Origin of the sequence: Streptomyces sp. NPDC017448 (assembly GCF_044330565.1) — a bacterium.
Lineage (GTDB): Bacteria > Actinomycetota > Actinomycetes > Streptomycetales > Streptomycetaceae > Streptomyces.
Genome location: NZ_JBIRLM010000003.1, coordinates 1 through 54,659 on the forward strand (window position 1 = coordinate 1; position 54,659 = coordinate 54,659).

Consider the following 54,659-nt stretch of genomic DNA (forward strand, 5'->3'; position numbering starts at 1 on the left):
CGTCTGTCTGGTGTCCGGTTCGTGTGGGTGGTGCTTTGGGGGGGGTCGGGCGGGGGGCCGGCGGGGGCGCCCGGGCGCCCGCCCGGCCCCCCCCCGCGGCGCGTCCGGCTCGGTCAGGTGGCGGCGCGCCTGGCCAGGCCGAGCGCGTACTCCGGCCACCAGTCGCCGGCCGGCGGGCCGCCCCGGCAGGTGCCGTCGGAGTCGCCCGGCCGCTTGATCCACAGGTAGGCGTCGAGGCGGTCGTCGCCGGTGTCGGTGGTCGGCGGCGTGCCGAGCCCCCGGCCCGGCGGATTGCACCAGGCTTCCTCACGGCCCCCGGGCAGGGGGCCCTTGCCGTTGCGGCTGGTGTCGATCACGAAGTGCGAGCCGCCCACCGCGTCGGAGAGCCGGCCCGCGTACGCCTTCACGCTCTCGTTCGACTGGAAGTTGGAGACGTTCAGCGAGAAGCCGTCCGCCCGGTCGATGCCGGCCCGGCGCAGCGGCTGCGCCATCTTGGACGGCTCGTCGATCCAGTCCGGGTTGCCCGCGTCCAGGTACACCCGGGTGTTCGGCCGGGCCTTGAGCGTGTCCACCGCTTCGGACAGGAGCTGGTAGCGCTCGGCGTGGTGCTCGGGCGGGGTGCAGCCGTCCGCGATGTGGGGGAGGGCGTCCGGCTCCAGGATCACGGTCGCCGACGCGTCCCCGATGGCGTCGGCGAACGCGCCGATCCAGGAACGGTAGGCGTCGGCGTCCTTCGCGCCGCCCGCGGAGTAGAGCCCGCAGTCGCGGTGCGGGATGTTGTACGCCACGAGCAGGACGGTCTTCTCCGTCCGCGCGGCGGCCCGCGCCGCGGCCCGGATGCCCGGGGCGGGGTCGTCCCAGGCGGGCCAGTCGGCCACCGGGCGGTCGGAGATCCGCCGCAGGACCTTCGCGTCCGCCTCGCGCCCCTCCTTCTCCCAGGCGCGCACCTGGCGGGCCGCGTCGCTGTCCGGGTCCACCCAGTACGGCGACGCCGCGCTCGGGGCGGGCTCGCCCCGGACGTTCCCCCCGGCCTCCTCGGCGGTCGGGGCGACGCGCGGCTCCGGCGCCGAACAGCCCGCGGTGAGGGCGGTCACCAGGGTGAGGGCGGCCAGGACGACGGAACCGGTACGGGGGAGAGCGCGGGAGACGGTGCTGCGGCCGGACATCCAGACCCCTCGGGCGGCGGTGACGCACGGATTCGGAACAGGGCGGGCGCGGAGAGCGCGGGGAAAAGAAGAAACGCGGCAATCCTGGCATAACGGTCACCTAGAGTGGCGGTGCGACACCGTCCGTGACCCGTACGCCCGTGGTGGCCGCTGGTCCGGCGTTCCCGCGCCCTCACTCCGAGGCGGCCAGCGCGATCCCCAGCGGGGTGCGCTCGTACAGCACCTGGTGGCCGTAGCGCCGCGAGGTCAGCAGCCCCGCCCCGCGCAGTACGGAGAGATGGGCCGAGACGGACGAGGGCGCGAGGCCCAGCCGGTGCGCCAGCGCGCTCGTGCCGGCCGGTTCGTCCAGGGCGCACAGCACGTCGGCCCGGACCCGGCCCAGCAGGCGGCCGAGCGTCTCCGGCGTCCGCCCGCCCGCCCCGGTCCAGAGCCCGCCGATGCCGCGCGCCGGGTAGATCAGCCCCGGCTGCCACGGCTCCTCGTGGCCGCCCACCACCTCCGGCCAGACGAAGACGCTCGGCATCAGCACCAGCCCCTGCCCGCCCAGCACCCGCCGGTGGTCGCCCCGGGTTCCGGCCACGGTGAGCGTCGAGCCGTTCCAGCTCAGCCGGGTGCTCACCTCGCCCAGCACCCCTTCCAGCCCGCTGTCCGCGAGCCGCCGGGAGTGGTAGGCGATGTCCGCCTCCAGCAGCGCCCGCAGCCGGGGCCAGTACGGCTCGATCAGCGCCTCCCAGGCCCGCTCCAGCAGGTCGGCCAGCTCGCCCACCGCCCGCGCGGGATCGGCCAGCAGCCGCCGCCCGACCGCCGACTCCCTCCCGCCCGGCCGGTCCGCCAGGGCCGCCGCCATGTCCTGCCGCGCCACCTCGGGGTCGGTCGCCCGTACGGTCGCGAGCTCCTCCTCGAAGGTGGCCAGCGGCCCGATCGGCGGCGGGCAGATGAAGTCCGGATTGTGGCCGGCGTCCGGCATCAGCAGCCACAGGGGCTCCAGCTCCAGGGCCGCGGCGGACTCCCGGACGCGGCGGAGCCACGGCAGGTGGTAGCCGTGCCGGGAGGGCCGGGAGAGGGTGCGCACCGCCTCCTGGGTCTCGAACAGCGGGGACAGCGCGAACCGGCAGCGCAGCAGATCGCTCTCGCCGAAGTGGAGCTGGAACGGCACGCCTCCCCCTCCCGGCCGTGAAGATTCGTCCTGAGCCGAAAGTCTACGGACGAGGCCCCTCCCGGCCCCAGGCTCGTCCCATGCCGAACGACAGACCCGCCCCGGTGGACACCCCCCGTACTCCGCCCGCCCCGGCGGCACAGGTCCCGGCTCCGCCCCCGGAGCGTGCGGCCCCCCTCCCCGACCCGGGCTCCGGGCCCACGCTCCGGGATCCGGCGGCCCCGGCGGACCGCACCGCCCCGGCCGCCCCCGCCACCACGCCCCCCGCGCCCGCTTCCGGTGCCGGGGCCCGCGCCGTCCCGGACCCGGCGGCCCCGTCCGGCTACCGGGCCGTCTTCGCCGTCACCGAGTTCCGGGCCGTCTTCGCCGCGCACCTGCTCTCGCTGCTCGGCGTCGTCGTCAGCGAACTCGCGCTCACCGTGCTCGTCTACGACCTCACCGGCTCCCCGCTGCTCAGCGCGCTGACGTTCGCGCTGGGGCTGCTCCCGTACCTGATCGGCGGGGTCCTCTTCGCGGGGGTCGCCGACCGCTACCCGGCCCGCCGCGTCCTGGTGGTCTGCGACCTGCTCTGCGCCGCCTGCGTCGCCGTGATGCTGGCGCCCGCCACCCCGGTCGCCGGGCTCCTCGCCCTGCGCTGCCTGGTCGCCGCCATCGCCCCTGTCTTCACCGGAACCCGGATGGCGGCGCTCACCGACATCCTTGGCGAGGGCGACCTCTACGTGCTGGGCCGCTCGCTGCTGCGGATCGTCTCGCAGAGCGCGATGCTCATCGGGTTCGGGGCCGGCGGGGTGCTGCTCACCGCAGTCTCCCCGCGCGGCGCGATCACCGTCACCGTGGCGACCTTCCTCTGCTCGGCAGCCCTGCTCCGCCTCGGCACCCGCGACCGCCCCGCCCGCTCCGGCGGCGGGGAGGCCGGCGGCGCCCTGCTGAAGGAGTCGCTCTCCGGGGCCCGTCTGATCCTGGGCGACCGCCGCGTCCGGGCGCTGATGCTGCTGTTCTGGCTGCCCGCGATGTTCGTCGTGGCCCCGGAGGCGCTGGCCGCCCCGTACGCCGACGCGATCGGGGCCCCGCCCGCCGCGCTCGGGCTGCTGCTCTGCGCGATGGCCGTCGGGCACATCGGGGCCGAGCTGTTCGCGGGGTCCGCGCTCAGCCCCCGCCACCGCTCCCGGATCGTCCTGCCGGTCGCCGCCGTCGGACTGCTGCCGCTCCTCGTCTACGTGGTCCGCCCCGGGCTGCCGCTGGCGCTCGCCGCCCTCGCGCTGGCCGGTGCGGGCGCCGCGTACGTCATCGGGCTCGACCAGTGGTTCGTCGACGCCGTGCCCCAGGAGCTGCGCGGCCGGGCCATGACCCTGCTCACCGCCGGGCTGATGACCGTCCAGGGGCTCGGGATGGCGCTGGCGGGGCTCGCGGCCGAGTTCTTCCCCGTGCACCAGGTGGTCGCGGCCTCCGGCGCCGTCGGCACCGTCTGCACGCTGCTGCTCGTCGCGGAGGTCCGCAGGACAGCCCCCGGACGGATGTCCGATACCGAAGAGCGAGACGGAGCTGACCGGCATGTGACCAGTGGGTAAGGTCGGTGCCGTGCCGAAGCCGCTCAGCCTTCCCTTCGATCCCATCGCCCGCGCCGACGAGCTCTGGCAGCAGCGCTGGGGGCCCGTGCCCTCGATGGGGGCGATCACCTCGATCATGCGGGCCCAGCAGATCCTGCTCGCCGAGGTCGACGCCGTCGTCAAGCCGTACGGACTGACCTTCGCCCGGTACGAGGCGCTGGTGCTGCTCGCCTTCTCCAAGGCCGGCGAACTGCCGATGTCCAAGATCGGGGAGCGGCTGATGGTGCACCCCACATCGGTCACCAACACCGTGGACCGGCTGGTCAGGTCCGGTCTCGTGGCCAAGCGGCCCAACCCGAACGACGGCCGCGGAACGCTCGCGTCCATCACCGGCAAGGGCCGCGACGTCGTCGAGGCGGCCACCCGGGACCTGGTCGCGATCGACTTCGGGCTCGGGGTGTACGACGCCGAGGAGTGCGCCGAGATCTTCGCCATGCTGCGACCGCTGCGGGTGGCGGCGCGGGACTTCGAGGAGAAGTGACCGCGGGCCCGCCGTGAGGCGGGGGCGTACGCCGGTCCGGTGGTGGGCGCGTGCGTCCGGGGGCGCGAGCGTACGCCGTACGCGGGGGCGGTCCGGTCAAGGGGGTCGCGCGAAGATCGCCCCGGTCGTCCCGTTACGCTCGATGCCATGAAACAGAACGTGCTCACCCGCTACCGGGTGATGGCCTACGTCACCGCCGTCTGGCTCCTCGTCTTCACCGCGGCGATCATCGCGAAGTACGGCTTCGAGACCGGCGACACCATGCTGATCTCCCAGATCCACGGCGTGCTGTTCATCGTCTACGTCGTCTTCGCCTTCGATCTGGGCTCCAAGGCGAAGTGGCCCTTCGGCAAGCTCCTGTGGGTGCTGGCCGCCGGCTGCATCCCCTTCGCCTCGTTCTTCGTCGAGCCGAAGGTCAGCCGCGAGGCCCGCGCCCTGGTCACCGACCCCGCGCCGGCCCCCGCCAAGGTCTGACCCGGCGCACCCGCACCGCCCCGCGCGAAGCGCCGGGCGGTTTGCCATCGACATTTAGTAGGACGTCCTAGTAAATTCGAGGGTATGGACGCTGACGCGATCGAGGAGGGCCGCCTCCGCTGGCAGGCCCGTTACGACAAGGCCCGCAAGCGCGACGCGGACTTCACCACGCTCTCCGGTGACCCGGTCGAGCCGGTCTACGGGCCCCGCCCCGGTGACACGTACGAGGGATTCGAGCGGATCGGCTGGCCGGGGGAGTACCCCTTCACCCGCGGGCTGCACCCCACCGGCTACCGGGGCCGCACCTGGACGATCCGCCAGTTCGCCGGCTTCGGCAACGCCGAGCAGACCAACGAGCGCTACAAGATGATCCTCGCGGCGGGCGGCGGCGGGCTCAGCGTCGCCTTCGACATGCCGACGCTGATGGGCCGCGACTCCGACGACCCGCGCGCCCTCGGCGAGGTCGGCCACTGCGGGGTCGCCATCGACTCCGCCGCCGACATGGAGGTCCTCTTCGGCGGCATCCCCCTCGGGGACGTCACCACCTCGATGACGATCAGCGGACCGGCCGTCCCCGTCTTCTGCATGTACCTGGTCGCCGCCGAACGCCAGGGCGTCGACCCGGCCGTGCTCAACGGCACGCTCCAGACCGACATCTTCAAGGAGTACATCGCGCAGAAGGAGTGGCTGTTCCAGCCCGAGCCCCATCTGCGCCTGATCGGCGACCTGATGGAGCACTGCGCCGCCTCCATCCCCGCCTACAAGCCGCTCTCCGTCTCCGGCTACCACATCCGCGAGGCCGGGGCGACGGCCGCGCAGGAGCTGGCGTACACCCTCGCGGACGGGTTCGGCTACGTGGAGCTGGGCCTCTCCCGCAGGCTGGACGTCGACACCTTCGCCCCCGGACTCTCCTTCTTCTTCGACGCCCACCTCGACTTCTTCGAGGAGATCGCCAAGTTCCGCGCCGCCCGCCGCATCTGGGCCCGCTGGATGAAGGAGACGTACGGCGCGAAGACCGACAAGGCGCAGTGGCTGCGGTTCCACACCCAGACCGCCGGGGTCTCGCTCACCGCGCAGCAGCCGTACAACAACGTCGTCCGCACCGCCGTCGAGGCGCTCTCCGCCGTCCTCGGCGGCACCAACTCCCTGCACACCAACGCCCTGGACGAGACCCTCGCCCTCCCCTCCGAGCAGGCGGCCGAGATCGCCCTGCGCACCCAGCAGGTGCTGATGGAGGAGACCGGCGTCGCCAACGTGGCCGACCCGCTGGGCGGTTCCTGGTACGTCGAGCAGCTCACCGACCGCATCGAGGCCGAGGCCGAGAAGATCTTCGACCAGATCAAGGAGCGCGGTGTCCGGGCCCACCCGGACGGGCAGCACCCCATCGGGCCGATCACCTCCGGCATCCTGCGCGGCATCGAGGACGGCTGGTTCACCGGCGAGATCGCCGAGTCCGCCTTCCAGTACCAGCGCGCCCTGGAGAAGGGCGACAAGCGGGTCGTCGGCGTCAACGTCCACCACGGCTCGGTCACCGGCGACCTGGAGATCCTGCGCGTCAGCCACGAGGTCGAGCGCGACCAGGTCAGCCAGCTCGCCGACCGCAAGGCCGCCCGGGACGACGCCAAGGTCGCCGCCGCCCTCGACGCGATGCTCGCCGCCGCCCGCGACGGCTCCAACATGATCGCGCCGATGCTCGACGCGGTACGGGCCGAGGCCACGCTCGGTGAGATCTGCGGGGTCCTGCGCGACGAGTGGGGCGTCTACACGGAGCCGCCGGGGTTCTGAGGGGCGCCCAGCCGTTCCCCGGGCCCCGGACGCGTGTCGTCCGGGGCCCGGCGCCTCTCACCCGGCCCGGGCGCCGGTCAGCCCCGAGAGCAGCAGCCGGGTGAACCGCTCGGCCCAGTCGGCGTCGACCGGCTCGGCGCTCACGAGCATGCGGTGCACCACCGCCCCCGCGATCACATCGAAGATCAGGTCGGCGGTCCGGTTCGCCACCACCGCGTCGGTCTCGACGGGCAGTTCGCCCCGCTGCTGCGCACGCCGCCGCCCCTCCAGCACCAGCCGCTTCTGCCGCTCCACGATCGAGTCCCGGATGCGCAACCGCAGGGAGTCGTCCCGGGTGGACTCCGCGACCACCGCCATCAGGGCGGTCCGGGTCTCCGGCCGTTCCAGCAGGGCGGCGAACTGGAGCACCACCCCCTGCACGTCGTCGGCCAGGCTGCCCCGGTCCGGCAGCTCCAACTCGTCGAAGAGGACCGCGACCGCGTCCACGACCAACTCGTTCTTGCCCGCCCACCGCCGGTAGAGGGTCGTCTTGGCCACCCCCGCCCGGGCCGCCACGTCCCCCATCGTCAGCTTCGACCAGCCCAGATCGACCAGGGACGCCCGCGTCGCCTCCAGGATCGCGGCGTCGGCCGCGGGGCTCCGCGGACGCCCTGTTCGGCCGGTTCGGGGGTCGCTGTCGCTCATGATGCGGCGACCATACCGGCCGGTAGGAAAACCGCTACTCCCCGGTAACCGTGAGACAGATCACCGGGACCACCTGTTCCGGCGGGGCGATCGGCAGTTACGCTACGGGTCGTAGCGTAAGGAAGGCGGCCCGCCCGCCCCCGTACGCCGCGCAACGAGCGACAGCCACCGGGGTCTTCACCAGGCCCCGAGGCGCCGGGTGGGGACCCGGGGCCGCACGGACCGGCCGGACGGGGATCCGGAAGGTCCACCCGGGTCTTCACGGGCCCATGCGTCACGACCGGGCCTTTCAGGGGCCCGGCCGGTTCCGCCGAGGTCCTCCGGGGCCTCACCGGGCCCTTCGGGCGCCCGGGGCCGTCCTGGTCCGTCCGCTCCCGCACGCCGGTGGGGGCCTTCGGCCGGGCCGGTTCTCGCGCTCGCTTTTCACAACGGTGCGCTCAGGGGGGAGGATGTGCGTATGCAGCCTAGGAACATGTCCATGAGCGGCGTCGTCGACCTCGCCGCCGTCAAGGCGGCCGGCGAGGCCAAGGCCAAGGCGGAGCAGGCCCGAGCCGAAGCCGCCCGCACCGGAGCCTCCGGCGCCGTCGCGCCCGCCTCCCTGGTGATCGACGTCGATGAAGCCGGTTTCGAGCGCGACGTCCTCCAGCGCTCCACCGAGGTCCCCGTCGTCCTCGACTTCTGGGCCGAGTGGTGCGAGCCGTGCAAGCAGCTCGGTCCTCTGCTGGAGCGGCTGGCCGTCGAGTACAACGGCCGCTTCCTGCTGGCCAAGGTCGACGTCGACGCCAACCAGATGCTGATGCAGCAGTTCGGCATCCAGGGCATTCCGGCCGTTTTCGCCGTCGTCGCCGGGCAGGTCCTCCCGCTCTTCCAGGGGGTGGCCCCCGAGGCCCAGATCCGCGAGACGCTGGACCAGTTGATCCAGGTCGGCGAGGAGCGCTTCGGGCTCACCGGGATCATGGTCGACCCGGACGCGGGGGTGGCGGGCGCCGTACCGGCCGAGGCGCCGGCCGGCCCGTACGACGCCCTGCTGGAGGCCGCCGCCTCCGCGCTCGACGCCAATGACTTCGGCGGCGCGATCCAGGCGTACAAGAACGTCCTCACCGACGACCCGGCCAACCCGGAGGCCAAGCTGGGCCTCGCCCAGGCGGAGCTGCTCGGCCGCGTCCAGAGCATGGACCCGCAGGCGGTCCGCAAGGAGGCCGCGGACAACCCGGCCGACGTGGACGCCCAGATCGCCGCCGCCGACCTCGACCTCGTCGGCGGACACGTCGAGGACGCCTTCGGCCGGCTCGTCGAGGCGGTCCGCCGCACCGCGGGCGACGACCGGAACACCGCCCGGCTGCGGCTGCTGGAGCTGTTCGAGGTGATCGGTCCCGAGGACCCCAGAGTGACCGCCGCGCGCACCGCGCTCGCCCGCGTCCTGTTCTGACACCGGGCCGCCGTCCGCTCCGGACGCGCCCGATTGTTCCGATGTGACAAGACGGCCGCACCGCCCACCCGGCGGCGCGGCCGTTTTGCCGTCCCGACGCCAAAGAACGGCCCCAGACGCCCTCGCTTTACCAAATCTTGACAAAGATGCGGCCTGTTACTCGCAGTAAGGCAGGTGGCCGCTTCTGTCCGGGTTCCAGGGCGTTTCCCGCTATTCCGATGTCCCTTTCGTTCCACCCTGCGTCGCCGCGCGATGCCGCGCTGTCGTCCTGTGGTTATCGGGTCGTTACTAGCGAGTAACGATCCCCCTTGTGTCGGGCGCGTGAATGGACCACGATCGGCCACGCTCGGTCCACCACCTTCCGCCCGGCCTCCAGCCGGTGCCCGAGGGGTTGTTGGGTCCCCACCGAGCGGGCCGGCGGCAGTGGCGCCGACCCCGGACAGGGGGGTTCCCGCCCGATGGCGGGGCCTGTCCGACCGGCCGTGCGGAGCGCGCGGCCCGTGGTTGTCGCTCGGGGGTGAACGCCGGTGGATCGGATACGGGACACGTCTCCGCTCGCGGGCGCTCTCCTTCCCGAGGACGTAGCACTTCTCCCATCCCAGGCCGGGCACGTCGCCCGCCCGGAGATGTACGTCCGAGAAGAAGGAGCAAGTATGAGTTCCCAGGTTCGCGGTGGGACGAGATGGAAGCGGTTCGCTCTGGTCATGGTGCCGAGCGTCGTCGCCACGGCGGCGGTGGGCGTCGGCCTCGCGCAGGGTGCGCTGGCCGCCTCGTTCAGCGTGTCCGGCCAGAGCTTCAAGGTCCGCACCGACAAGCTCGAGGGCGAGGACTTCGTCCAGTACGGCAGCGTCGCGGTCGGCAAGGACCTCGAGGGCAACAAGGCGGCGCACGCGGTCGCGGTGTCGGGCTTCAGCAGCGCGACGATCACCAACATGTGCCAGTCGGTGGTCACGCCGAAGGTCCCCTTCATCAACAAGAACATCAGCCTCAAGCTGAACGCCGGGACCGACCCGAACAACCCGGTCAAGGCGACCAACCTCTACCTGGACGTCGCCCAGCTCGACGCCGACGCCGAGTTCGAGAACATCGACATCGGTGTCGCGGCGGGTGCGCTGCAGAAGTCGAAGAAGGACCGGCCGAACAGCATCGGCATCCAGCCCGGTACGCAGGCGAACGGTGCGGGCTTCGCGCAGCGGGCCGACCGGGCCGTGCTGACCGATGTGAGGCAGACGGCGTGGGCGACCACCGCCGGCACCTTCAAGCTCAGCGACCTGAAGCTCAGGCTGCACACGGGCGTCGAGGAGTGCTTCTAGCGCTCGGCCCGGGTGGCCGGAGCGCCCCGGCGGGCGTTCCGGCCACCCACCCTCCCCTTCTCACAGCAGTACCGGTTCCAGGGAGCTGTTTTCCATGAGCCCCGAGTCCACAGGGCAGAACGAGCACCACATCCGCGTCTATCGGCGACGCTTCCGCGCCTGGCGGGGCGACCGGCCGTTCTGGGCCGGTCTGCTGACCATGGCCGGTGGCCTTCCCATCGCCTACTTCCCCTATGCCGACCTGCACCTCGGCAATATGACGCTGGCGATGTCCACGACCGCCGGCGCCGGATCCCTGATCATCGGGGTCCTGCTGATCACGCTCGGCTTCACCATGTGGTTCCACCACATCGTCCGGGTCTTCGCGGGCGTCGCGGCCATTCTGCTGGCGCTGATCTCCCTCCCCGTCGCCAACATCGGCGGCTTCGTGATCGGATTCCTGCTCTCCCTCATCGGCGGAGCCCTGTCCGTTTCCTGGGCGCCGGGTGAGCAGCGGAGCGACCGGGCCGCGGGCGGCGAGCCCGCCGCCCCGGTGAAGGACCTGCCGTACGAGGAGCGCCCCGAGGGCGAACTCCAGGCCGCGGCCGTCCCGCAGCAGCAGGGCGCCGGGTTCGACGCGGCGGTCGGCTCCGAAAGCGGGGGGCACCGTGCGGGGTGACGACGGACGGCGGACGGACGCCCGTCCCGGCGACGAGCTCCGCGAGCGCACGGGCCCGCGCCACGCGGCCCCCAGGAAGTCGCTGCTCACCAAGCTCCACCTGCCCAGCGGGAAGAAGGCGCTGGCGCTCGCGGCGATGCCGACGGCGGTCTTCGTGGGCATGGGGCTGACGCCCAAGCTGGCGCTGGCCGAGGAGCGCATCGAGAACCCGTTCGCCCCGGGCCCCTGTGTCACCCGGTCCGACGAGCCGAGCGAGTCCGCGTCGCCCGAGGCCACCCCGTCCCCGTCGGCCACGGCGGAGGACGAGAAGGACGATGCCTCGGGCAAGGAGGACGCCGCGACCCCCGAGCCCTCGCCCAGCGGTTCCGCCTCCGGTACGGAGAAGGACCCGGCCGCCGGCGAGAAGTCCGGCGCGGACACCTCGGCGCGCTCCGCGGACGACGAGCCCGCCGCCACGCCCTCCGCGACCCCGACGCCCACCGCGTCGAAGAACCCGCTCGACCCGCTCGGCATCGGCGACGCGCTCAAGGACCTCTTCGACGGCCCGGGCGACGGGAAGTCCGAGGAGCCGGCGGCCCCGTCCCCGAGCCCCACGTCCGAGGCGCCCGAGGCGCCCGCGGCGCCCCAGAAGTCCGGGACGCCGAAGGACCCGGCCGAGGACGCGGCCGACAAGGCGAAGGAGGCGTCCGACAGGACCGCCGACGCCATCCGCGAGGCCGCGGAGAAGGCCGGCGAGAAGGTCGAGGAGCTGGACGAGGACGTCAAGGGACTCGATCCGAGGAAGGACGAGGACATCCCGGACGGCGCGAAGCCCCGCTTCCCGTGCCCCGAGGCCGACCCGGAGGCGCTCGCCGCGGCCGAACTGGAGCCCGGCATCCCGCTGCTGCCGAGCGCGCCGTGGACCCTGGAGTCGACGCGTCTCACCCTGCGGGGCCTCGACTACCACGGCATCGTCGAGGTGAAGAAGGCGGACGGCAGCATCAAGAAGGTGCTGAAGTTCACCGCGACCTCCATCGACATCAAGGACCTGCACCAGCTCACCGAGGGCCCGGCGGGCACGACGGGGCACGTGAAGTCGCGCCCCGGCTCGGTCTCGGAGATCCGCGACGGCAAGGTCACGATGTACACGGAGGAGCTGAAGGGCAACCTCTTCGGCCTCATCCCGGTCACGTTCAGCCCGCAGACCCCGCCGCCGCTCAACGTCCCCATCGCCGTGTTCACCAAGGTGAAGGTCGTCCAGGCCGGCCAGTTCGGCGGCACGCTCACCGTGCCCGGGCTGGAGAACTACCTGGAGGGCGGCACGGCGGGGAACTGACCGCCGTGCCGACGAGGGGCGCCCCCGGACTTTCCGTCCGGGGGCGCCCCTCGGGCGTGCGCGGTGCGTGCGGTCAGTCCCGCTCGCCGCCGCCCAGGTGGTGGACCCGGACCATGTTGGTGGTGCCGGGGACGCCGGGGGGCGAGCCGGCGGTGATGACCATCGTGTCGCCGTCGTTGTAGCGGTTCAGCTTCAGCAGCTCCGCGTCGACCAGGTCGACCATCGCGTCGGTGTTGTCCACGTGCGGGACGACGTAGGACTCGACGCCCCAGCTCAGGGCGAGCTGGTTGCGGGTGGCCTCCTCCGTGGTGAAGGCCAGGATCGGCTGGGCCGTGCGGTAGCGGGAGAGGCGGCGGGCCGTGTCGCCGGACTTGGTGAAGGCGACCAGAGCCTTGCCGTCCAGGAAGTCCGCGATCTCGCAGGCCGCACGGGCCACCGAACCGCCCTGCGTGCGGGGCTTCTTGCCGGGGACCAGCGGCTGGAGGCCCTTGGAGAGCAGCTCCTCCTCGGCGGCGGCGACGATCTTCGCCATCGTCTTGACGGTCTCGATCGGGTACGCGCCCACCGAGGACTCGGCCGACAGCATGACCGCGTCCGCGCCGTCCAGGATCGCGTTGGCGACGTCGGAGGCCTCGGCGCGGGTCGGCCGCGAGTTGGTGATCATCGACTCCATCATCTGGGTCGCCACGATCACCGGCTTGGCGTTGCGCCGGCACAGCTCCACCAGGCGCTTCTGCACCATCGGGACCTTCTCCAGCGGGTACTCGACGGCCAGGTCGCCGCGGGCCACCATCACGCCGTCGAACGCCGCGACGACGCCCTCCATGTGCTCGACCGCCTGCGGCTTCTCCACCTTGGCGATGACGGGGACCCGGCGGCCCTCCTCGTCCATCACCTTGTGCACGTCCTTGACGTCGTCGGCGTCCCGGACGAAGGAGAGGGCGACCAGGTCGCAGCCCATCCGCAGCGCGAAGCGCAGGTCCTCGACGTCCTTCCCGGAGAGGGCCGGGACGTTGACCGCCGCGCCGGGCAGGTTGATGCCCTTGTGGTCGGAGATGACACCGCCCTCGATGACGATGGTCTTCACCCGGGGGCCCTCGACCTCGACGACCTTCAGCTCGACGTTGCCGTCGTTGATCAGGATCGGGTCGCCCTTGACGACGTCGCCGGGCAGGCCCTTGTAGGTCGTGCCGCAGATCGACTTGTCGCCGGGGACGTCCTCGGAGGTGATGGTGAACTCGTCGCCGCGGACCAGTTCGACCGGGCCCTCGGCGAACTTGGCCAGGCGGATCTTCGGGCCCTGGAGGTCGGCGAGCACGCCCACCGCGCGGCCGGTCTCGGCGGCCGCCTTGCGGACGCGGTCGTAACGGCCCTGGTGTTCCTCGTGGGAGCCGTGGCTGAAGTTGAAACGGGCCACGCTCATGCCCGCCTCGATCAGAGCGACGAGCTGCTCGTGGGAGTCGACGGCGGGACCGAGGGTGCAGACGATTTTGGAACGGCGCATGAGGCGGATCCTATCGGTTTGTTTCGCTGCGGAATATTCCGTCTGGTGGAAGGTACAAAAGGGCGCGGGGGTGCTCAGTTGTCGTCCCGTCCGAGCCGCGCGTCACGACCCTTCGACGAGCGCGAACGTCTGGTCGGCGATCTCCAGCTCCTCGTCCGTCGGCACCACGGCGACCGCCACCCGCGCGTACTCCGGCGAGATCAGCCGCGCCTCCCCGGACCGTACGGCGTTGAGCCCGGCGTCCACCGCCATGCCCAGCTCCTCCAGGCCCGCGATGGCAGCTTCCCGCACCGGGGCCGCGTTCTCGCCGACCCCCGCCGTGAACGCCACCGCGTCCACCCGGCCGAGCACCGCCGTGTAGGCGCCGATGTACTTCTTCAGCCGGTGGATGTAGATGTCGAACGCCAGCGCCGCCCGTTCGTCGCCCTCGTCGATCCGGCGGCGGATCACCCGCATGTCGTTGTCGCCGCACAGGCCGACCAGCCCGCTCCTCTTGTTCAGCAGGACGTCGATCTCGTCGGCCGACATGCCCGCCACCCGCTTGAGGTGGAAGGTGACCGCCGGATCGACGTCCCCCGAGCGCGTACCCATCACGAGCCCTTCCAAGGGGGTCAGCCCCATGGAGGTGTCCACGCACCGGCCGCCCGCGACCGCCGAGGCCGAGGCTCCGTTGCCCAGGTGCAGCACGATCACGTTCACCTCCTCGGGCGCCCTGCCCAGCAGCTCGGCCGTCTTCCGCGAGACGTACGCGTGCGAGGTGCCGTGGAAGCCGTAGCGGCGGATGCGGTGCGCGTCGGCGGTCTCCACGTCGATCGCGTACCGCGCGGCCGACTCCGGCATCGTCGTGTGGAACGCCGTGTCGAAGACCGCGACCTGCGGCAGGTCCGGCCGCAGCGCCCGCGCCGTACGGATGCCGGTGATGTTGGCCGGGTTGTGCAGCGGCGCGACCGGTACCAGCCGCTCGATCTCCTTCAGCACCTCGTCGGTGACCACGGTCGGCTCGCTGAACCGCAGCCCGCCGTGGACCACCCGGTGCCCGATCGCGGCGAGTTCGGGGGAGTCCAGGCCGAGCCCGTCCGCCGCCAGCTCCTCGGCCGCCGCCTTCAGCGCCTCCTCGTGGTCGGCGATCCGGCCCGTGCGCTCCCGGGCCTCCGCCCCGCCGCCGGCCAGCGGCGTGTGCACCAGGCGCGAGGTCTCCTCGCCGATCCGCTCGACCAGCCCCGAGGCGAGCCGGGAGCGGTCCCGCATGTCGAGGAGCTGGTACTTCACCGACGAGGAGCCGGAGTTGAGGACGAGGACGCGATGCGGTTCCACAGGGGCAGCCGTGCTTTCGTGGTCGGGGGCGGGGCCGGTGGGGGTGGCGGTGTCCGTCATGCGGGGCGCTCCTCGCCCTGGGCCTGGATCGCCGTGATGGCCACCGTGTTGACGATGTCCTGGACGAGCGCGCCGCGCGAGAGGTCGTTGACCGGCTTGCGCAGCCCCTGGAGCACCGGGCCGACCGCCACCGCGCCCGCCGAGCGCTGCACGGCCTTGTAGGTGTTGTTGCCGGTGTTCAGGTCCGGGAAGATCAGCACGGACGCCCGGCCCGCCACCTCCGAGTCCGGCAGCTTCGTCGCCGCGACGCTCGGCTCGACCGCCGCGTCGTACTGGATCGGCCCCTCCACCCGCAGGTCCGGCCGCTCGGCCCGTACCCGCTCGGTGGCCTCGCGCACCTTGTCGACGTCGGCGCCGGAGCCCGAGGTCCCGGTCGAGTACGACAGCATCGCCACCCGCGGCTCCACGCCGAAGCGGGCCGCCGTCGCCGCCGACTGCACCGCGATGTCCGCGAGCTGCTCGGCGTCCGGGTCCGGGTTGACCGCGCAGTCGCCGTACACGAGGACCTTGTCGGCCAGGCACATGAAGAAGACGGAGGAGACGATCGACGCGTCCGGCTTGGTCTTGATGATCTCGAAGGCCGGGCGGATCGTGGCCGCCGTGGAGTGCACCGACCCCGACACCATCCCGTCGGCCAGCCCCTCCTGCACCATCAGCGTGCCGAAGTAGTTCACGTCCGCCACCACGTCGTACGCCAGCTCCACCGTCACCCCGCGGTGCGCGCGCAGCTCGGCGTACCGCTCCGCGAAGGTCTGCCGCAGCTCCGAGGTGTGCGGGTCGATCAGCCGGGCCTCCGCGAGGTCGACGCCGAGGTCGGCGGCCTTCTTGCGGATCACGTCCACGTCGCCGAGGAGGGTGAGGTCGCAGACGTCGCGGCGCGTCAGCACGTCGGCGGCGCGCAGCACCCGCTCCTCCGTGCCCTCCGGCAGCACCACGCGCTTGCGGTCGGAGCGCGCCTGCTCCAGCAGCTCGTGCTCGAACATCATCGGCGTGACGCGCTCGCTGCGGGCCACCGAGATCCGCTCCAGCAGGGCGCCGGTGTCCACGTGGCGCTCGAACAGGCCGAGGGCGGTCTCCGCCTTGCGCGGGGTCGCCGCGTTCAACTTGCCTTCGAGGGTGAAGAGTTCGGCGGCGGTGGGGAAGGAGCCGCCGGCCACCGACACCACCGGGGTGCCCGGGGCGAGCCGCGAGGCCAGCGTGAGTATCTCCTCGCCGGGCCGCTCGTCCAGGGTCAGCAGTACGCCGGCGATGGGCGGGGTGCCCGCGCTGTGCGCGGCCAGCGACCCCACCACCAGATCGGCCCGGTCCCCGGGGGTGACCACCAGGCAGCCGGGCGTCAGGGCGTTCAGCAGGTTCGGCAGCATGGCCCCGCCGAAGACGAAGTCCAGCGCGTCGCGCGCCAGCCCCGAGTCGTCGCCGAGCAGCACCGTGCCGTCCAGCGCCGCGGTGATCTGGGCGACCGTGGGGGCCGAGAGCGCCGGATCGTCCGGCAGCACGGAGACGGGGACCGGCAGCCGGGCCGCGAGCCGCTCGGCTATCGTCGCGCGGTCCTCGGCGGCGACCCGGTTCACCACCATGGCCAGCACGTCGCAGCCCAGCCCCGCGTAGGCGCGGTAGGCGTTGCGGGTCTCGGCCCGGACGGACTCCGCGTCCTGGCCCTTGCCGCCGACCACCGCGATCACCGACGCCCCGAACTCGTTGGCCAGCCGGGCGTTCAGCGCCAGCTCGTCGGGGAGCTGGGTGGCGGCGAAGTCGCTGCCGAGGACGAGGACCGCCTCGTACTCCCGGGCCACCCGGTGGAAACGCTCGACCAGCTGCGAGACCAGTTCGTCGGTGCCCTTCTCCGCCTGCACGGCGGACGCCTCGTGGTAGTCCAGGCCGTACACCGACGCCGGGCTCTGGGAGAGCCGGTAGCGGGCCCGCAGCAGTTCGTAGAGCCGGTCGGGTCCGTCGTGGACCAACGGGCGGAAGACCCCGACGCGGTCCACCTGACGCGTCAGAAGCTCCATGACTCCCAGCTCGACGACCTGCCGGCCGTCCCCCCGGTCGATCCCGGTCACGTACACGCTCCGCGCCACGCGTGCTCTCCCGTCCCTGTTCGGTGCCGTGCCCCGCGGAACACCAGGCGTCCGGACGGGGGTGGCGCCCCCGTGCCCGCCCGGTGTTCCGCCGGGTACGGCATTGGCCTGCATTGACTCTTGACGATACCTGCGGGGACCGCTAGGCCGCCCGCCGGAGAAGTACCCCTCTCCGGCCGGGACGACGCGCTCACCGGCCCCTTACCCCTTCTGCCCCGTCGCCTTCCGGGACCGGCCGAAAGCGCGGAGCCCGTGCCGGGCGTGGGACAATCGTCCTGGTTCAGGGCACGGAGGCCGCCACGGTCGGTCTCCCGGAAAAGCGCGACTAGCGAGCAGGAGACACACCTCGATGCGCATCGGAATTCTCACCGCGGGCGGCGACTGCCCCGGCCTGAACGCAGTGATCCGGTCGGTCGTCCACCGGGCCGTCGTGGGTCACGGCGACGAGGTCATCGGCTTCGAGGACGGCTTCAAGGGGCTGCTCGACGGCCACTTCCGCCCCCTCGACCTCAACGCGGTCAGCGGCATCCTGGCCCGGGGCGGCACCATCCTCGGCTCGGCCCGGCTGGAGCGCGACCGGCTGCGCGAGGCCGCCGAGAACTGCGCGGAGCTCTCCCGCCGTTACGGCATCGACGCGCTCATCCCGATCGGCGGCGAGGGCACGCTCACCGCCGCCCGGATGCTCGCCGAGGCGGGCATGCCGGTCGTGGGCGTCCCGAAGACCATCGACAACGACATCTCCTCCACCGACCGCACGTTCGGATTCGACACGGCGGTGGGCGTCGCGACCGAGGCCATAGACCGTCTGAAGACCACCGCCGAGTCCCACCAGCGCGTGATGGTCGTCGAGGTCATGGGCCGGCACGCCGGGTGGATCGCGCTGGAGTCCGGGATGGCCGGCGGCGCCCACGGCATCTGCCTGCCCGAGCGCCCCTTCCAGGTCGACGACCTGGTCAAGATGGTCGAGGAGCGGTTCGCGCGCGGCAAGAAGTTCGCCGTCATCTGCGTCGCCGAGGGCGCGCACCCGGCCGAGGGCTCCATGCCGTACGCCAAGGGCGAGATCGACCAGTACGGCCACGAGCGCTTCCAGGGCATCGGCAACCGCCTCGCCATCGAGCTGGAGACCCGGCTCGGCAAGGAGGCCCGGCCGGTCATCCTCGGCCACGTCCAGCGCGGCGGCACGCCGACCGCGTACGACCGGGTGCTCGCCACCCGCTTCGGCTGGCACGCCGTGGAGGCCGTGCACCGCGGCGACTTCGGCCGGATGACCGCCCTGCGCGGCAACGACATCGCCATGGTCCCGCTCGCCGAGGCCGTCACCCAGCTGAAGCGGGTGCCCGCCGAGCGGATGTACGAGGCCGAGTCGGTCTTCTAGGGCCGGTCGCCGAACTGCCGCCCGCGGGCGACGCCCGCTCCCGGGCCCCCGCCGGGCGGGACCGTACGGGCCGCCCGGGCGGCCCGTACGGAGTCACACCCCGGCGGTCCGCCAGAACTGCTCGACCACCCGGGACAGGAACGCCCGGCCCGCGTCGCCGCTCGACCCGGAGCGTTCCTGCCCCGTGCCGCTCCAGCTCAGCGTGGAGACCATCAGGGCCTGGTAGTCGGCGTGCAACTGCTCCAGCACCTCCTGGATCCGCGCCCGGTCCATCGGGACGATCCTGGACACCGGCCGGACGTACGCCTGCCAGCGCGTGGTGACCGCGCTGCTCAGCAGGTCCGCCAGCTCCGGATCGCGGCCGGCCGCGGTCAGGAACTGCGCCGCCGTCAGGCCCAGCGCCCGGCAGAGCGCCGCCGACTGCTTCTCGTTGCCCCGCCAGCGCCCCGTCTCCTCCATCCGCAGGTACGACGAGCCCGTCATCCCCACCTGCCGGGCCAGGTCGTCCACCGTCAGGTCCCGGCTCACGCGGTGCTCGCGCAGCGTGGTGGCGGCGGTCAGCAACTCGCCCGGCGCGCACCACAGGACGCCGGCCAGGGCCGTCAGCTCGCGCTCTCCCGGGAGCGCGGCGCCGCGCTCCCAGGCGATGACCGTCTCGGCGCTGATCCGGAGTCCGTACTGGGCGGCGAGCCCGTAGGCGACATGGCCGGGAGCCATCCCCAGAGCCTCGCGGAGACGGCGCGCGGCGGGGGCGTTGAAGGGCGGGGTGGGGTGCACGGGCCCACCGTAGAAGTCCATTTCCGTCCTGGCTACGGTACGTTCCGCACAGTTCACGCTTCGTAGGAACCTCCTAGCACGAACCGCACGGACGGTACGGGAAACCCGCCCCACCAGCGCTTTCTTTCTCCCCTCCGCAGAACCTTCACCGGGGCGCGCGGAGGGGCGAAACCGACCGGCAAGCGCTTGCCGACCGGCCGGGCCCCGCCCGGTCAGCGCCCGGCGGCCAGCCAGCGGTAGTGCAACTCCGGTCTGCCGACCTGTCCGTAATGCGGACGCCTCGCGGCGCTGCCGACGGCCACCAGGTGCTCCAGATACCGCCGGGCCGTGATCCGCGAGATGCCCAGCCGCTCCCCGGCGGCGGCGGCCGTCACCCCTTCCGGGGCCTCCTTGAGCACCCGGGTCACCGCCTCCAGCGTCGGCCCGCTGAGCCCCTTGGGCAGCGCGGCCGGATGCGCGACCCGCAGCGCGCCCAGCGCCCGGTCCACCTCCTCCTGCCCGCTCGCCTCCCCGGCGGCCCCCCGGAACTCCGCGTACCGCACCAGCCGGTCCCGCAGCGTGGGGTACGTGAACGGCTTCAGCACGTACTGCACGACGCCGAGCGACACCCCCTCCCGCACCACCGCCAGGTCCCGCGCCGAGGTCACCGCGATGACGTCGGCCCCGTGGCCGGAGGCCCGCAGGGAACGCAGCAGCCCGAGCCCGTGGCCGTCGGGCAGGTAGAGGTCGAGCAGCAGCAGGTCCACCGGGGTGCGCTCCAGCGCCCGCACCGCCGCCGCCCGGGTGTGCGCCACCGCCGTCACCGTGAAGCCCTCCACCCGCTCCACGTACAGCTGGTGGGCGTCGGCCGCCACCGGATCGTCCTCCACGACCAGCACCCGGATCACGCCGTGACCTCCTCGGACGTCGCTACGGCCCCGGCCCCGGACGCCGCCCCCGGCCCGGACCCGGGCGCGGCCCCGGGCCCGCGCCCCGGCCGCACTCCCGCCGCACGGTCCCCGAGCGGCAGCCGTACGGTGAACCGCGCGCCGCCCTCCGGGCCCGTGTCCAGCTCCACCGTGCCCCCGTTGCGGTGCGCCGCCTGCCGGACCAGCGCCAGGCCGAGGCCGCGCCCAGCCCCGTGCGTCGACCAGCCGCGCCGGAACACCTCGTCCGCCGCCTCCGGGCCGATGCCCGCCCCGGTGTCCGCCACCCGCAGCAGCAGCTCCCGCCCGTCCGCGACCGCGGTCACCGTCACCCGCGCCCGTCCGGCCGCGCCCCCGGCCGCCCGGCGCGCCGCCGCCCCGGCCCCCTCCGTGCCCTCGAACCCCTCCGACGCGGCGTCCACCGCGTTGTCGATCAGGTTGCCCAGGATCGTTACCAGGTCCCGGGGAGCCAGCGACGGCGGCAACGCTCCGTCGTCGATCAGGCTGTCCTCCGCGAGCACCAGCTCCACCCCCCGCTCGTGTCCCTGGGCCGCCTTGCCGAGCAGCAGCGCGGCCAGCACCGGCTCCTCCACCGCCCCCACCACCCGGTCGGTCAGCACCTGGGCCAGCTCCAGCTCGGCCGTCGCGAACTCCACGGCCTCCTCCACCCGGCCCAGCTCGATCAGCGAGACCACGGTGTGCAGCCGGTTCGCCGCCTCATGGGCCTGCGAGCGCAGCGCCTGCGTGAACCCGCGCTCCGAGTCCAGCTCCCCGGAGAGCGCCTGGAGCTCGGTGTGGTCCCGCAGCGTCACCACCGTGCCCCGCCGCTCACCGCCCACCACCGGCCGGGTGTTGAGCACGATCACCCGCTCCGCCGTCAGGTGCAGCTCGTCCACCCGTGCCTCCGACGCCAGCAGCGCCCCGGTCAGCGGCGCGGGGAGGGCCAGCTCGTCGACCCTGCGGCCGACCGCCTCCGCGTCCGGCCCCAGCCCCAGCAGCTCCCGCCCGGCGTCGTTGACCAGCGCGATCCGCCGTCGCCCGTCCAGCATCAGCAGCCCCTCGCGCACCGCGTGCAAGGTCGCCTGGTGGTAGTCGTGCAGCCGGCTCAGCTCGGCCGCGTTCATCCCGTGGGTGTGCCGCCGCAGCCGGGCGTTGATCACGTACGTGCCGAGCCCGCCGAGCGTCAGCGCCCCGCCCGCCGCCAGCGCGAGGGCGCCCAGCTGCTCCCGTACCTGCGAGGAGACCCGGTCCACCGTGATGCCCGCGCTGACCAGGCCGACGATCCGCCCCTCGTCGAGGATCGGGGTCACCACCCGTATCGAGGGGCCCAGCGTGCCGGTGTACGTCTCGGTGAAGGTCTCCCCGCGCAGGGCCCGCGCGGTGTTGCCGAGGAACGTGTCCCCGATCCGCGCCGTGTCCGGATGCGTCCACCGCACCCGCCGCGGGTCCATGATCGTCACGAAGGCGATCCCGGTGTCCTCGCGCACCCGCTCCGCGTACGGCTGGAGTACGGCGGAGGGGTCCGGGGTACGGATCGCCTCCCGTACGGAGGGGGAATCGGCCACGGCGAGGGCCGCCACCCGCACCTGGCGGGCGGCCGTCTCCTCGGCCTGCGCGCTGCCGGAGGCGTACGCGAAGACGGCGCATCCGGCCACCACGGCGGCGATGAGCACGACCTGCATGGCGAAGAGCTGGCCCGCCAGGCTCCGGGGGCGGGTACGGGGGAGGCGCATGCCCCACAGTCTGCCCGGCCCGGCCCGGTCTCCCCCGGGTGGCCGGAAAACGCCTGTGAACGATATGAACGCAAGGGTGACCGGGGTCACAGGGCAGTGGATAGTCACCGAAGCCCCCAGGGACGGGGGCGATGTGACCGAGCCGAGGAGCCCCACCATGGCTGTGGCAGCCGAAAAACGGGACCGCACCCACTACCTGTACATCGCCGTGATCGCCGCCGTGGCGCTCGGCATCCTGGTGGGCTTCGCGGCCCCCGGCGTGGCCGTCGAACTGAAGCCCATCGGGGCCGGCTTCGTGAACCTGATCAAGATGATGATCTCGCCGATCATCTTCTGCACGATCGTCCTGGGCGTCGGCTCGGTCCGCAAGGCGGCGAAGGTCGGCGCGGTCGGCGGGCTGGCGCTGGGCTACTTCCTGGTCATGTCCACCGTCGCCCTCGCCATCGGCCTGCTGGTCGGCAACGTCCTGGAGCCCGGCTCCAGCCTCCACATCACCGAACAGGCGCGGGCCGCCGGAGAGGCGCAGGCGTCGGGCGCGAGCGAGTCCACCGTGGACTTCCTGCTCGGCATCATCCCGACCACGATGGTCTCCGCCTTCACCGAGGGCGAGGTCCTCCAGACCCTTCTCATCGCGCTCCTCGCGGGCTTCGCGCTCCAGGCGATGGGGAAGACCGGCGAGCCGATCCTCCGCGGCATCACCCACATCCAGCGCCTCGTCTTCCGCATCCTCGCCATGATCATGTGGGCCGCCCCGGTCGGCGCGTTCGGCGCGATCGCCGCGGTGGTCGGCGAGACCGGCCTCGACGCCCTGAAGTCCCTGGCGATCATCATGATCGGCTTCTACGTCACCTGCGCGCTGTTCGTCTTCGTCGTGCTCGGCGCGATCCTGCGCCTGGTCGCCGGCGTGAACCTGTTCGCGCTGCTGAAGTACCTCGGCCGCGAGTTCCTGCTGATCCTCTCCACCTCCTCGTCCGAGTCGGCGCTGCCCCGGCTGATCGCGAAGATGGAGCACATGGGCGTCAGCAAGCCCGTGGTCGGCATCACCGTGCCGACCGGCTACTCCTTCAACCTCGACGGCACCGCGATCTACCTCACGATGTCCTCGCTGTTCATCGCCAACGCGATGGGCGACCCGCTGAGCGCGGGCGAGCAGATCTCGCTGCTGGTCTTCATGGTCATCGCCTCCAAGGGCGCGGCGGGCGTGACCGGCGCGGGGCTGGCGACCCTGGCCGGCGGCCTCCAGTCGCACCGCCCCGAACTGGTCGACGGCGTCGGTCTGATCGTCGGCATCGACCGCTTCATGAGCGAGGCCCGCGCCCTGACCAACTTCGCGGGCAACGCGGTCGCCACGGTCCTGGTCGGCCACTGGACCAAGGAGATCGACAAGGAGCGGGCGGGCGAGGTGCTGGCGGGCCGGATCCCGTTCGACGAGAAGACCCTGGTGGACGACGGCCACGGCCCGGCCCCCGCGGACGAGGTCCCTGAGCAGCGGGAGTCCGCCGAGCAGCCCGCCAAGGTCTGACCGGTCCCGACCTGTCGCGGAAGGCCCCGGCCCCCGCGACGATCCCCCTGCCGCGGCGGTTTCCCCCGGACCGCCGCGGCGACCCCGGCCGCAGCGGCCCCCCGACCGCCGCGGCCCCCGAGGACACCCGTATCCCCCGGTACGGGTGTCCTCGTGTCCGCGGCCGCCACCGCTCCCGGCCGCCACCGCTTCCGGCCGTCCGCGGCCGCCATCCGTCCCTTGTGTCCGTGTTCTGTCACGGCGGGTCCGGCCGGCGCAACCCCCCTCGTCCTGCACCTGTCTGAAGAGGTGAAGGACCGCAGTCCGACCACGAGCCCCACGACCGAAGGACTTCCATGCGCATCCGCCCTTCCCGCAGCCGCACCCTGCGCGGCGGAACCGCCGCCGTAGCCGCCGCCGCGCTGGTGGCGCTGGGCGCCGTGCCCGCGCTCGCCGACGAACCGGAGCCGGACCTCGGGGTCGGGACGATCGCGCCGGTCGAGGGGGTCCAGCCCGGAAGCTCGTTCTCGACGCCGCTCACCTTCCTCAACAAGGGGACGGCGCCGGCGCCCGCGGTCTGGGTGACGTACGCCGTCTCGCCCGGTCTGAAGGCGGACGAGACGCACGAGAACTGCAGCTACTACACCGTCTCCTCCTACGACGAGATGCCCGAATCGAACGTCGCCTCCTGCAGGATCGAGCAGCCGTTGAAGCCGGGCGTCGTCTACGGCACGGCGAAGCCCGTGTCGGTCAAGGCGCTCGGAACCGCGTTCCGCGACGAGCTGCGGGTGACGATCGGCGTCGACGAGCCCGCCCCGGGCGACGGCGGCTCCAGCGAACCGGTCCGGGGCACCGGCGACCCGCTCACCCTCCAGGAGAAGGCGCCGGCCACCGAGGCCGACCGGCGCGCTCACCCCGAGCCGGTCGCCGAGGCCGAGGTGAGCGCCGCCAACACCGCCGACTTCGCCCTGGCCGGCGCGGAGGCGAGGGGCGCGGCGGGCGACGAGGTCACCGCGACGGTGACGTTCGCCAACAAGGGCCCCGCCCGCGTGCAGGGCACGCGCGACGAGAGCGTCACCACCGTCGACGTCCGCATCCCGAAGGGCACCTCCGTCGTCAAGGCGCACGGCTACTGCGACCCGGTCACCAAGACCCACTACCGCTGCGGCACCTCCCAGTCCTGGGTCGATGTGGACGGCGGCGAGAGCTACCCCTTCGTCCTGCGGATCGACAAGGCGGTCGGCCGCACCACCGGCGAGGTCACCCTCACCGGACAGGAGCGCCCCTTCGACCGGAACGCGGCCAACGACACCGCGCAGATCGTGATCGAGACGGGCAAGGGCTCGAACACCTCCGGCTCGACCGGCTCGACCGGCTCGACCGGTTCCACGGGCTCCACGGGCGGCTCCCCGTCCACCGGCGGCTCGGACTCCACCGGCGGTACGAGCACCGGCGGTACGAGCACCGGGGGCCCCGGCTCCTCCGGCGTCACGGGCGGCACGGCGACCGGCGGTACGACCCCGCGGACGGGAACCGGTGGGAACCTCGCCGCGACCGGCTCCGACCCCGTCCTCCCGCTGGCGGGCATGGGGGCCGCGGCGGTGGCCGCGGGCGGCGGCATCGTCTGGGCGGTGCGCCGGCGGTCCACCTCCCGCGAGAGCTGACCGCGCGCTCCCCGCGGCCGGCGTCCGCGCTCCCGCCCGGACGCCGGCTCCGGGGAGCAGGCCCGCCGCACCGGCGCACCCCCGGAGAACCGCCGCCGGCCTGCAACCTTTCCCGGAAGTACGTATCTGACAGTCAAGTGGGTTCTGGTCAGCCCCTGTCCGCCCGTCCAGCATGGTCCCCATGACGCAAGCGAACACGACCACCGCACCCGCCACCCCCGTCACCGTCCTCGGCCTCGGTGACATGGGCCGCTCCCTGGCCCGCGCCTTCCTGGCCGCCGGCCACCCCACCACCGTCTGGAACCGCTCGCCCGGCAAGGGCGAGGACGTCGTCGCGCTGGGGGCGGTGCGGGCCGCGTCCGCCGAGGAGGCCGTCCGGGCGAGCGCGCTCGTCGTGGTCTGCCTCGTCGACTACGACGCGTCCGACGCGGTCCTGGAGCCGCTGGCCGGGGCCCTGGAGGGGCGGGTCCTGGTGAACCTCACCTCGGACACCCCGGCCCGTTCGCGGCAGGCCGCCGCCTGGGCCGAGAAGCACTCCCTGGCCTACCTCGACGGGGCGATCATGGTGCCGGTCGACGTGGTCGGCTCGGCCGAGGCGCTGATCTTCCACTCCGGCGACCGCGCCGCCTTCACCGCCCACGAGGCCACCCTCAAGGCGCTCGGCGCGCCCGCCACCTTCCTCGGCGAGGACCACGGGCTCGCCGCCGCCTACGACATGGCGATGCTCGACTTCTTCTACGGAGCCATGGGCGGCCTCGTCCACGCCTTCGCGCTGGCCCGGGCGGAGGGCATCGACGGCGCGTCGCTGGCCCCGTACCTCGCCACGATCGCGAACATCCTGCCGCCGATCGCGGCCTACACGGCCACCGACATCGACTCCCGTACGTACACGGGCCAGGGCGCGAACCTCGGGATGATGGCGGCCAGCGTCGACCACATCCTGCACACCGCGAAGGGCCGGGGCCTGGACGTCTCCCAGCTCGCCGGGCTCAAGTCCGTCACCGACCGGGCGATCGCCCGGGGCCACGGCGGGGAGTCCTGGTCGAGCATCGTCGAGGTGATCGCCGCCGGTCACTGACCCGCCGCCACGGGGGAGGGGCCCGGACCGCGTCGCCACCGACGCGGTCCGGGCCCCGGACCGTTCACCTCGGGCGGGCTACGCCGGGCGCAGCCACACCGTCGCCAGCGGCGGCAGCGTCAGCGAGATGCTGGAGGGCCGCCCGTGCGCCGGCACCGCCTCCGCCTTCACCGGCTCCTCGTTGCGCACGTCGCTGCCGCCGTACCGGGCCGCGTCGGTGTTCAGGATCTCCACCCAGCCCTCCGCCCCGGTCTCCGGCACCCCGAGGCGGTAGTCGGTGCGGACCGCGGGGGAGAAGTGCGAGACCGCGAGCAGGGGGGAGCCGTCCGCGTCGTACCGCAGGAAGGCGAACACGTTGTCCTCGGCCGCGCCGCCGTCCACCCAGCTGAACCCCTCCGGCACGGTGTCGCGCTGCCACAGGGCGGGCACCGCCCCGTACACCGCGTTCAGGTCGCCGACCAGGGCCCGCACCCCCCGGTGGTCGGCGGACGCCCCGTACGAGGGGTCCAGCAGCCACCAGTCCGGGCCGTGACCCTCGGACCACTCCGCCCCCTGCGCGAACTCCTGTCCCATGAAAAGGAGTTGCTTGCCGGGGTGGGCCCACATGAAGCCCAGGTAGGCGCGGTGGTCGGCCCGCCGCTGCCACCAGTCGCCGGGCATCTTCGACACCAGCGCCTGCTTGCCGTGCACCACCTCGTCGTGCGAGATCGGCAGCACGTAGTTCTCGCTGTAGGCGTACACCATCGAGAACGTCATCTCGTTGTGGTGGTACTTGCGGTGGATCGGCTCCTTCGCCATGTACTGGAGGGAGTCGTGCATCCAGCCCATGTTCCACTTCAGCCCGAAGCCCAGGCCCCCGCTGTCGGTGGGCCGGGTCACGCCGTCCCAGGCGGTGGACTCCTCCGCGATGGTGACGACGCCGGGGTTGCGGCGGTAGACGGTCGCGTTCATCTCCTGGAGGAAGGCGACCGCGTCCAGGTTCTCCCGCCCGCCGAACTCGTTGGGAGACCACTGGCCGTCCTCGCGCGAGTAGTCGAGGTAGAGCATCGAGGCCACCGCGTCGACCCGCAGGCCGTCGATGTGGAACTCCTCGCACCAGTACGTGGCGTTGGCGACCAGGAAGTTGCGGACCTCGGTGCGGCCGTAGTCGAACTCCAGCGTCCCCCAGTCCGGGTGGGCCGCACGCCGCGGGTCGGGGTGCTCGTACAGCGGCCGTCCGTCGAACTCCGCCAACGCCCAGTCGTCGCGGGGGAAATGGGCCGGAACCCAGTCCATGATGACGCCGATCCCGGCCCGGTGCAGCGCGTCCACCAGGTGGCGGAAATCGTCCGGTGTGCCCATCCGCGAGGTCGGCGCGTAGAACCCGGTGACCTGGTAGCCCCAGGATCCGCCGAAGGGGTGCTCCGAGACCGGCATCAGCTCGACGTGCGTGAAGCCCAGCTCCTTGACGTACGCCGGAAGCTGCTCCGCGAGCTGGCGGTAGGTCAACCCGGGCCGCCAGGAGCCCAGATGGACCTCGTACACCGAGAACGGGGCCTCGTGGACCGGCCGGTCGCCCCGGTGCGCCATCCAGTCCGCGTCCTGCCACACGTGGTGCGAGGCGGTGACGACGGACGCGGTCGCGGGCGGCACCTCGGTGCGCCGGGCCATCGGGTCGGCCCGGACCGTGTGCGAACCGTCCGGGCGGCAGATGTCGTACTTGTACAGCGCGCCCTCCCCGACCCCGGGCAGGAACAGCTCCCACACCCCGGTCGAGCCGAGCGAGCGCATCGGCGTGCCCGTGCCGTCCCAGTAGGTGAAGTCGCCGGTCACCCGCACGCCGCGCGCGTTCGGAGCCCAGACGGTGAACCGGGTCCCGGCCACCCCCTGGTGGACCATCGGCACCGCGCCGAGCGCCTTCCACAGCTCCTCGTGGCGGCCCTCGCCGATCAGATGGAGGTCCAGCTCGCCGATGGCGGGCCAGAAACGGTACGGGTCCTCGATCTCGACGGTGGCGTCGTCGTACGCCACCTCCAGCCGGTAGGCGGGGATCTCCGGTACCGGCAGCACACCGGAGAAGAACCCGTCGCCGTCGTCGTGCAGCCCGGCCCGCACCCCGGCCGCCAGCACGGTGACGGAACGGGCGAACGGCCGCAGCACGCGTACCAGCACGCCGCCCGGGATCGGATGGGCGCCGAGCACGTCGTGCGGCGCGTGGTGGTCGCCGGCCAGCAGCCGCCCCCGGTCGGCGGTGTCCAGGGCCGGTGCGGGGCGGGCGCCCTGGCGGTCGGCGGCCTGCCGGGGGCGCGGCGGGCCCGCCTCCGCCCGGCCGCCCCGGGCGCGCCCGGCGGGGGCGGGTGCGGTGGCGGTCGCGGTGGCCGCGGGCGTCGGGGCCGCCGCCCCGGCGGCGGCTTCGGCGGAGACCTCGGCCGGGGCGGCCGAGGGGGGAGCGGCGACGGTCTCGGCGGCCGGCGCCGCGGCGGGGGGTTCGACCGGGGTCTCGGCGGTCTTGCGGGGGGCCTTGCGGGACGGCTTGCGGGCGGTCACAGGGACTGCCTCCTCGGAGAGTGAAGGGGGGAGAGGGGGTGAAGGGAGCCGGCTCAGGCGGCGGCGGAACGGGCCAGCCGTTGGATGGCCGCCATCGGGACCGGCAGCCAGTCGGGGCGGTGCCGGGCCTCGTACAGCACCTCGTACACGGCCTTGTCCGTCTCGTGTGCGCGCAGCAGCTCCGGTTCGCCGCGCGGATCGGTGCCCGACGCCTGCGCGTAGCCCTCGCAGTAGGCGGTACGGCAGCGGGCCGCCCACTCCGGGTTCCACGGGCGGTGCGAGCGGGCCGCGTAGTCGAACGACCGCAGCATCCCCGCCACATCGCGCACCGGCGGAGCGGGGCTGCGGCGCTCGGAGAGCGGGCGGGCCGGTTCGCCCTCGAAATCGATCAGCGACCAGAAGCCGTCCGCGGAGCGCAGCGTCTGGCCCAGATGGAGATCGCCGTGCACCCGCTGCTGGGCCCAGCCGCTGCCCCGGACCCCGAGGTCGGTCACCGCCTCGAACGCGGCACGCAGCCCCGGGGTGTACGGCGCCAGCGCCGGGACCGCCCGGGCGGCCGCCTCCAGCCGCCGGGTCATCTCCGCGACGAGCTGCCGGGTCTGGGTGCCGCGCAGCGCCGGGGCGGGCAGCGCGGCGGCGAGCGCCGTGTGCACCTCGGCGGTGGCCCGGCCGAGCGCCCGGGCCTCGGGCAGGAAGTCGCGGCCCGCCGCCAGCGCGGCCAGGGCGAGCTGCCACCCGTCGCGGGCCCCGTGCAGGAAGGGCTGGAGGACGCCGAGGGTGAGCGGGTCGGCTCCCGGCGCCTCGAACCAGGCGACCGGGGCCGGCACCCGCCGGCACCCCTCGCGGGCCAGCGCGAGCGGCAGCTCCAGGTCCGGGTTGGTGCCCGGGAAGACGCGCCGGAAGATCTTGAAGATGTACGCGTCCCCGTAGACGAGCGAGGAGTTGGACTGCTCGGCGTCCAGCACCCGGGGCGCGAGGCCGGCCGGGATCGGGGCGGTCCGCTCGAACCGCAGCGAACCGAGGCTCCCGGGTCTGCGGAGACGTTCCAGCAGCAGATCGGCCAGCCGCGGATCGTGCAGCGCGTCGTAGACGGTCCGCCCGGCGAGCGGGCCCCGCTCCACCCGGCCGATCGACGCGCCCGCCAGCATCGGGGGCAGCGATGTCCTTACGCCGAGCAGGAGTTGGTAGCAGTCCTCGCCCGGGCCGCTGTCCCGGGAGGGCTGTTCGGCCCGCAGCAGCAGATGCAGGAGCCCCGGTCCCGCCGTGCCGTCCAGCGGCAGCATCTCGGTGGCCGAGATCAGCGAGAAGCCGGTGACCGGCCGGCCCTTGCCGGCGAACCACCGCTGCCGGGGCAGCCAGGCGTGGAGCAGGGGGGCGAGGGAGGGGAGCAGGTCCCCGTCCGCCGTACTTCCGGTCGTTGCGCTGTTCCTCGTGTTCTTCGCCAGGGCGACGTGACTGGATGCAGCCTCCGACATGGCATCGCGTCCTTTCCCCGGGCACACCACAGGATGCGAAGAGTGTCCCGGATTGCGGCAATGGCTGTCCGGCTGTGCGGGACGTGTCGGGAGAGGAGGGTCCGTACGGACTCGAACGGCGGAACCGTGAAGCCTCCGAAGGCCCTTCGGCAGGCCCTTCGTTTCGCTCAGAGTGCCCCGTGCGGAACGGAGGAAACCGTCCCGCACGGGGCGGACGGCACATCAGGCCGGCGGCGCGTCCTTGCGCAGCCGGAACCAGTAGAAGCCGTGTCCCGCAAGGGTCAGCAGGTACGGCCACTGGCCGATGGCCGGGAAGCGCACCCCGCCGATCAACTCGACCGGGTGGCGCCCGTTGAACGACCGCAGGTCCAGCTCGGTCGGCTGCGCGAACCGCGAGAAGTTGTGCACGCACAGGACGAGGTCGTCCTGGTACTCGCGGGTGAACGCCAGCACCGCCGGGTTGGACGAGGGCAGTTCGGTGTACTGGCCGAGGCCGAAGGCCGGATTCTGCTTCCGGATCTCGATCATCCGGCGGGTCCAGTGCAGCAGCGAGGACGGCGACGCCATCGACGCCTCGACGTTGGTGACCTGGTAGCCGTAGACCGGGTCCATGATCGTGGGGAGGTAGAGCCGCCCCGGATCGCTGGAGGAGAAACCGGCGTTGCGGTCGGGCGTCCACTGCATCGGGGTGCGCACCGCGTCCCGGTCGCCCAGCCAGATGTTGTCGCCCATCCCGATCTCGTCCCCGTAGTAGAGGATCGGGGAGCCGGGCAGCGACAGCAGCAGCGCGGTGAACAGCTCGATCTGGTTGCGGTCGTTGTCGAGCAGCGGGGCGAGCCGCCGGCGGATGCCGATGTTGGCGCGCATCCGCGGATCCTTGGCGTACTCCGCGTACATGTAGTCGCGCTCTTCGTCCGTGACCATTTCGAGCGTCAACTCGTCGTGGTTGCGCAGGAAGATGCCCCACTGGCAGTTCTTCGGGATCGCCGGGGTCTTCGCCAGGATCTCGGAGACCGGGTAGCGGCTCTCGCGGCGCACCGCCATGAAGATGCGCGGCATGACGGGGAAGTGGAACGCCATGTGGCACTCGTCGCCGCCGGACGCGTAGTCGCCGAAGTAGTCGACCACGTCCTCCGGCCACTGGTTGGCCTCGGCGAGGAGCACGGTGTCCGGGTAGTTGGCGTCGATCTCCTTGCGGACCCGCTTGAGGAAGTTGTGGGTCTCGGGCAGGTTCTCGCAGTTGGTGCCCTCGCGCTGGTAGAGGTAGGGCACCGCGTCGACCCGGAAGCCGTCGATGCCCAGGTCCAGCCAGAACCGCAGGGCCGCCAGGATCTCCTCCTGGACCGCCGGGTTCTCGTAGTTGAGGTCCGGCTGGTGGGAGAAGAAGCGGTGCCAGTAGTACTGCTTGCGCACCGGGTCGAAGGTCCAGTTGGACGTCTCCGTGTCCACGAAGATGATCCGGGCGTCCTGGAACTGCTTGTCGTCGTCGGCCCAGACGTAGTAGTCGCCGTACGGCCCGTCCGGGTCGGTGCGGGACTGCTGGAACCACTCGTGCTGATCGCTCGTGTGGTTCATGACGAAGTCGATGATGACGCGCATGCCGCGCTGGTGGGCGGCGTCCACGAACTCCACGAAGTCGGCGAGGTCGCCGAACTCCGGCAGGACGGCGGTGTAGTCGGAGACGTCGTAGCCCCCGTCGCGCAGCGGCGACTTGAAGAACGGCGGCAGCCAGAGGCAGTCGACGCCGAGCCACTGGAGGTAGTCCAGCTTGGCGGTGATGCCCTTGAGGTCGCCGATTCCGTCGCCGTTGGAGTCCTGGAAGGACCGGACGAGCACCTCGTAGAAGACGGCGCGTTTGAACCAGTCGGGATCGCGGTCCTTGGCTGGGGTGTCCTCGAAGGTGTCGGGGACAGGCTCATTGACGATCATGGTGTGGGTGACCCTCCGGTCGGCGGGGACGGTCGCAGGACCGCGATGTGCGCAGGCGTGACGCCCGGCTCCAGGCGCACATAGAAGGTCCTGCCCCAGTGGTAGGTATCGCCGGTGAGCTCGTCGCGCACCGGTACGCGCTCGTGCCGGGAGAGGCCGAGCCGCTCCATGTCCAACGAGACCGTGGCCTCCTGGGTGTGGTGCGGGTCGAGGTTCACGACCACCAGAACGGTGTTCGATCCGGAACGCTTGCTGTAGACGATCAGCGCTTCGTTGTCGGCGTGGTGGAAGTGGACGTCGCGCAGCTGCCGCAGAGCGGGGTTGCGCCGGCGGATCCGGTTCAGCGAGGTGATCAGGGGCGTCAGGGTGCGGCCTTCGCGCTCCGCCGCCTCCCAGTCCCTCGGACGCAGTTCGTACTTCTCCGAGTTCAGGTACTCCTCGCTCCCCGGCTTGGCCGGAGTGTTCTCGCACAGCTCGAACCCCGCGTACACGCCCCACGAGGGGGACAGCGTCGCGGCCAGCACCGCCCGCGCCTCGAAGGCCGGGCGGCCGCCCTCCTGGAGGTATCCGGGAAGGATGTCGGGGGTGTTCACGAAGAAGTTGGGCCGCATGTACGCGGCGGCGTCCCCGGCCAGCTCCGTGACGTACTCCGTCAGCTCCTGCCGGGTGTTGCGCCAGGTGAAGTACGTGTACGACTGCTGGAAGCCGATCGCGCCGAGCGTGTGCATCATCGCGGGGCGGGTGAACGCCTCCGCCAGGAAGACGACGTCGGGGTCGGCGCCGTTGACCTCCTCGATGACCTTCTCCCAGAACACCACCGGCTTGGTGTGCGGGTTGTCGACCCGGAAGATCCGCACCCCGCGGTCCATCCAGAAGCGCAGGATGCGCACCGTCTCCGCCACCAGGCCGCGCATGTCCTTGTCGAAGGCGATCGGGTAGATGTCCTGGTACTTCTTCGGCGGGTTCTCGGCGTACGCGATCGACCCGTCGAGCCGGTGGTGGAACCAGTCCGGGTGCTCCTTCACCCACGGGTGGTCCGGCGAGCACTGGAGCGCGAAGTCCAGCGCGATCTCCATCCGCAGATTGCGGGCCACGGACACGAAGTGGTCGAAGTCCTCCAGCGTGCCCAGCTCCGGGTGGACCGCGTCGTGCCCGCCGTCCGCCGAACCGATCGCCCACGGCACCCCCGGATCGTGCTCCCCCGGCGTCAGACTGTTGTTCGGCCCCTTGCGGTGGGTCGTCCCGATCGGATGGATCGGCGGCAGGTACACCACGTCGAACCCCATGGCGGCGACCGCCGGCAGCCGCTCGGCCGCCGTCCGGAACGTGCCGCTGACCAGCCGGGTCGGGGCGTCGGGCGAGGTGTCGGCCGGGTCCACCGGCACCCGCTTCGCCCCCTCGGAGCGCGGGAACAGCTCGTACCACGACCCGAACAGCGCCCGCTCGCGCTCCACCCGGACCGCCAGCGGCTTGGAGCGGGTGACCAGTTCGCGCAGCGGGTACCGGGCGAGGACCGCCTCGGCGGCCGGGGTCAGCGCCGCCGCCAGCCGGGCCCCGGCCGGGTGGGCGGTGTCGCGCAGCGCGTCCACCGCCGCCAGCACCGCCTCGCGGCCGTGCTTCTTCGGTACGCCCGCGGCGGCCCGCTCCAGCAGCGACGCGCCCTCCGCCAGCACCAGGTCGGCATCGATGCCCGCCGGGACCTTGATCTCGGCGTGGCGGCGCCACGTGGTGACCGGATCGCTCCACGCCTCCACCGTGTACGTCCAGCGGCCCTCGGAGTCCGGGGTGACGTCCGCCCCCCACCGGTCCGTGCCCTGCGCCAGCTCGCGCATCGGGGTCCACGGCCCGACCCGCCCGCCCGGATCGCGCAGCACGACGTTGGCGGCCACGGCGTCATGGCCTTCGCGGAAGACGGTGGCGCTGACCTGGAAGGTCTCACCGACGACGGCCTTCGCCGCCCGTCTGCCGCAGTCGACGAGAGGACGGACGTCCAGGACGGGAATACGACCGATCATGGAATCACCTGAGGGCTGGAGGAGCTCTGCGTGCACGGGGGACGGCACGCGGGCGGAGAACCGACCGCGTGTGCCGCGAAGACGGGGATCTGTCCTTTGTACTTGCTCAGCTGTCCGCTGACGGGCTCTGGGCATGGCCGCTCCTGTCCGCGTTCACTCGAATGGCACTCGAATGGGTGGGTCGCGGGGGTTTCGCGCATGTTTCGGGACGCGCGGAGAACGTGTGCGCTCCGGGTCGTGCCGCGTACCGGGAAAGCCTTCCCCGCCTCCGCGAGGGGGAAATCCGGCGCTGGACGAACTCCTCGGTTCCCACCGGGAGGCCGGGCTCCACCGCGCGCGGCGCGCACGCCCCCGGTGGGTGCGGGGGCCCCGAAGCGCCCCCACGGGTTCCGGATACCCGCTCTGCGGCGCCACACGGCAGCCTTCCCTGTGCCCGGGAGGTCCACAAGGCTGCGTACGGGGGTGAATCGGCCAAACCCACAGGTGAGCGGTGTGACGGGGGAGCACGGGCGGGGCGGATGAGGCGGTCGGGAAACGGCGGGGGGCGGCCCGGGGGCGCCTTTCGTACGGGTGCGAGGGGAGGCGCGCGGCGGGGCGGCCCGGACCCGGTGAGCCGTCCGCGCGCCGTGGCAGGCCGCCACGGACGGCCGCTACCGTCAGGGGTGACGGAAGGGACGCACCCCGTGGTGCGTCCCCTCGGATGCGCAAGTCCCCTGTAAAGGTGGAGTACGTGAAGGCCATTCGTCGATTCACCGTGCGTCCTGTCCTCCCCGAACCCCTCCGACCCCTCCACGACCTCGCGCGCAACCTGCGCTGGTCCTGGCACACCGAGACCCGTGAGCTCTTCCGGTCCACCGACCCCGAGGGCTGGCGGCCCGCGGACGCCGACCCCGTACGCCTGCTCGGCTCGCTGTCCGCCGGGCGGCTCGCCGAACTGGCCGGGGACGAGGAGTACCTCGGCCGCCTCGCCGCGGTCTCCGCCGACCTGGCGGAGTACCTGGAGGGCCCCCGCTGGTACCAGGAACAGCGGGTCGCCGGAGCCGAACTCCCCCGTGCCATCGCCTACTTCTCACCCGAGTTCGGCGTCACCGCCGCGCTGCCCCAGTACAGCGGGGGCCTCGGCATCCTGGCCGGCGACCACCTCAAGGCTGCCAGCGACCTCGGCGTCCCGCTCATCGGCGTCGGACTCCTCTACCGCCACGGCTACTTCCGCCAGACCCTCTCGCGCGACGGCTGGCAGCAGGAGCACTATCCCGTCCTCGACCCCAACGAACTCCCGCTCGACCTCGTCCGCGAAGAGGACGGCGCCCCGGCGCGCGTCGTCCTCGCCCTGCCCGGCGGCCGCTCGCTGCACGCCTGCGTCTGGCTCGCCCGGGTCGGCCGCGTGCCGCTGCTCCTGCTCGACTCCGACGTCGAGGAGAACGCCCCCGGCGAACGCGACGTCACCGACCGGCTGTACGGCGGCGGCAGCGACCACCGCCTCCTCCAGGAGATGCTCCTCGGCATCGGCGGGGTGCGCGCCGTCCGCATCTGGTGCCGCCTCACCGGCACCCCCGAACCGGAGGTGTTCCACACCAACGAGGGCCACGCCGGCTTCCTCGGCCTGGAGCGCATCCGTGAACTGGCCGCCCAGGGGCTCGACTTCGACGCCGCGCTCGAAGTGGTCCGGGCCGGGACCGTGTTCACCACCCACACCCCGGTGCCCGCCGGGATAGACCGTTTCGACCGGGGGCTGGTCGCCCGCCACTTCGGCGACGACGGCGAACTGCCCGGCCTGCCCGTCGAGAAGGTCCTCAGGCTCGGCACCGAGACCTACCCCGGCGGCGAGCCCGAGCTGTTCAACATGGCCGTGATGGGCCTCAGGCTGGCTCAGCGCGCCAACGGCGTCTCCACCCTGCACGGGGCGGTCAGCCGGGAGATGTTCTCCGGGCTCTGGCCGGGCTTCGACGCCGCCGAGGTGCCCATCACCTCCGTCACCAACGGCGTCCACGCCCCGACCTGGGTCGCCCCCGAGGTGTTCCGGCTCGGCGCCGGCCAGGTCGGCGAGGACCGCGCCCACCAGGTGCTGGCCGGCGGCCCGGTGGCCGGCGCGGCGTCCGCCTCCGGCTCCACGCCCCGCCGCTGGGACGCGGTGAGCGGCATCGGCGACCAGGAGATCTGGGACCTCCGCCGGGACCTGCGCGGCCAACTGGTCACCGAGGTCCGCCGCCGCCTCTACGCCTCCTGGCGCAGGCGCGGCGCGGGCACCGCCGAGCTGGGCTGGATCGACGGCGTCCTCGACCCGGACGTCCTGACCATCGGCTTCGCCCGCCGCGTCCCCTCCTACAAGCGGCTCACGCTCATGCTCCGCGACCGCGACCGGCTGCGGGCGCTGCTGCTGCACCCCACGCACCCGATTCAGATCGTCGTCGCGGGCAAGGCCCACCCCGCCGACGACGGGGGGAAGCGGCTGGTGCAGGAGCTGGTGCGGTTCGCGGACGACCCGCGCGTACGCCACCGCATCGTCTTCCTCCCGGACTACGGCATGGGCATGGCGCAGAAGCTCTACCCCGGCTGCGACGTCTGGCTCAACAACCCGCTGCGCCCGCTGGAGGCGTGCGGCACCAGCGGGATGAAGGCGGCGCTGAACGGCTGCCTCAACCTGTCGGTGCGCGACGGCTGGTGGGACGAGTGGTTCGACCCGGACTTCGGCTGGGAGATCCCGACCGCGGACGGCTCCGCGGTCGACGAGGACCGCCGGGACGAGCTGGAGGCGAACGCCCTCTACGCCCTGATCGAGGACCGGGTCGCCCCGCGCTTCTACGACCGGGGGGCCGAGGGGCTGCCCGACCGCTGGATCGAGATGGTCCGCTCCACCCTGGTCAACCTGGGGCCGAAGGTGCTGGCGGGGCGGATGGTCCGCGAGTACGTGGAGCGGCTGTACGCCCCCGCCGCCCGGTCCCGGCGGGCCCTGGAGCCGGCCGCCGCACGGGACCTCGCCGCCTGGAAGGCCAAGGTCCACGCGGCGTGGCGGGGCGTCTCGGTCGACCATGTGGAGTCGGTGGCCGACACCGCCGAGTGCGGTTCGGCGGAGCTGGGGGCCACCCTGGCGCTGCGGGCGCGGATCGCGCTCGGCGGGCTCGACCCGGACGACGTGGAGGTCCAGGTGGTGGCGGGCCGGGTCGACTCCGGGGACGCGATCGCGGACGCCCAGGTCTTCCCGCTGAAGCCGGCGGGCGGCCAGGACCTGGAGGACCGCTGGCTGTTCGAGGGCCCGCTCGCGCTGGACCGGACGGGGCCTTACGGCTACACCGTGCGCGTCCTGCCCGCCCACCCGCTGCTGGCCACCGGCGCCGAACTGGGGCTGGTCGCGCTGCCGGCCGAGGCGGCGGGGGAGGGCGCGGGCGTGCTGATGCGCTGAGCACGCGCCCCGCGCCGGCCGCACCGCCCGTGTGCGGCGGGCGGCCCGGGATGGCGAACGGCCCGGGAGGGGGATGACTCCTCCCGGGCCGTTCCGTCTGTGCTCCCTCCCCGCCGGGCCGATGGCCCTGCGGGGCGCTTCCGTCGGGCTGCTCAGCCCGCCGGAACCGGGATCAGAAGGTGAGCTTGAAGCTGTTGATCCGGCCGGTGTCCTGGCGGGCGATGTCCTGGACCTTCAGCTTCCAGACCCCGTTGGCCACCTCGGACGAGGCGTTGACCGTGTAGGTCGCCACCACGTTGTCCGCGGAGTCGCCGGAGGAGGAGTTCTTCAGCCGGTAGGCGGTGCCGTCCGGGGCCACCAGGTCGATGACCAGGTCACCGCGCCAGGTGTGGGTGATGTTCACGTCCGCCTTGAGGGTGCTCGGCGCGTTGCCGGCGACACCGGAGACGGTGACCGCGCTGGTGACGGCCGCACCGGCGTCCGGGATGGCCACGGGGGTGTTGTTCTCGAACACCTTGCCGCCCGGGTCCGGGTTGCCGCCGCCGGGGCGGGCGCCCACGTTGACGCCGGCCCAGGCGTGGGCCACGGCCGCGTACTCGGGGCTGGTCGTCCCGTACAGCTCACCGGCGACCGCGAGCGTGCCGGTGCGGGCGGCGGCGTAGTTGGTCGTCGAGGTGAACTTCGTGGTGAGCGCCTTGAACCAGATCTGCAGCGCCTTGTCCCGGCCGATGCCGGTCACCGGGAGGTTGTCGGAGGTCGGCGAGTCGTAGGTGACGCCGTTGACGGTCTTGACGCCGCTGCCCTCGGAGAGCAGGTAGAACCAGTGGTTCGCCGGGCCCGAGGAGTAGTGGACGTCGACGTTGCCGATGCCCGAGTACCAGGCGTCCTTGGACGAGCCGTCCTTGGAGGGCTTGTCCATGTAGCGCAGCGGGGTGCCGTTGCCGCGGATGTCGATCTTCTCGCCGACCAGGTAGTCGCCCGGGTCCGCGGCGGTGTTGGAGTAGAACTCCACGCCCGCGGCGAAGATGTCGGAGGTGGCCTCGTTGAGACCGCCGGACTCGCCGCTGTAGACGAGCTTGGCCGTGACCGAGGTCAGGCCGTGCGTCATCTCGTGGGCGGCCACGTCCAGGGAGGTCAGCGGCTTGACGTTGCCGTCGCCGTCGCCGTACGTCATGCAGAAGCAGCTGTCCTGCCAGAACGCGTTGACGTAGTTGTTGCCGTAGTGGACGCGGGAGTACGCGCCGACGCCGTCACCGCGGATGCCGCTGCGGCCGTGCACGTTCTTGTAGTAGTCCCAGGTCTCGGCCGCGCCGTAGTGGGCGTCCGCGCCGGCCGTCTCGGCGTTCTGCGGAGTGCCGTCGCCCCAGATGTCGTCCGGGCCGGAGAACAGCGTGCCGGTGCCGGAGCTGCCCCGGTTCAGGTTGTACGTCTTGTGGTTGCCGCGCGTGGTGTCGGTCAGGGTGTACGAGGGCGCGGTGCCCAGGGTGACCTGGCCGTTGTACTGCGTGTTGCCCGTGCCGTTGTGGACGGCCTGCCACTCGTAGAGCTTCTCGCCCGAGGTGGCGTCGGTGAGGACGTGCAGCTCGTTCGGGGTGCCGTCGTGCTGGAGTCCGCCGACCACGGTCTCGTACGCGAGCCGCGGGGAGCCGCCGCCCAGCCAGACCACCTTGCGCGGGGCCTCGGCGGCCTTCTTCGCCGTCGAGCCCTCGGCCTTCGCCGCGCCGAGCGCCTGCTTCTCGGCGGCGGCCGGGGCCACGTCGGCGGTGAGGCCGACGGCCTTCAGCTGCGCGCTGGTCGCCTTCGACGCCTTGCTGACACCCTCGGTCTTCCCGGCCGGGGACTCCTTCACCACGAGGTCGCCGCCGAGGACGGGGAGCCCGCCCAGGGTGCGCTCGTAGCGGGTGTGCGTCGTGCCGTCGCGGTCCTGGACGACATCGCGGACCACGAGCTTCTCCGTGGAACCGAGGCCGAGCTGCTTGGCGGTGGCCGCCTTGGTGGCGTTGGCCTCGCTGAGCAGCTCCGCGCGCTGGGCCGGGGTGAGCTTCGCGGGCAGGGCGCCCGGGTCGGCCTTCGTGCCCGCGGTGACGCCGCCGAGCGGGGTCGCGGCGGGGGTGGCGGTGGCGGCGCCGGACGGGACGGCGACGGCTATGAGGGCTGCTGCGGCGATCAGAGCGCCGGTCGCGGTGGTGCGACGGCTGGGCGTGGATCTCACGCGGACTCCTTCTGCGAGGGGGGTACCGGGCGGCCTGGACGGGCCGTCCGGACGGTGCAGGCGGTGCGCAGAACGGGGTGAAGAGTGTCAGCAGATGACCGCACCTGTCAGGAGCGCGTCAATAAGTTGGCCGGTTTTCGTTCGTTGCCGGAAAGGTCATGTTCGTTAAGCGGACGTTTCGCCGATCATTGCCGCAGTGTTACCGGGCGTTGCGCACCCCGGCATTCACAGGGTGGTCACAGGTTTTGCGCGCAGGGTCCGCCGCGGCGGCACGGCCGGGGAGCGGTGAGGCGACCGCCTGATGAGACGGCGACGGGTTCTGGCCAGATTCACGCGCCGGAATGCGCCGGTCCGCCGGAACCGGGCGCGGGCGGGGGAGGGATCAGCCGGTCGCGCCCGGCGGGTACACCGTGTCCAGGAGGTCGCGGACGAAGCGGTCCGGGTCGTCCAGCCCCGCCGCCGCGAGCGTGCCGGGCCCGTTGGTCAGCAGGTGCGGGACGGCCGCGTGCAGGGCGAGCGTGACGACGGCCGCCCGCTGCGGGGTGACGGGCAGTCCGGCTCCGCGCTGGGCCAGCTCGAAGCCCGCGAAGTCGCCGCTCGCCATGGGGTCGAGGATGCCGGACAGCCAGGGCCGCCGGGTGGCCTCGGCCTGGAGCTCCAGCACCGCCAGCAGGCGGGCGCGGCCCGGCCCGGCGACGTTCTCCAGGAGGGAGCGGAAGAGGGCGACCAGCCCCTCGCGGTCCGTCGGCCCCGGACCGGCCGCCAGACGCCCGGTGAGCGCGCGGTACTGCTCCAGGCAGCGCTCCGCCACCGCGCGCAGCACCGCGTCACGGGTCGGGAAGTAGTTCTTCGTGGTACCCGGCGGCACCTCGGCGGCCCGGTCGACGGCCCGGTGGGTCAGCCCGCGCCCGCCGTCCCGCGCCAGCACCTCGATCGCCGCGTCCCGCAGCCGGTCCCGCCGGTCCGGATTCACGCCCGCCCCTTCCCTCCCGTACCGCTGCCGGCCCTCGGCCCGTCCTTGCCGATACTACCCCAGCCGTGGTACCACGGATGTGGTGGTTTTCCTCTGTTCCGGCCGGGCGGACTCCGGGGGTGCGGCATGACGGGAACGGCGACCGTGGTCGGCGCGGGCATCGGCGGACTGGCGACGGCGATCGGCCTGCGCCGAGCGGGCTGGAGCGTGAGGGTGCTGGAGCGCCGCACCGAACTGGAGCGGTACGGGGCGGCCTTCGGCATCCACCCCACCGCGCAGTCGGCGCTCGACCGGCTCGGCGTCGGCGACGCGCTGCGCGCGCACGCCGTCCCCTACCGCGACGCGCACATCCGCACCCCGGACGGCAGGAGGCTGGCCCGCATCCCGCTGGAGCGCATCGAACGTCAGGCGGGGCGCCCCGAACTCCTCATCTCCCGCCCGTACGTGCTCGACGCCCTGCTCGCGGGCCTGGACGCCTTCGGGGACGTACCGGTCAAACTCGGTGAGCGGGTCACCGACGTGGACGCGCTCGCCGCCGGAGCGGACCTGGTGATCGGTGCGGACGGCATCCGCAGCGCCGTCCGCACCGCCCGGTTCGGAACCCGCAGCGGCCCGCGCGAGACCGGCACGACCGCCTGGATCGGCATCGCCGACATCGAGAGCCCGGTGCACGGGGAGACCTGGGGGAGCGGACGCTTCTTCGGGCTGACCCCGGTCGAGCCGGGCCGCACCAACTGGTACGCCGCCGTGCCCGGGGCCGCCACCGCAGAGGAGCTGCGCGGCCTCTTCGCGGACTGGCACGACCCGATCCCGCGCATCCTGGACGCCACCGACCCGGCGACCTGGATCCGCTACGGGATGCGCCACCTCTACCCGGCGCTGCCCTCCTTCGTCTCGGCCGGCCCCGCCCTCGGCCGCGCCACCGGCCCCGGGCCGGGCTCCGCCGCGGCCGCGGCCCTCCCCGCACCCGTCGCCCTGGTCGGCGACGCGGCGCACGCCATGACGCCCAACCTGGGCCAGGGCGCCTGCACGGCGATCCTGGACGCGGACGCCCTGAGCCGGGCGGTCGCCGCCGCGCCCCCGGGGCGTACCGGGCTCACCGCCGCGCTGCGCGCCTACGACCGCGAACGCCGCCGCACCGCCCGGCGGACCGCCTTCGGCTCCCGCACCCTGCACCGCTTCATGAGCACGGACCACACCCGCCTGCGGAACGCGGCGCTGCGGCTGCTGCCGGGATGAGCGCACGGTGAACCGCAACGGTGAACACGGTCGCCCGGAGCGGGGCGCGCCCCCTACGGTCGGCGGACCGGGTCCGCGCGGTCCCGCAGGGTGCGATGCCGTGGCCGAGCGGTCCAAGGCGATCGTCGCGGGGGAGGCCCCCCTCGCGACGACTCGATGAGGCAGGGGCGGGCCTGCCCCGTCTCGTCCGCGGGTTCGAATCCCGTCGGCATCGCCCCCGCCGCGCCCCGGCCTCCGCCGCGTTCACGTGCCCCCGCGTCCGCGCACCCGCCGGGCGGGTGTGCCCCAGGAGGCCACGGGCGCGTCCGACGCTGCCGCGAGGGGCGGCGGCGTACGACCGTGCCACTCGGGCCCCGGCTCCCCCCACCCCGGTGAAACGGGCCAGACTCTCCCCATGGACACTCCCCTCGCCTGGACCACCCGTCCCGAGACCGCCGCCGACATCGCGGCGATCCGCGCGGTCAACCTCGCCGCGTTCCCGACCCCGCTGGAAGCCGACCTGGTCGAGGCCCTGCGCACCGACCCCGCCTGGATCGACGGCCTTTCCCTGGTCGCGCAGGCCCCGGACGGCACCGTCGCGGGCTTCGCGCTGCTGACCCGTTGCCACATCGACGACAGTCCCGCCCTCGTACTGGGCCCCTGCGCGGTGCTCCCCGCCCACCAGGGGACGGGAGCGGGGTCCGCGGCGATCCGCGCCGCCCTCGACGCGGCCCGGGCCCGGGGCGAGAACATCGTCACCTGCCTGGGGCACCCCGGCTACTACCCGCGCTTCGGGTTCACCCCGGCCTCGGACCACGGCATCCGCCCCGCCTTCGAGGTGCCCGACGAAGCCATGATGGTCCTCGCCCTGGACGCCACCGCTTCCGTCCCCCGGGGCACCATCCGCTACCCGGCGCCCTTCGGCGTCTGACGGCCCCGAACCGCGGCCGGCCCGCCGCACGGGGGCGACGGGCCGGCGCCGGGCGTCGTCCGGCTGAACACGGCGGGTTCCCCGTGCCCGCGAAGGCGCGGAACCCCCACCGCTCGTACGGCGACCGCCCCGCCCGCCCCTCAGCTCAAGCTCTCCCTCCACGTCCGGTGCAGTTCCGCGAACCGGCCCGTACCGGCGATCAGTTCGGCGGGGGGCCCGTCCTCCACGATCCGGCCGTGCTCCATCACCAGCACCCGGTCCGCGATCTCGACGGTGGAGAGCCGGTGGGCGATGACCACCGCCGTACGGCCGTGCAGCACCGTGTCCATGGCCTTCTGGACCGCCCGCTCGCCGGGGATGTCCAGGGAGCTGGTCGCCTCGTCCAGGATCAGCACCGCCGGATCGGCCAGCAGGGCGCGGGCGAAGGCCACCAACTGCCGCTGGCCCGCCGAGATCCGGCCGCCGCGCTTGCGTACGTCGGTGTCGTAGCCGTCCGGCAGGGCGGCGATGAAGTCGTGCGCGCCGATCGCCTTCGCGGCCTGCTCGATCTCCTCGCGGGTGGCGTCCGGGCGGCCGATCGCGATGTTCTCCGCGACCGTCCCGGAGAACAGGAACGCCTCCTGCGTCACCATCACCACGCCCCGGCGCAGCTCGGCCGTGTCCAGGTCGCGCAGGTCCGTGCCGTCCAGCAGGACCCGCCCCTCGGTCGGATCGTAGAACCGGGCCAGCAGCTTCGCCAGCGTGGACTTGCCCGCGCCCGTCGAGCCGACCACCGCCACCGTACGGCCCGCCGGGATGCGCAGGTCGAACGCGGGCAGGACCTCGCCGCCCGTGCGGTAGGCGAACCGCACCCCGTCGAAGACGACCTCCCGGCCCGGCAGCTCCCCGGAGCGCGGCGGCAGCTCCTTGGGGCTGTCGGTCTCCGGGACGTTCGGCGTCTGGGCCAGCAGTCCGGCGACCTTGGTGAGCGAGGCCGCCGCCGACTCGTAGGAGTTGAGGAACATCCCCAGCCGGTCGATCGGGTCGTACAGCCGCCTGATGTACAGCACCGCCGCCGCCAGCACCCCGAGCGCCAGCGTGCCGTCCGCCACCCGCCAGGCGCCCCAGAGCACCATGCCGGCCACCGCCGTGTTGGCGATGAGCCGGGAGCCGGTGACGTAGCGGGCCATCTCCAGTATGGCGTCGCCGTTCGCCCGCTCGTGGCGGGAGTTGAGCACGGTGAAGGCGGCGTCGTTGCTCCGCTCCCGGCGGAACGCCTGGACCGGGCGGATGCCGTTCATCGTCTCCGCGAACTTCACGATCACCGCCGCGATCGCCGTGGAACGCGCCGCGAACGCGACGGACGCCCGCCGCCGGTACAGGCGGACCATCAGGTACAGCGGGACGAAGGAGAGCGTGGCGATCGCGCCGATCCCCAGGTCCAGCCAGAGCAGCACCAGGGCGATCGAGACGAACGAGAGGACCACGCCGATCAGTTCCTGGAGCCCCTCGTTCAGCAGCTCCCGCAGCGACTCCACGTCCGTCGTGGAGCGCGAGATCAGCCGGCCCGAGGTGTAGCGCTCGTGGAAGTCGACGCTGAGGGCCTGAGCGTGCCGGAAGATCCGGCCGCGCAGGTCGAGCAGCACGTCCTGGTTGATCCGGGCGGCGGCCCGGATGAAGGCGTACTGGAGGGCGCCCGCCCCGACCGAACACAGCGCGTAGCCCACCGCGACCGCGATCAGCGGCCCGTGGTCGTGGTCCCGGAACGCCGGAACCCCCCGGTCGATCGCGTACGCCACCAGCAGCGGGCCCGCCTGCATCGCGGCCTGCTGCACCACCAGGAGCAGCGCCGTCACCGCGACCCGGCCGCGCATCGGGGCCAGCAGCGAGAACAGCAGCGCCAGGGTGGCCCCGGGCGGGGCGGGCAGCTCGTCCCGGTCGAACGGGTCGTCGGCGGACGGCGGTCCGGGCGCGGGCGGCCCCTTCCGCAGGCGGTCGTCGCCGACGGCCGGGGGCGAGGCGTCGTCGGTGGTCGTGGTCATCGGGAGCTGCCCTCCTCGGCGGGAACCTGCCGTACGGCGTCCCGCTCGTCCTCGTCGTCCGGCCGCCCAGCGGCGGACCCGGCGTCCTCCTCGTCGTCCGGCCGCCGGCCGCGGGGACCGGCGTCCTCCCCGTCCGGCGACCGGCCGGTGGGCCCGGCCTCCTCGCGCGTCCGTTCCGTACGCTCCGGGCCGCCGTCCCCGGCGCCCGACATCAGCCAGGCGTACTCCGCGTTCTCCCGCATCAGCTCCTGGTGGGTGCCGACCGCGGCGATCCGGCCGCCGGACAGCAGCGCCACCCGGTCGGCCAGCATCACGGTGGAGGGGCGGTGCGCCACCACCACCGCCGTCGTCCGCTCCAGGACCCGCCGCAGCGCGGCCTCCACCAGCGTCTCCGTGTGGACGTCCAGCGCGGACAGCGGATCGTCCAGCACCAGGAAGCGGGGCTCGCCGACCACCGCGCGGGCCAGTGCCAGGCGCTGGCGCTGGCCGCCGGACAGGCTCAGCCCCTGCTCGCCGACCTCGGTGTCCAGCCCCCGGGGCAGGTCGTGCACGAAGTCGGCCTGGGCCACCGACAGCGCCCGGCGCACCTGCCGCTCGTCCGCGTCGGCGGCGCCCATCCTCACGTTCTCCCCGACCGTCGCGGAGAACAGCGTCGGCTCCTCGAACGCCACCGACACCAGCTCGCGCAGGCGCGAGCGCTCCATCGTGGCGATGTCCTCGCCGTCCAGCGTGATCCGCCCCCCGGTCACCTCGTGCAGCCGGGGCACCAGGGCGGTCAGCGTCGTCTTGCCCGACCCCGTACCGCCGACGAGGGCCACGGTCTCGCCGGGCCGGATGTGCAGATCGATCCCGGCCAGGACCGGCGGGGAGTCCGGATCGGCGTCCGGGTAGCGGAACTCGACGCCCTCGAACACCATCCCGGGACCGGTGGCCGGAGCGCCCTCGCGGCCCGTCACGGCCCCGGGCTCCTCCGCCACGTCCATCACCTCGAAGTACCGGTCGGTGGCGGTCGCGGACTCCTGGCTCATCGCCAGCAGGAAGCCGATCGACTCCACGGGCCAGCGCAGCGCGAGCGCCGTGGAGAGGAACGCCACCAGCGTGCCGGCCGAGAGCGAGCCGTCCGCCACCTGGATCGTGCCGAGCACCAGCGCGGCGCCGATCGCCAGCTCCGGGATCGAGGTGATCAACCCCCAGATCCCGGCGAGCAGCCGCGCCTTCCCCAGCTCCGTGGTGCGCAACCGGTGCGACAGCGCCGTGAACGCCCGCGCCTGGCTGCGGTGGCGGCCGAAGCCCTTGACGATGCGGATGCCGAGCACGCTCTCCTCGACGACGGTGGTCAGGTCGCCCACCTGGTCCTGGGCCCGCCGCGCGACGACCGAGTACTTCGTCTCGAACAGCGAGCACAGGACCATCAGCGGCACGGCGGGGGCCAGCAGCACCAGGCCGAGCGTCCAGTCCTGGGCGAACAGGAGGACGAACCCGACGAGGATCGTCGCCGTGTTGACGACCAGGAAGGTCAGCGGGAACGCCAGGAACATCCGCAGCAGCATCAGGTCCGTCGTCCCGCGCGACAGCAGCTGGCCCGAGGCCCAGCGGTCGTGGAACGCGACCGGCAGCCGTTGCAGACGGCGGTAGAGGTCCGCCCGCATCGACGCCTCGACCCCGGCCAGCGGACGCGCCACCAGCCACCGCCGGAACCCGAACAGCAGGGCCTCCGCGACGCCGAGGAGCAGCAGGTACAGCGCCCCCAGCCACACCCCGCCCGGATCGCGGTCGGCCACGGGGCCGTCCACCATCCACTTCAGGACCAGCGGTATCACCAGGCTCAGACAGGACGCCAGGATCGCCACGAAGGCGGCCGTGAACAGGCGCACCCGCACGGGTCGGACATAAGGCCACAGACGCAGGAGGGAGCGCACGGCGGACCGGTCCGTGTGCTCTGCAGGCTTTTCGGGCATCAGGGCCGACCTTACGTTTCACCCCTGTCATCGGTCCTGCCGATTTCGGCCGGGCCCCGCCACCGGCCCCGGCGCGGCCCCGGGTCGCAGCCCCCGTCGCCGACGTCGTACCCCGGCATCGGCCGATCGGCTGATGCGACGTCGAGCGGGACGGCGGATACCGGCCCCGGCCGCCCGCCGGAACCCTGGAGGCATGGCAATCATCGAAGTCAACGGGGTGCGCAAGACCTACGCGGGACGCGACGTGGTCGACGGCGTCTCCTTCTCGGTCGAGGAGGGGGAGATCTTCGGCATCCTCGGCCCCAACGGGGCCGGCAAGACCACCACCGTCGAATGCGTGGAGGGTCTGCGGGTTCCCGACGCGGGCACCGTCCGGGTCGCCGGGCTCGACCCCGTGGCCGACCACGACCGGGTGACGCGGCTGCTCGGCGCCCAGCTCCAGGAGAGCGAACTCCAGGCCAAGCTGACCGTACGGGAGGCGCTGGAGCTCTACGCCGCCCTCTACCCGGCCCCCGTCGACTGGCGGCCCCTCGCGGACCGGCTCGGCCTCGCGGACCGGCTGTCCACCCGCTTCGCCCGGCTCTCCGGCGGCCAGAAGCAGCGCCTGTTCATCGCCCTCGCCCTGATCGGGGGCCCCCGGGTCGTGGTGCTCGACGAGCTGACCACCGGCCTGGACCCGCGCGCCCGCCGCGACACCTGGAAGCTCATTCAGGAGATCCGCGACGGCGGGGTGACCGTCCTGCTCGTCACCCACTTCATGGAGGAGGCCCAGCACCTCTGCGACCGGATCGCCGTCATCGACCGGGGCAGGGTCGTCGCCCTGGACACCCCGTCCGGGCTGATCCGGCGGTCGACCGGCTCCACCGTGCTCTCGTTCGTCCCCTCCCGCCCCCCGACCGCCCCCGAACTGGACCGGCTCGCCGCGCTGCCGGGCGTCGCGTCGGTCTCCCCGCCCGACGCCGCCGGCGTCCTCGCCCTGCACGCCACCGACGACACCGTCACCCCGCTCATCTCCCTGCTCGCCGAACTCGGCGTCACCGCCCAGCGGTTGCGGATCACCGGGAGCAGCCTCGACGACGCCTTCCTCGACCTGACCGGCCACGCCTCCGCCGCGCACGGCCCCACCCGACAGGACGCCTGACATGACACCCCACGACACCCTCGCCGCCCCGGCCGCCGCCGCCCCGGCCGCGCCCGCACGGCGGCGCGGCCCCCTGGCCGCCGTCCTGCTCGCCGAGACCCGGCTCTTCCTCCGCGAACCGGGCAGCCTGTTCTGGATCTTCCTCTCCCCGACCGTCCTCCTGGTGGTCCTCGGCTTCGTCCCGGCCTTCAGGGAGGCCGACGACAACCTCGGCGGCCGCCGCGTCATCGACCTCTACGTCCCCATCTCGATCCTGTTCGCCATGATCATGGCCGGGCTCCAGGCGATGCCGCCGGTCCTCACCGCCTACCGCGAACGCGGCATCCTGCGCCGGATGTCCACCACCCCGGTACGGCCCTCCACCCTGCTCACCGTCCAGATCATCCTGCACGGCGCCGCCGCCCTGGGCTCGGCGCTCCTGGTCCTCGCCGTCGGCCGGATCGGCTACGGGGTCGCGCTGCCCGGCCGGTTGGCCGGCTACGTGCTGGCGCTGCTGCTCGCGGTCTCCGCCGTCCTCGCCCTGGGCGGCACGATCTGCGCCGTGTCCCGCACGGCGAAGGCGGCCACCGCCGGCGGCTCGGCCGCCTACCTCGCGATGATGTTCACCGCCGGGGTCTGGGTGCCCGTCCAGGCGATGCCCGACACCCTGCGCCGCATCGTGCAGCTCACCCCGTTCGGCGCCGCCTCCCAGGCCCTGGACCAGGCCGCCTCCGGGGCCTGGCCGAGCTGGGCGTACCTCGGGGTCGTCGCCCTGTGGGCCGCGCTGCTGGGGATCGCGGCGAGCCGCCTCTTCCGGTGGCAGTGACAGCGGCCCCGTCGGCCGGGCGGCCCGCACCGCGTGGGACGGGCGGACCGGTCGCACCGCGCGAGACGGACCGCCGGCGGCCGGGGCAGACTGCGCGCATGACGCAGCCGCTCCGCTTCCCGCGCCCGGCCTCCGCCGCGGGCTCCCGCACGGTCGAGGACCGCTGGGAGCAGTTCCACCGGTACGGGCCCTACGCCGTCCTCACCCTGGCCACCCTCGTCGCGGCCGCCGCCGCCGACCTGATCATGACCCGCACCGAGATGTACGCGGCCGGGCCCCTGGTCGCGGCGGCGTACGGGCTCCAGCTGTGGTGGCGCCGGGCCCGCCCCCGTACCCCCGCGGGCGCACCGGCCGGAGTGGTCTACTACGTCACCCGGACCGTCCTCGCCTTCGCCCTGTCCTGGCTCAACCCGTTCTTCTCGATCTACGCCGCCCTCGGGTACTTCGACGTCGAACCCCTGGTGCCCAAGCGCTTCGTCCGCGCCGGGCTGCTCACCACCGCCCTCACCCTGGCCGGTTCGCAGAGCGGGGGGCTGCCGCCCGCGTCGCTGATGAACTGGGTCGCCTTCGGCGCGCTCTACCTCGTCAACACCACCCTCGCCCTGTTCTTCTGGCAGGTCGGGATGCGCGAGGAGGAGAAGGCCCGCTTCCAGGCCGAGACCATCGCCGAGCTGGAGCGCACCAACCTCCGGCTGGAGGAGGCCATGGCGGAGAACGCGGCCCTGCACGACCAGCTCCTCGTCCAGGCGCGCGAGGCCGGGATCGACGACGAGCGCCGTCGGCTCGCCGCCGAGATCCACGACACCCTCGCCCAGGGCCTCACCGGGATCATCGCCCAGCTCCAGGTCGTCACCTCCCTCGCGGACCGCGACCCGGAGACCGCCCGCCTCCACCTGGAGCGCGCCGCCGCGCTCGCCCGCCACAGCCTCGGCGAGGCCCGCCGCTCCGTGCACAACCTGGCGCCCGCCGCCCTGGACCACGACGAGCTGACCGGCGCGCTGGAGAAGACCGTCGCCGACTGGGCCGAACAGCACCGCGTCCGGGCCGACTTCACCGTCACCGGAACCGCCGAACCGGTCCACGACGAGATCGCCGCCACCCTGCTCCGCATCGCGGGCGAGGCGCTGGCCAACGCCGGACGGCACGCCGGGGCCTCCCGGGTCGGGGTGACGCTGTCCTTCATGGACGACGAACTGACCCTGGACGTACGGGACGACGGGTGCGGCTTCGACCCGGCGGCCGCGGCCCCGGCCGACCGCACCGGCGGCTTCGGCCTCGGCGGCATGCGGGCCCGCGCCGAACGCGTCGCGGGCACGGTCGAGGTGGAGTCGGAACCGGGCGGCGGCACGGCCGTCTCCGCGCGGGTTCCCCTGGTCAGACACCCGTGAACGGCACGGGGGCGGCCCCCGGCCCGGCTCCGGGGCGCCGCACGGGGACGGCCCCCGCGCCCGGCGGTGACGTTCGGGAAGCCGCCCGGGCGGCCGTCGCCCCTGGTCGGACGCCCCCGACCCGTCGTACGGTGCCGTCATGAGCGAGACCGCCGCCCGCACCATCAGCCTCGTCGTCGTCGACGACCACCCCGTCGTCCGGGACGGGCTGCGCGGCATGTTCACCGCGGCCCCCGGCTTCGAGGTCCTCGGCGAGGCGGCCAACGGCGTGGACGCGCTCGCCGTCGTCGCACGGTTCGACCCCGACGTCGTCCTGATGGACCTGCGGATGCCCGGCGGCGGGGGAGTGGCGGCCATCGCGGAGCTGACCCGGCGCGGTGCCCGCTCGAAGGTCCTGGTGCTGACCACGTACGACACCGACTCCGACACCCTGCCCGCGATCGAGGCGGGCGCGACCGGCTACCTGCTCAAGGACGCCCCGCGCGAGGAGCTGTTCGCGGCCGTCCGGGCCGCCGCGGACGGGCGCGGCGTCCTGTCGCCCGCCGTCGCCTCCCGGCTGATGACGCGGGTCCGCACCCCCGCCGCCGACCCGGCCGGCGCCGCGCTGTCGGCGCGCGAGCGCGAGGTGCTGGCCCTGGTGGCACGGGGCACCACCAACCGGGAGATCGCCGCCGAACTCTTCATCAGCGAGGCCACCGTGAAGACCCACCTCACCCACGTCTTCGCCAAGCTGGGCGCCAAGGACCGGGCCGCAGCCGTCGCCGTCGGCTACGACCGCGGCATCCTCGGCTGACGGCTCTCCCGCCGCCCGCTCACTCCAGCACGCGCAGCAGCAGCACCGAGCGGGCCGGCACCGCCAGCTCCGTACCGCCCTCCAGGACCGTGCCGGGGGCCTCGGCCTGCTCCTCCCGCGAGGTGTCCACGACCAGGGCGTAGGCGCTCGCCCACGGCGCTCCCGGCAGCGCGAAGAGCGTCGGCTCCGCCCCCGCGTGCAGCACCGCCAGGAAGCTGTCGTCGGTCACCGGCTCGCCCCGCGCGTCCCGCCCCGGGATGTCCCGGCCCGAGAGGTAGAGGCCGAGCGTGGCGGCGGGGGCGTACCAGTCGGCCTCCGTCATCTCCCTGCCGTCCCGGGCGAACCACGCCAGGTCCCGCAGCCCGTCCGGGGCCTGCGCCCGCCCCGAGAAGAACGCGCGCCGCCGCAGCACCGGATGGGTCCGGCGCAGCGTCAGCAGCCGCGCCGTCAGCGCCGTCAGCTCACGCCACTGCGGCTGCTCCAGCAGCGACCAGTCGAGCCAGCCGGTCTCGTTGTCCTGGCAGTAGGCGTTGTTGTTGCCGCCCTGCGTACGGCCCATCTCGTCGCCCGCCACCAGCATCGGCACCCCGGTGGAGAGCAGCAGGGTGGTCAGCAGGTTGCGGAGCTGGCGGCGGCGCAGCGCGTTGACGCCGGGGTCGTCGCTCTCGCCCTCCGTCCCGCAGTTCCAGGCCCGGTTGTCGTGGGTGCCGTCCCGGTTGCCCTCCCCGTTGCCCTCGTTGTGCTTCTGCTCGTAGCTGACCAGGTCGCGCAGGGTGAAGCCGTCGTGGGCGGTGACGAAGTTGACCGAGGCGTACGGGCGTCGGCCGCCCCAGGCGTACAGGTCGCTGGAGCCGGTCAGCCGGTAGCCGAGGTCCCGTACGTCGGGGAGCGCCCCGCGCCAGAAGTCCCGTACGGCGTCCCGGTAGCGGTCGTTCCACTCGGTCCACAGCGGCGGGAAGGCCCCGACCTGGTAGCCGCCGCTGCCGACGTCCCACGGCTCCGCGATCAGCTTGACCCGGCGCAGCACCGGGTCCTGGGCGATCACCGCGAGGAACGGGGAGAGCATGTCCACGTCGTGCATCGAGCGGGCCAGCGCCGCCGCCAGGTCGAAGCGGAAGCCGTCGACGCCCATCTCGGTGACCCAGTAGCGCAGCGAGTCGGTGATGAGCCGCAGCACCTGGGGCTGGACCACGTGCAGGGTGTTGCCGCAGCCGGTGTAGTCGGCGTAGCGGCGCGGGTCGTGCTGGAGCCGGTAGTAGCCCCGGTTGTCGATGCCGCGCAGCGAGAGCGTCGGCCCCCGCTCGCCCGCCTCGGCGGTGTGGTTGTAGACCACGTCGAGGATGACCTCGATCCCGGCCCCGTGGAGCGCGCGCACCATCCGTTTGAACTCCCCGACCTGCTGGCCGGCGGTGCCGGAGGCGGAGTAGTCGGCGTGCGGGGCGAAGTAGCCGATGGAGTTGTAGCCCCAGTAGTTGCGCAGCCCGCGTCGCAGCAGATGGTCCTCGTGGGCGAACTGGTGCACCGGCAGCAGCTCCACCGCCGTCACCCCGAGCCGGGTCAGGTGGTCGATCGCCGCCGGGTGGGCGAGCCCCGCGTAGGTGCCGCGCAGCTCGGGCGGGATCTCCGGGTGCAGCCGGGTGAAGCCGCGTACGTGCAGCTCGTAGATGACGGAGTCGGCCCAGGGGGTCTTGGGGCGGCGGTCCTCCACCCAGTCGTCGTCATCGTGGACGACCACCGCCTTGGGGACGTGCGGAGCCGAGTCCCGGTCGTCCCGCACGGTGTCCGCGACCTGCTGGTCCGGCCAGTCGCGGACGTGCCCGTAGACCTCCGGCGGCAGCGTGAAGGTCCCGTCCACGGCACGGGCGTACGGGTCGAGGAGCAGCTTCGCCGCGTTCCAGCGGGCCCCCGTCCACGGATCCCAGCGGCCGTGCACCCGGTAGCCGTAGCGCTGCCCCGGCCGCACACCGGGGACGAAACCGTGCCAGATCTCATGGGTCAGCTCGGTCAGCGGGCACCGCGTCTCGACGCCCCGCTCGTCGAACAGGCACACCTCCACCGCCTCGGCCCCGCCCGCCCACAGCGCGAAATTGGTCCCCGCCGCCCCGTCCGGGCCGACCCGGAAGCGGGCTCCCAGCGGCATCGGAGCCCCGGGCCACACGGCGGGCGCCCCGGCCGCGGCCCGCCGAGCCCCGGCCCGCTCGCTGCGGTGGTCCTCCGCGATCTCCGCCCGTACGGCGGCCACCGCGTCCGGATCCGCCGCCCGCACCGCCTCCCGCTCGGGGTCCTGTACTGCCTCCTGCTCGGCTGCGCTCGACACCGTGTAGCCTCCCGCGGCTCGTAGGACGGGCACCGGAGAAGGGAGGCGCGGCGTCCCGGCCGCGACCCCCTGTCGCAGTAGTCCTCCCCCCTGTTCTGCCCACCGGCGGCCCCGCACTCACGTTTCCCCCGACCGGCCCCGGTCGTTGGGGGAGCGTGAACCACACAGCGAAGAGCGCACGGCCCGGCTCGGCCGCCGTGCTGACATGGGCAGGACTACTGACCGTGCTGGCCCTCCTGACCGGCTGCACCGACACCCGGGAGGCCCTGCTCAACGGCAAGGCGGACTCCCCCGGCGACGCGATCAGCGTCTTCCCGGAGAACGGCGCGAAGGACATCGACGAGGAGGCCCGCATCGCCGTGAAGGTCCCCGACGGGCGGCTGGAGAGCGTCGAGGTCACGCGGATCGAGGACGCGCAGCAGCAGACGGTGGCGGGCCGCCTCTCCGAGGACGGGCGGTCCTGGGCCCCGGAGCCCGGGGCCCGGCGGCTCGCCCTCGCCGCGAAGTACAGCATCGACGCGGTCGCCGTGGACGGCCGGGGACGCCGCTCCGCCCGGCACTCCACCTTCACCACACTCGTCCCCGACCACCGCTTCATCGGCTACTTCAAACCGGAGAACCGGTCCACCGTGGGCACCGGCATGATCGTCTCCTTCTCCTTCAACCGCCCGATCGAGGACCGGGCGGCGGTGGAGAAGGCCATCCGGGTGACGTCCGATCCGGTGGTCGAGGTCGTCGGCCACTGGTTCGGGAAGGACCGGCTCGACTTCCGGCCCAAGACGTACTGGAAGCCCGGCACCGAGGTCACCGTCGACATCGGGCTGCGGGACGTCGAGGGCGCCGAGGGCGTCTACGGCAGCCAGGACAAGACCGTCGTGTTCACGGTCGGCCGCTCCCAGATCTCCCGGGTCGACGCGGAGGCCAAGACGATGGAGGTGCGCCGGGACGGCGAACTCGTCGATACGGTGCCGATCACCGCGGGGGCCCCGAAGACCACCACGTACAACGGCCGGATGGTGGTCACCGAGATGCACGAGGTGACCCGGATGAACGGGGCGACCGTCGGCTTCACGGACAAGGAGGGCAAGGGCGAGTACGACATCGAGGACGTGCCGCACGCGATCCGGCTCACCACGTCCGGGACCTTCCTGCACGGCAACTACTGGGCCGAGGAGTCCGTCTTCGGCGAGGAGAACGTCAGCCACGGCTGCATCGGGCTGCGCGACGCCAAGGGCGGCGACGCCTCCGCGCCCGGCGGCTGGTTCTTCGACCGGACCCTGATCGGCGACGTGGTCGAGGTGGTCAACTCCCGGGACGAGAAGGTCGCCCCGGACAACGGGCTCGGCGGCTGGAACATGGGCTGGAAGAAGTGGAAGGCGGGCTCCGCCCTGCGCTGACCCCGCCGGGGGGGGGGGCCCGGGCCCCGGGCGCCCGCCCCCGCCCCCCCCCCCCCCCCCCCCCCCCCCCCCCCCCCCCCCCCCCCCCCCCCCCCCCCCCCCG

Annotated in this window: 38 protein-coding genes and 1 tRNA gene; 21 read left to right on the top strand and 18 right to left on the bottom strand. The window is 73.3% G+C overall.

Annotated features, from left to right (window positions below; genetic code table 11):
• Nucleotides 1-113: 113 nt before the first annotated feature.
• Together ACH4K1_RS07390 and ACH4K1_RS07395 are read right to left on the bottom strand one after the other, a co-directional pair.
• Entirely contained in the window at nt 114-1,166 is a 1,053-nt protein-coding gene (locus ACH4K1_RS07390) for a glycoside hydrolase family 6 protein (RefSeq protein ID WP_398087479.1), read from the bottom strand.
• Between the two features lie 172 nt (nt 1,167-1,338).
• The gene (locus ACH4K1_RS07395; RefSeq protein ID WP_398087481.1) at nt 1,339-2,322 is read right to left on the bottom strand and encodes a DUF5937 family protein; all 984 of its coding nucleotides are present in this window, start codon (nt 2,320-2,322) and stop codon (nt 1,339-1,341) included.
• A gap of 80 nt (nt 2,323-2,402) precedes the next feature.
• On the opposite strand from ACH4K1_RS07395, the gene ACH4K1_RS07400 reads away from it, so the two are divergent.
• The 4 genes from ACH4K1_RS07400 (at nt 2,403) to ACH4K1_RS07415 (ending at nt 6,669) form a co-directional block, all read left to right on the top strand.
• On the top strand, nt 2,403-3,890 hold the full coding sequence (locus tag ACH4K1_RS07400; protein ID WP_398087483.1) for an MFS transporter: 1,488 nt from the start codon (nt 2,403-2,405) through the stop codon (nt 3,888-3,890).
• Between the two features lie 10 nt (nt 3,891-3,900).
• On the top strand, nt 3,901-4,410 hold the full coding sequence (locus ACH4K1_RS07405) for a MarR family winged helix-turn-helix transcriptional regulator (RefSeq protein ID WP_228990122.1): 510 nt from the start codon (nt 3,901-3,903) through the stop codon (nt 4,408-4,410).
• 147 nt (nt 4,411-4,557) lie between these two features.
• Entirely contained in the window at nt 4,558-4,884 is a 327-nt protein-coding gene (locus ACH4K1_RS07410) for a DUF3817 domain-containing protein (RefSeq protein ID WP_398087485.1), read from the top strand.
• Between the two features lie 84 nt (nt 4,885-4,968).
• Complete coding sequence (locus ACH4K1_RS07415; RefSeq protein WP_398087487.1) at nt 4,969-6,669, top strand: methylmalonyl-CoA mutase; 1,701 nt, start codon at nt 4,969-4,971, stop codon at nt 6,667-6,669.
• Between the two features lie 57 nt (nt 6,670-6,726).
• On the opposite strand, the gene ACH4K1_RS07420 is transcribed toward ACH4K1_RS07415, so the two are convergent.
• Nucleotides 6,727-7,353 carry a TetR/AcrR family transcriptional regulator gene (locus ACH4K1_RS07420; RefSeq protein ID WP_398087488.1) on the bottom strand — a complete coding sequence of 209 codons (627 nt, stop codon included), beginning with the start codon at nt 7,351-7,353 and terminating at the stop codon, nt 6,727-6,729.
• Nucleotides 7,354-7,810: 457 nt separating this feature from the next.
• Here ACH4K1_RS07420 and ACH4K1_RS07425 point away from each other — a divergent pair, with 457 nt between their 5' ends.
• The 4 genes from ACH4K1_RS07425 to ACH4K1_RS07440 all read left to right on the top strand — a co-directional run bounded on the left by ACH4K1_RS07425 (nt 7,811) and on the right by ACH4K1_RS07440 (nt 12,068).
• Nucleotides 7,811-8,782 carry a tetratricopeptide repeat protein gene (locus ACH4K1_RS07425; RefSeq protein WP_398087490.1) on the top strand — a complete coding sequence of 324 codons (972 nt, stop codon included), beginning with the start codon at nt 7,811-7,813 and terminating at the stop codon, nt 8,780-8,782.
• A 653-nt stretch (nt 8,783-9,435) separates the two neighbouring features.
• Nucleotides 9,436-10,095 (top strand): DUF6230 family protein, encoded by a 660-nt coding sequence (locus tag ACH4K1_RS07430; RefSeq protein ID WP_398087491.1) that lies wholly within the window; start codon nt 9,436-9,438, stop codon nt 10,093-10,095.
• Nucleotides 10,096-10,189: 94 nt separating this feature from the next.
• Nucleotides 10,190-10,753 (top strand): DUF6114 domain-containing protein, encoded by a 564-nt coding sequence (locus ACH4K1_RS07435; RefSeq protein ID WP_398087493.1) that lies wholly within the window; start codon nt 10,190-10,192, stop codon nt 10,751-10,753.
• Nucleotides 10,743-12,068 carry a hypothetical protein gene (locus ACH4K1_RS07440; RefSeq protein WP_398087495.1) on the top strand — a complete coding sequence of 442 codons (1,326 nt, stop codon included), beginning with the start codon at nt 10,743-10,745 and terminating at the stop codon, nt 12,066-12,068. Before ACH4K1_RS07435 ends, ACH4K1_RS07440 begins: the two co-directional genes overlap by 11 nt.
• 73 nt (nt 12,069-12,141) lie before the next feature.
• Here ACH4K1_RS07440 and pyk read toward each other — a convergent pair whose 3' ends face one another.
• The 3 genes from pyk to pta all read right to left on the bottom strand — a co-directional run bounded on the left by pyk (nt 12,142) and on the right by pta (nt 17,024).
• The gene (pyk, locus tag ACH4K1_RS07445) at nt 12,142-13,572 is read right to left on the bottom strand and encodes a pyruvate kinase (protein WP_398087497.1); all 1,431 of its coding nucleotides are present in this window, start codon (nt 13,570-13,572) and stop codon (nt 12,142-12,144) included.
• 102 nt (nt 13,573-13,674) lie between these two features.
• Nucleotides 13,675-14,886: an acetate kinase gene (locus ACH4K1_RS07450; RefSeq protein ID WP_398087913.1), complete on the bottom strand. Its 1,212-nt coding sequence runs from the start codon at nt 14,884-14,886 to the stop codon at nt 13,675-13,677.
• A gap of 56 nt (nt 14,887-14,942) precedes the next feature.
• The gene (pta, locus tag ACH4K1_RS07455; protein WP_398087499.1) at nt 14,943-17,024 is read right to left on the bottom strand and encodes a phosphate acetyltransferase; all 2,082 of its coding nucleotides are present in this window, start codon (nt 17,022-17,024) and stop codon (nt 14,943-14,945) included.
• 349 nt (nt 17,025-17,373) lie between these two features.
• Between pta and ACH4K1_RS07460 the strand changes: the two genes are divergently transcribed.
• On the top strand, nt 17,374-18,399 hold the full coding sequence (locus ACH4K1_RS07460) for an ATP-dependent 6-phosphofructokinase (protein WP_228990112.1): 1,026 nt from the start codon (nt 17,374-17,376) through the stop codon (nt 18,397-18,399).
• A gap of 93 nt (nt 18,400-18,492) precedes the next feature.
• Here the strand turns inward: ACH4K1_RS07460 and ACH4K1_RS07465 are convergent, their stop codons facing one another.
• From ACH4K1_RS07465 to ACH4K1_RS07475, 3 genes are all read right to left on the bottom strand, one after another.
• A complete protein-coding gene (locus tag ACH4K1_RS07465) occupies nt 18,493-19,197 on the bottom strand; it encodes a helix-turn-helix domain-containing protein (RefSeq protein WP_398087501.1) in 705 nt (234 codons plus the stop codon).
• Nucleotides 19,198-19,388: 191 nt separating this feature from the next.
• On the bottom strand, nt 19,389-20,063 hold the full coding sequence (locus ACH4K1_RS07470; RefSeq protein WP_398087503.1) for a response regulator: 675 nt from the start codon (nt 20,061-20,063) through the stop codon (nt 19,389-19,391).
• Complete coding sequence (locus ACH4K1_RS07475; RefSeq protein ID WP_398087505.1) at nt 20,060-21,814, bottom strand: ATP-binding protein; 1,755 nt, start codon at nt 21,812-21,814, stop codon at nt 20,060-20,062. Before ACH4K1_RS07475 ends, ACH4K1_RS07470 begins: the two co-directional genes overlap by 4 nt.
• Before the next feature lie 157 nt (nt 21,815-21,971).
• Between ACH4K1_RS07475 and ACH4K1_RS07480 the strand changes: the two genes are divergently transcribed.
• From ACH4K1_RS07480 to ACH4K1_RS07490, 3 genes are all read left to right on the top strand, one after another.
• The gene (locus ACH4K1_RS07480; RefSeq protein WP_398087507.1) at nt 21,972-23,336 is read left to right on the top strand and encodes a cation:dicarboxylate symporter family transporter; all 1,365 of its coding nucleotides are present in this window, start codon (nt 21,972-21,974) and stop codon (nt 23,334-23,336) included.
• A 335-nt stretch (nt 23,337-23,671) separates the two neighbouring features.
• On the top strand, nt 23,672-24,979 hold the full coding sequence (locus ACH4K1_RS07485; protein ID WP_398087509.1) for a peptidase: 1,308 nt from the start codon (nt 23,672-23,674) through the stop codon (nt 24,977-24,979).
• A gap of 181 nt (nt 24,980-25,160) precedes the next feature.
• Nucleotides 25,161-26,057 carry an NAD(P)-dependent oxidoreductase gene (locus ACH4K1_RS07490; RefSeq protein WP_398087511.1) on the top strand — a complete coding sequence of 299 codons (897 nt, stop codon included), beginning with the start codon at nt 25,161-25,163 and terminating at the stop codon, nt 26,055-26,057.
• A gap of 78 nt (nt 26,058-26,135) precedes the next feature.
• On the opposite strand, the gene glgB is transcribed toward ACH4K1_RS07490, so the two are convergent.
• The 4 genes from glgB to ACH4K1_RS07510 form a co-directional block, all read right to left on the bottom strand.
• On the bottom strand, nt 26,136-28,583 hold the full coding sequence (gene glgB, locus ACH4K1_RS07495) for a 1,4-alpha-glucan branching enzyme (RefSeq protein WP_398087513.1): 2,448 nt from the start codon (nt 28,581-28,583) through the stop codon (nt 26,136-26,138).
• 53 nt (nt 28,584-28,636) lie between these two features.
• Entirely contained in the window at nt 28,637-30,058 is a 1,422-nt protein-coding gene (locus ACH4K1_RS07500; protein ID WP_398087515.1) for a phosphotransferase, read from the bottom strand.
• 222 nt (nt 30,059-30,280) lie between these two features.
• Nucleotides 30,281-31,987, bottom strand: coding sequence for a maltose alpha-D-glucosyltransferase (treS, locus tag ACH4K1_RS07505; RefSeq protein WP_398087517.1), 1,707 nt, complete (start codon nt 31,985-31,987; stop codon nt 30,281-30,283).
• Nucleotides 31,984-34,002 (bottom strand): alpha-1,4-glucan--maltose-1-phosphate maltosyltransferase, encoded by a 2,019-nt coding sequence (locus ACH4K1_RS07510; RefSeq protein ID WP_398087519.1) that lies wholly within the window; start codon nt 34,000-34,002, stop codon nt 31,984-31,986. The genes treS and ACH4K1_RS07510 overlap by 4 nt, the downstream gene beginning before the upstream one ends.
• A 730-nt stretch (nt 34,003-34,732) precedes the next feature.
• Here ACH4K1_RS07510 and glgP point away from each other — a divergent pair.
• Nucleotides 34,733-37,402, top strand: coding sequence for an alpha-glucan family phosphorylase (gene glgP / locus ACH4K1_RS07515; RefSeq protein WP_398087521.1), 2,670 nt, complete (start codon nt 34,733-34,735; stop codon nt 37,400-37,402).
• A 172-nt stretch (nt 37,403-37,574) separates the two neighbouring features.
• Here glgP and ACH4K1_RS07520 read toward each other — a convergent pair whose 3' ends face one another.
• Both ACH4K1_RS07520 and ACH4K1_RS07525 read right to left on the bottom strand, forming a co-directional pair.
• Nucleotides 37,575-39,614 (bottom strand): M4 family metallopeptidase, encoded by a 2,040-nt coding sequence (locus ACH4K1_RS07520; RefSeq protein ID WP_398087523.1) that lies wholly within the window; start codon nt 39,612-39,614, stop codon nt 37,575-37,577.
• Between the two features lie 382 nt (nt 39,615-39,996).
• Complete coding sequence (locus tag ACH4K1_RS07525; protein ID WP_398087525.1) at nt 39,997-40,587, bottom strand: TetR/AcrR family transcriptional regulator; 591 nt, start codon at nt 40,585-40,587, stop codon at nt 39,997-39,999.
• Between the two features lie 126 nt (nt 40,588-40,713).
• Here ACH4K1_RS07525 and ACH4K1_RS07530 point away from each other — a divergent pair, with 126 nt between their 5' ends.
• The 3 genes from ACH4K1_RS07530 to ACH4K1_RS07540 all read left to right on the top strand — a co-directional run bounded on the left by ACH4K1_RS07530 (nt 40,714) and on the right by ACH4K1_RS07540 (nt 42,736).
• Nucleotides 40,714-41,826 (top strand): FAD-dependent oxidoreductase, encoded by a 1,113-nt coding sequence (locus ACH4K1_RS07530; protein ID WP_398087527.1) that lies wholly within the window; start codon nt 40,714-40,716, stop codon nt 41,824-41,826.
• A 94-nt stretch (nt 41,827-41,920) separates the two neighbouring features.
• Nucleotides 41,921-42,040 (top strand) — tRNA-OTHER (locus tag ACH4K1_RS07535).
• Nucleotides 42,041-42,220: 180 nt separating this feature from the next.
• Nucleotides 42,221-42,736 (top strand): GNAT family N-acetyltransferase, encoded by a 516-nt coding sequence (locus ACH4K1_RS07540; protein ID WP_398087529.1) that lies wholly within the window; start codon nt 42,221-42,223, stop codon nt 42,734-42,736.
• Nucleotides 42,737-42,876: 140 nt separating this feature from the next.
• Here ACH4K1_RS07540 and ACH4K1_RS07545 read toward each other — a convergent pair whose 3' ends face one another.
• Together ACH4K1_RS07545 and ACH4K1_RS07550 are read right to left on the bottom strand one after the other, a co-directional pair.
• Nucleotides 42,877-44,757, bottom strand: coding sequence for an ABC transporter ATP-binding protein (locus ACH4K1_RS07545; protein ID WP_398087531.1), 1,881 nt, complete (start codon nt 44,755-44,757; stop codon nt 42,877-42,879).
• Nucleotides 44,754-46,715, bottom strand: coding sequence for an ABC transporter ATP-binding protein (locus ACH4K1_RS07550; protein ID WP_398087533.1), 1,962 nt, complete (start codon nt 46,713-46,715; stop codon nt 44,754-44,756). Before ACH4K1_RS07550 ends, ACH4K1_RS07545 begins: the two co-directional genes overlap by 4 nt.
• Before the next feature lie 193 nt (nt 46,716-46,908).
• Here ACH4K1_RS07550 and ACH4K1_RS07555 point away from each other — a divergent pair, with 193 nt between their 5' ends.
• The 4 genes from ACH4K1_RS07555 to ACH4K1_RS07570 all read left to right on the top strand — a co-directional run bounded on the left by ACH4K1_RS07555 (nt 46,909) and on the right by ACH4K1_RS07570 (nt 50,842).
• Nucleotides 46,909-47,856 carry an ABC transporter ATP-binding protein gene (locus ACH4K1_RS07555; RefSeq protein WP_398087535.1) on the top strand — a complete coding sequence of 316 codons (948 nt, stop codon included), beginning with the start codon at nt 46,909-46,911 and terminating at the stop codon, nt 47,854-47,856.
• A 1-nt stretch (nt 47,857) separates the two neighbouring features.
• Nucleotides 47,858-48,661 (top strand): ABC transporter permease, encoded by an 804-nt coding sequence (locus ACH4K1_RS07560; RefSeq protein WP_398087537.1) that lies wholly within the window; start codon nt 47,858-47,860, stop codon nt 48,659-48,661.
• 98 nt (nt 48,662-48,759) lie between these two features.
• On the top strand, nt 48,760-50,049 hold the full coding sequence (locus tag ACH4K1_RS07565; protein WP_398087539.1) for a sensor histidine kinase: 1,290 nt from the start codon (nt 48,760-48,762) through the stop codon (nt 50,047-50,049).
• A gap of 139 nt (nt 50,050-50,188) precedes the next feature.
• The gene (locus tag ACH4K1_RS07570; protein WP_398087541.1) at nt 50,189-50,842 is read left to right on the top strand and encodes a response regulator; all 654 of its coding nucleotides are present in this window, start codon (nt 50,189-50,191) and stop codon (nt 50,840-50,842) included.
• Nucleotides 50,843-50,861: 19 nt separating this feature from the next.
• Here the strand turns inward: ACH4K1_RS07570 and glgX are convergent, their stop codons facing one another.
• Nucleotides 50,862-53,159 (bottom strand): glycogen debranching protein GlgX, encoded by a 2,298-nt coding sequence (glgX, locus tag ACH4K1_RS07575; RefSeq protein WP_398087543.1) that lies wholly within the window; start codon nt 53,157-53,159, stop codon nt 50,862-50,864.
• A 155-nt stretch (nt 53,160-53,314) separates the two neighbouring features.
• On the opposite strand from glgX, the gene ACH4K1_RS07580 reads away from it, so the two are divergent.
• On the top strand, nt 53,315-54,556 hold the full coding sequence (locus ACH4K1_RS07580) for an Ig-like domain-containing protein (protein WP_398087545.1): 1,242 nt from the start codon (nt 53,315-53,317) through the stop codon (nt 54,554-54,556).
• Nucleotides 54,557-54,659: the final 103 nt, after the last annotated feature.

Coding starts and splice junctions, on each gene's coding strand:
- ACH4K1_RS07390 (WP_398087479.1), bottom strand. CDS start 1,166: ATGTCCGGCCGCAGCACCGTCTCCCGCGCTCTCCCCCGTACCGGTTCC.
- ACH4K1_RS07400 (WP_398087483.1), top strand. CDS start 2,403: ATGCCGAACGACAGACCCGCCCCGGTGGACACCCCCCGTACTCCGCCC.
- ACH4K1_RS07410 (WP_398087485.1), top strand. CDS start 4,558: ATGAAACAGAACGTGCTCACCCGCTACCGGGTGATGGCCTACGTCACC.
- ACH4K1_RS07415 (WP_398087487.1), top strand. CDS start 4,969: ATGGACGCTGACGCGATCGAGGAGGGCCGCCTCCGCTGGCAGGCCCGT.
- ACH4K1_RS07420 (WP_398087488.1), bottom strand. CDS start 7,353: ATGAGCGACAGCGACCCCCGAACCGGCCGAACAGGGCGTCCGCGGAGC.
- ACH4K1_RS07425 (WP_398087490.1), top strand. CDS start 7,811: ATGCAGCCTAGGAACATGTCCATGAGCGGCGTCGTCGACCTCGCCGCC.
- ACH4K1_RS07430 (WP_398087491.1), top strand. CDS start 9,436: ATGAGTTCCCAGGTTCGCGGTGGGACGAGATGGAAGCGGTTCGCTCTG.
- ACH4K1_RS07435 (WP_398087493.1), top strand. CDS start 10,190: ATGAGCCCCGAGTCCACAGGGCAGAACGAGCACCACATCCGCGTCTAT.
- pyk (WP_398087497.1), bottom strand. CDS start 13,572: ATGCGCCGTTCCAAAATCGTCTGCACCCTCGGTCCCGCCGTCGACTCC.
- ACH4K1_RS07460 (WP_228990112.1), top strand. CDS start 17,374: ATGCGCATCGGAATTCTCACCGCGGGCGGCGACTGCCCCGGCCTGAAC.
- ACH4K1_RS07465 (WP_398087501.1), bottom strand. CDS start 19,197: ATGGACTTCTACGGTGGGCCCGTGCACCCCACCCCGCCCTTCAACGCC.
- ACH4K1_RS07475 (WP_398087505.1), bottom strand. CDS start 21,814: ATGCGCCTCCCCCGTACCCGCCCCCGGAGCCTGGCGGGCCAGCTCTTC.
- ACH4K1_RS07480 (WP_398087507.1), top strand. CDS start 21,972: ATGGCTGTGGCAGCCGAAAAACGGGACCGCACCCACTACCTGTACATC.
- ACH4K1_RS07485 (WP_398087509.1), top strand. CDS start 23,672: ATGCGCATCCGCCCTTCCCGCAGCCGCACCCTGCGCGGCGGAACCGCC.
- ACH4K1_RS07490 (WP_398087511.1), top strand. CDS start 25,161: ATGACGCAAGCGAACACGACCACCGCACCCGCCACCCCCGTCACCGTC.
- ACH4K1_RS07500 (WP_398087515.1), bottom strand. CDS start 30,058: ATGTCGGAGGCTGCATCCAGTCACGTCGCCCTGGCGAAGAACACGAGG.
- treS (WP_398087517.1), bottom strand. CDS start 31,987: ATGATCGTCAATGAGCCTGTCCCCGACACCTTCGAGGACACCCCAGCC.
- ACH4K1_RS07510 (WP_398087519.1), bottom strand. CDS start 34,002: ATGATCGGTCGTATTCCCGTCCTGGACGTCCGTCCTCTCGTCGACTGC.
- ACH4K1_RS07530 (WP_398087527.1), top strand. CDS start 40,714: ATGACGGGAACGGCGACCGTGGTCGGCGCGGGCATCGGCGGACTGGCG.
- ACH4K1_RS07540 (WP_398087529.1), top strand. CDS start 42,221: ATGGACACTCCCCTCGCCTGGACCACCCGTCCCGAGACCGCCGCCGAC.
- ACH4K1_RS07545 (WP_398087531.1), bottom strand. CDS start 44,757: ATGACCACGACCACCGACGACGCCTCGCCCCCGGCCGTCGGCGACGAC.
- ACH4K1_RS07550 (WP_398087533.1), bottom strand. CDS start 46,715: ATGCCCGAAAAGCCTGCAGAGCACACGGACCGGTCCGCCGTGCGCTCC.
- ACH4K1_RS07555 (WP_398087535.1), top strand. CDS start 46,909: ATGGCAATCATCGAAGTCAACGGGGTGCGCAAGACCTACGCGGGACGC.
- ACH4K1_RS07560 (WP_398087537.1), top strand. CDS start 47,858: ATGACACCCCACGACACCCTCGCCGCCCCGGCCGCCGCCGCCCCGGCC.
- ACH4K1_RS07565 (WP_398087539.1), top strand. CDS start 48,760: ATGACGCAGCCGCTCCGCTTCCCGCGCCCGGCCTCCGCCGCGGGCTCC.
- ACH4K1_RS07570 (WP_398087541.1), top strand. CDS start 50,189: ATGAGCGAGACCGCCGCCCGCACCATCAGCCTCGTCGTCGTCGACGAC.